This window comes from Muricoccus nepalensis, from assembly GCF_006438825.1.
Lineage (GTDB): Bacteria > Pseudomonadota > Alphaproteobacteria > Acetobacterales > Acetobacteraceae > Roseomonas > Roseomonas nepalensis.
On the sequence record NZ_RCZP01000024.1, the window covers coordinates 1 to 55,284 of the forward strand.

Here is a 55,284-nt window from a genome sequence, read left to right on the forward strand (position 1 = left end):
AATCGCAAGAATGCGCTGTTCGCGGGCAGCGATGGCGGGGCGCGGCACTGGGCTATCGCGATGACCCTCATCCAGACCGCCAAGCTGAACGGCGTCGACCCTCAGGCCTGGCTCACGGATGTGCTGGAGCGCGTCGTCTCCGGGCGGACCAAGACCGCCGAGTTGGACACCTTGCTGCCGTGGAACTGGAAGCACAGCAGCCCCGCCACGGCACCCGCCATCGCGGCGTAGCGCGCCGGAACTCAGCCAGCGCCCACCGTCAATACAATTCCGCCCCTGTCGCCGCCGCGACGCTTACAAGGAACGTCGGGGGACTGCTAACTGCTCTCTCACCCGGCTGTCGGCTCGGTGAGAGCCAGAGGCGAAGATGCCCTTCCTCGATGTCCTTCTGCTCGTGGCGTTGCCTTGCATTCTGGGTGCTTGGCTCGGCTCCCGTGGAGCACACGGCGGAAAGCTGGCGGGGGCGGCAGTGGGCCTCTTCGCTGCTTTCGGCACTCTGCTGATCAGCGCCCTCATCCTTGGTCTGCGGCGGCGCGGCTGGATCTGACGTTTGGACGCAAAAAGGCCGGCAGGGGGGCGCCCCGCCGGCCTATCTGCTTCCTTGGGTGCGGAGAGCGGCCGCATCCTGAGAAGTCCGAGGGGGGCTGCTGCTGCAAGCTTTTGCCGCTGCACCAGCCCAGGCCTTTGAGCGATCACACCACACTGAAGGAGGCTAGTTTTGGCCCTCTCGGTAGCCTCATCGAAGCATCCCAAAGGTTAACGAGCCCCTAACTCCCGGCGCCCTTCTTAAGGAAGACGAGGGGGTGTGTTGGATGGGTCGTCCGAGGCGTGGCCCCAGTGTTACTGGGTTGCCGACCTTGCCTCTCGGTCCGCCCTTTGGCTGGCCCATATAGGACGCAAGAAGCAAGGGGAGCGGAGCGTGGAAGATCATCTACTGGCAGGCGTGAAGGCGCTCCTGGAGCGCGGCAGGCATCGTGGGTTCGTCACCTATGACGAGCTGAACCTGGCTATGCCGCAGGAACACTTCACCGCCGAGCAGATCGAAGACACCATGGCTAGCCTGTGGGAGATGGGCATCCACGTCGTTGAGGGCGGAGGGGGTGACGATGACGATCCGGTCGGCACGCCGCCTTACGGCCCGCAAGGTCCCCCGCCTCTTAGGGGTGAGGCCGAGCCCGAAAGACCGCTTGAGAGCACCAAGGCCACTGGCAGCTCGCTAGGAGTGCTGGGCCCAACAAGGCGCATGGGTTAGCCACGAGTGATCGGATGCGCCACTGGCAGCGTCAACAGATAGACAGCTAGAACCCGCCGAACCGCACGATCGACGCGAGGGTAACGACGAGCGCGCCCGCGATGATGAAGCCCGCCGCAAGCCGCTGAATGCCGCGAGGGCGGTCGGGGTCAGGCACTAGGGGCATACCGATCAGCGAGCCGCCTGACCGCCTCCTCCTCGTCTGGACATATCGGTCTTGAGCCCTCCGGGGCGTTGTAGCGCACAGGGCAGATCTGCTGGACCATGAAGTGCATGCCATGCTTGCTGCTTGGTGCCTGCGTCCACTGCATGCTCCCGTCCGGCCGGCGGATGATCTTCGTGACGTCGAAGATTGCGCCACACCGGCCGCATACTGCCTCAACCAAGGAAGTCTCCTGCTTACGCATCGATGAGGCGTAGGAAGCCGGCAGTCGGCCGATGTTAGCGTATCTGCTGTCCATGGCGCCTTCCGGCGCAGCCGGAATGTTCTTGGTCCGCGCCAATATCGAGCAGCACAGATGTCGATTTTACTAGCTCCTCCACCCTGACCTTCTCTATCACGGAACCGTGATCGCTTGATAAGGCGAAGCGGTCGGTGGAGAGGTGTCAGTCCGATGTTTGAAGCGATGTGCGCACTCGGTGCCTTCGGAGCGGTCCTGATGACCCTCATCGGAGGGGGGCTGTGGATGGAACTGACCCGCCGCCGTACCTCCGAGGCTGCCCGCCGCAGATTTGCTCTGTAGTCGCGGAGAAACCGTGGCCAAGCCGCTGCTTTAAGCACGCGCGAGCGCTCAACCTCGCAACGCCCCGAGGCGAGCCCATCCCGGCCGCTGGTTGCGCAACATTCAGAACAGCCCGTGGCCACTTATTGGTCGCGGTTAGAGCGTCGGAAGGTGACCGTTGGACAGAGGTTTATCGCCAAACCTGCGCTCCCCTGTGGTTGGAGTACCAGGAGCCGTTGAGGGCCTCTACAAGCCATGGCCGAAGGTGGTCTGGCTGGTGAGCAACACCATCAACATGGACGACGACACCAACGCCCGTTACTGGGCTCGAGTGTTCCAACTAAGCGATCTCGACTTGGCGACAGCGGTGATGATCGTCGGCTCAGATGCTCGAGCGGTGGCTCGGTTCCTCGGTGATGCTAGCGGGCCCCATTAGACCGCAGGGGATCACGGCCACCTACTTGGCGGTGTGTGGACGGCGCGCCTCTGATTGCGGCGAGACCAGCCCCAGTCCGTCAGGCGTGAGGTCTCTACGGGCCACCGACACGCGAGGACCACGCGACTTGGAAGGTTGCGGCAGCACACGCCCGAGTGGAACCGAGCATCAAGTTCTCTGCGATCGATCCCCGCGAGGTCTTTGCACTCGAGACCGGCGTCACACGCCCGCCGGTGGACGAGGGTCTACACACTCCTCGCTAGCTGCGAGTTGGTGGGGGCTGTTGCGTTCTCCTGCGGTGTGGCGGCGTCGGCCATCGCCGCACTGATCTCCCGCAGCAGGGCGGCGCCTCGCTTGGTGCGCTGTGCAAGGACCGACCGCCGGTCAGCCGGATCGATCTTGCGCTGAACGAGGTCAAACTCCCCCAGGCGGTCCAAGCCGCGAGTGATGGCGGGCTTGGAGACGTTGAGGGACGCGGCGAGGCCGCGCACGGTGTGCGGGCCCGGGCCGAGGTAGACGGTCAGGAAGACACCGAGCTGCCGCGCCGAGAGGTCCGGTCCGTCACGCCGCACCAGGGACACCACGGTCTCACGCAGAATGGTGACCAGTTCGTCCGGTGTGCCTTGCACGCGCATGCGTTGATCCCGTTATTTGCCTGGAAAGAAGGTCAGATGTCTGAGCACTAGCTGGTCCTCAGACCTTCTAGCGCCGCCGTGTTGTAGCTTCAGATGGTTCCGCCAGCCCTGCAGCCACGGACCACGCCAAAGCTGAGCGGGTCAGTGATCAGATGAGGCTTGAGGTTCATCTCACCACCCAAGCGCTGGTGTGGTGACGTTGTGAAAGCGACATGCGTGCCACCTCATCAAACGCAACGAAATCAAGGAGCCTTCGGCTTTTCTTGATCCGCTTCCAAAATAAATGTAAGTTCTGCCGACACACTGCCTGGATCGGGAGGTGCAAAGCAGCAGGGTGCTCGCCCGCCTTTGAGCCAACCAGAAGTTCGCGTCATGTTCTTTTCTGCGTTACCCTCCTGCCAGCGCGCAGGAGGCCTCATGCTGCCCCTTCTCCCCACCCCGCCCGAGCCCATCAGGGCCGCGCCGGGCCGTGCCGAGATCGCCCGGATTTGGGACAGCCTCGACCGTGAGGGTCGGCGCCTGCTGCTGGCCCAGGCGCGCGCTGGTGCCGAGGTGACGGGGCGAGTGCCGCAGGGAGACAGTGCCCATTCCTGAGCGACGCAGGAGGGTACCTACATGACCACTGACTTGCCCGAGCCGGTGCGCCGCGGGCAGGAAGCCATGGGGCGGCCGGTGGGCGACTTCGCCGCTCCAGCTGGCCAGTGGGCGCTCTTCCTGCAGTGCGCCGGATCCTGCCGGGTGCAGAGGCGCCTGGTGGCCGATCTCGTTCCCCTCATCCCTCCGGATCTGACGTGGGCGGAGGTCGTGCCGAAACTGCGGTGCAGCCAATGCGGTGCTTCGGCTTCGATCGTTGGGTTGAGCGGCCCCCCGAGGCAGCCAGGGCTTGGCAGCACCTGGCTGCTGCTCCAGTGGGGCAAAGGAGCGTGGCGGAACTGAGGGTGATCCGACGGAGAGGCAGCGGGCTGGGTCGTAAGATCGCGTCCCTATGAAAACCCGCCTCCGAATTTCGCTCCCGCACAGCCTACTCGCAACAGTTCTGAAACGCGCCAGCAACCTTCTTGGCTGATGATGACTTGGCCAGGGGCAGTTTCCTGCCGGCGGCGCCCCTGGCTTTCCCTCTGTCAGGGGTGAAAGCGGGGGCAGGATGGCGCTGCACGAGCCGTCCTGCCCCTTAGCGGGCTGCCAGGATTGAAGAGCTACGGGAGAAGCGCGCCAAGGCGCCCGAGCCATGGTTCACGAGGGCGTGCTGCAGCGCAGCATCGGCTTGTCCTCTGCTCAACAGCCATGCAGAGTGCGAGGCGCAGCAACCGGGGGTTGCCCGGCTGCTGCTTTCTTGGACGTTTCCTCCCTAAACTCGGCGGCGGCTTCGGCTGCCGTCTTTTTTTTGGTCCAGGAGGCGGGCGGAGAATGCCCGAGGGCTTGGAGGGCCGCAAGGAATTGTAGCTCGGGTGCGGCATGAGTTAGGTCACAAAGCAGCACCCCTGGGCTCTGGATTGTCGAGCCCTCCTCTATGAGCCGTAGAGGTGGTCTCCCTTGTACGTCCTTGCTGCATCGCCGAGGAACTTGGCCACCTCTTTGGCGTCTGCCCCCACCAGCATGACCGCCGTTGCCAGATCAAGCTCGCTGACCTGGAACACGCCGGTCCAAAAGCGCGCGTTGGCGTCGTCATCGATATCGATGACGTCGCGGACTAGCCAGCGGCTCCTTTTGCGATCAGCCATCCCATCCCCATGCCTCGATAATGGTGTGTCGTAATTAATCTGCGTTAAGGACGACCTGCGTATGCAGCAGTGCGGTGTGGAGAACGTCACGAGTTCCAGAGGGTTCGGTGGCTCGCTCTATTTACAACTCGCCAACCATGGTTGACCTCCTTATGGAGGCCGAACGCCAATCCGTGCACCTAGCGCAGATCGCGCAGCGCACCCGCGATCTTATTGCCCAAAGCCAACAGCTACTCGCCGCACAGCAACTCGAACGCGACGCGGCCAGTGAGCGCGTGGCGACAAGGTCCGACTAGCATATTAATCCTAGGGGTGGCCAGGGTTCGGCTGCGCTCTTCACCCATGACGGTGCGCCGCGTGCGCGACGTCGGCACAGTCGCGCATGACAGCAACCACCATTCACGACCTTGCCGAATGGCGCAGCCGCTTGGCCTATGCTCTTCGCGTGGCCTTCCAGGCTGACGATGCGGGGTTGCCGGCAGCCAGGATCGCGGCGCTGCAAGAGCGTGTTCGCGCGCTGGAGCACGAAGGCCGGCGGCGCGGTTTCCTGCCGGTCGATGGCGCGCGCGGCTGAGCCAGGCAGGCGGCACCGAACGGATGGCGGAGGTGACCAGGGTCTGGCCGTGCTCCTTCGTCGATGGTGCGAGGCTCTTAAGATGTGGTCAGACTGCGCCCATGGCCGTGATCACGCCTCACGACTTCGATGAATGGCGAGGCCGCGTGGCGGACGCCTTACGAGCCTTCCTTGCGGCCATGGATGCGCGAAGGCCGGCGGCCGAGATCGCCCTGCACGAGCGCATCCGCGCGCTGGAACATGAGGGTCAAGAGCGGGGGCTGCTGCCACCGGCGGACCCGCACCGCTAGACGATCAAAGCCTTCGGCGACCAGCTAGACCGAAGAGGCGAGGGGTACGACGGTGGCGCGCCGCCGGTGATCACGCCGTTGTAATAACCAACGCCCGCTACGGATCACAGCTCAAGGTTGCAAAAAACGAACGCTCTTTCTACCGTCTCTTTCCGTAACGTTCGTGCCAGAAGGGGACGATTAGAGATGATCGACATAGCTTCTGAATGGCGGAACCGTCTGAGCGCCGCGCAACACGCCCTCGCTGCCGCCGAAAATCATTGCCCACTAGAAAGGGAAGTTGAGGTGTTGAAGGGGCGGGTGGAGGAGCTGAAGGAGGAAGGTGAGCGCCTGAAGTTCACGTCGGCCACCTCACTCCACCACTAGCGCGCGGAACTGGTGCTCTCGACCACACCAAGTCGACGACTGCTGCCTTGATCAAGCCGAGGGGGGCTGGCGCGACCGCTTTTTGCGACCACACCAGCCCAGGCCACTATCATCATAAGGATCAACAGCGGAGCTAGAGTTAGAAAAGCTAGTTTTTGGCCCTCTCGTTAAGCCTATAGAAGCATCCGAAAGGTTAACGAGCTACTAAGGGCTTGCAGCTTTCTTATAGAAGAACACGGTGGCGTGTGGGCCGGGTCGCAGAAGGAGCGAACGCGAGCATCAGCTTATCGAGCTCGCCTCCTGGTCCAGGCTTGCCTTGCCGATCAGACTTCCTTCCCGTCCAGCTCAATGGCCTCCATCCGGCTGAACTCGGCATCGAACAGGGCTGCCATTCGCGTGCGAAGGGCGATGGCCTTCACGGGATCGCCCGTGACCGGCGCCTCGGCGAGAACCCTCTCCATCTGCGAGCGGAGGGTGCGGATCAAAGGCAGCCGGCCACTCTCCGTGTTGCGTCGGAGCATGGCCTCCAGGGCCCCTTGCAGTGACGCGGCCACCATCCGGGCGAGGTCTTCGCCAGACTGCGTGTCAGAGCGCTCTGTCATGCCCCACCTCCCACAGTCGGCAAGCTCATCCGCCATGTGGGATGAAATCCATTGCGTATGTTGCGAACTGCTGCGCATCTTCCATCTGTTAGCTTAAGTAATAGTTGCGGTTTCGTCACGGATCACCAAGATTGTCCTGCCTGGAGCGCTACATGGCTGAAGAGTACGAAAGTGGAACCCTGCCCACGGTGTCGTGGCAACTTGAGACTGCTTACAAGGCGGTAGCCGCTCTGGCCGAGTATGCTCGGTCGGCAAACCTCGAAAAAGCGGATGAGCTACTCGCTGACGTTATCGCCTTGATGGTAACTCGCGGCTCGGCCACGAGCGAAGCTGAGTGACACCGGCATTATGCCCCTTTGAAGATCCGCCTGCGCTTGTCAGGGTCGCCCCGCAACCTAAGCGCTGTCTCTGTTAGGTGTCGCGAAATCGGAGCAGGTCTGCGGTCCTGAAGCTACTATTTCTAGCGAAGAAGGACGTTTGATCTGTCTTGCTGAGCAGGCAATCGGAGCCAAACGCACGAATTGCTATCTGCTGGGTTGCCGCTACGTCACAGCGAGTTCGTGACGATCTGACAGGCTTTCTGATAGCGCGCTTCGTTCCATCGAGCGCTGCCCATAGACAGGCCTTCATCCCAATGCGCCGTCCCACGCAGGCGCGTAGCGATGTCGTGCAACGTTCTTGATTGCCGGTGAGCCGGGCAGACCCGTTCAGCGGTCGTCAGGAGGGGTCCAACTGGCTTCAGTTCGGCGGCAAACAAGTCGTGCTCCTGCCCAAGATAGGCAACGACGGTAGCCAAACCGAAGAGGCCGGCAGTCAGCTTCAGCTTCACAAAACGCCTTCCTGAAATGACTTGATGCGAGTGCCCGTGAGGCATGCCCCGCAACCTGTGCAGCGGCATACCGGCTGGAGATGCTTGCGGAAAGGGCGGCTGCTGAGACAATTGTGCGTTCGCTCAAGGAGAACGATCTTATCGTTTTGCCAAGCGTAACCTCCTTACGAACGCCGATTGTCACACATCGGCCCGCCAGGAAATCAGCCGGGCGAACCCCCTCTAAGTTCCGGCATCTGCCAGAAGTCGCCTTCGGCGTGGCTCAGTGGTGGTGGGAGAAGCGGCGAACTGGCCACGTCAGCTTTCGCGCGCAAGCTGCGTGGGCGGCCAGGTGGCCCAAGTGCGGGCGCCTTAGCGGGCGGTTCGGCAGCCCAGATGTCGCCCACCTCAGGCTGCAGTGTCTCGAGCCCATCAGCTCGCCCAGTGATCTGCCTCATCGTGGACAGGTTGGACGGTAGCGATGACGACGTGGACGCCCCTCCATATGGAGCGCCGCAACCTGCCACCAGCAGCAGGCCAAAGGTTGAGATCTGTCGCAGCGCTTTACTCATGCCTGATCACTCAATGCGCTCGGTCTCCCAAGGCCTAGCTACGCTCTCAAAGGCTCTGGCCGAGCTGGCATCTCCAACCTTGCCCGATGCACCTCGTCAATCGAGAGCAAAGCATAAAGCACCCCCCGATGACCCCCTGATGCCCCCCCGATGCCTCAAAAATGGAACGTCTGGCACCCGTCAGAACAGCAAGAGGAAACAGAAACTTACAAGGCACCCCCCTGATGACCCCCGATGACCCCCGATGCCTTCTTACCCTTACGGGTGTGAGGAAAGTGTATGTGTATAGGGCGCATGCAGCGCATCCCCTGGTGGGGGTAGCGCCGTCGCATTGTGGGGTAAATTGTGGGGTTCCGGCAGGCTGCGTCGCAAAAACGCTGACGCCATCACGCAAGGTGGCGTCCCCAAGGGGATTCGAACCCCTGTTACCGCCGTGAGAGGGCGTAGACATTGGGCTCTCGTATCGGCTATACCGTTCCAGAGAGACATCAAAATCAGCGATTTAGCGTCTCTCTGTCTCATGGCTGGCAGGCTTGGCGTTGCTGGCAAGTTGGGACGTAAGTTGGGACGGGATCGGGTAGGATGGCAAAGGCAGCGGCAGCGGTGGTGACCACAAGCAAGGCCCCGGCGAGCGGGCCCGGGCGCCGGACGGCCGGGATAGACACCCCGGCGAAGCGGGGGCGGCTTGCTGTCCACCGGAACCCCTACTGGCAGGCGTGCGGCGCGGGGCGCGGCGGGGTGAGCCTTGGCTACCGCAAGCCGACCGCCGGGGCCGGGACATGGATCGCGCGCCTGATCCGGGACGGCCACCGGGCCGAGCATCGGCTAGGACAGGCGGACGACGCAGGGGCCGCCCCCGGCGCCCTGCCCTACGGCGCGGCCCTCACAGAAGCCCTGGCATGGGCCGCGCGGCGCGCTGGCGCCAACTCCGAGCGCGCAGACCGCGCCACGGAGCCGCTCACGGTCCGAACGGCCGTTGCCGCCTACGTGGCCGACCGCAAGGCTCGCAACCCCGAGAACGGGCGCGACGCCGAAACGCGGCTCACGAAGCACTTGCTGGCGGCAAAGATTGCGGACCGGCCACTGGCGGACCTGACGGACGCCGACATGGCGGGTTGGGTGCGCGCGCTGGATGGTATCGCGCCCGCCACGGTCGCGCGGCTGCTGAACGACACGAAAGCGGCCCTGCACCAAGCGGCCGAAACCCACCACCGCCTCTTGCCGGCCGGCTGGCGGGACATGCTGGCGCGTGGGTTGCGCCGCGGAGCCGCAGCGCACGCCAAAGCGCAGCCGCCCGCCGCAGCCCACCAGCGGCCGTTCCTGTCCCTGGCGGACGTGCGGGCCCTCGTCGCGGCGGCGGGCGAGCAGGATGAGGACGGGGACTTCTCCCGGCTTGTCGCGGTGCTGGCACAGACGGGCGCCCGCTTCTCGCAGGTTGTGCGGTTGACGGTGGCGGACGTGACCGAGGATCGGGGGAACCCAGCGCGCGTGCGCCTGATGATGCCGAGTAGCCGCAAGGGCCGGCCGGGGAACAGCAAGGCGACGCACTACCCTGTAGCCATCGGTGCCGACCTGTTGACGCTGCTGCGGCCTGCTATGGCGGGCCGCGGGGGGCACGAGCCACTGTTGACCCGCTGGCACCACCGGCAACACGCAGGGGACAAGGAGACAGGGCGCGCGCCGCGCTGGGTGAAGGACCGTCGCGAGCCCTGGCACAAGGCGGCCGACATGGCCCGCCCGTGGGCCCGGGCCGTTGCCGCCGCAGGGCTGCCCCCGAGCGTCACGCCCTACCGGCTGCGGGACGCGAGCATCATTCGCGCCCTGACGGACGGGCGGCTATCAGTGCAGCACGTCGCCAAGCTTCACGACACATCGGCCGCCATGATCGAGCGGCACTACGCCAGCCACATCGCGGACGCGATGACAGACGCAGCGCACAGCGCTGTCGTGTCTATCGTGAGCGCGCCGGCCGTGACGCTGCGCGCAGTGGGCTGACGATCGACGACCCGGCACCGAAGAAAAACGTATGGCTGGCCAACTTTTTTCACCGCTCCCGTCCACGGAAGGGAGGGGCCGAACCGGCAGCCGCACCCATGCAAACAGGGCAATAGCCGCAGCTCGACCTCGATCTTAATGCCCCGATGCCCCTCTTGCTCGGTATACATCACACCCTTAACTCTCACTTGCGTGATGGAGCCGCTAAACCGGACCGCTTGGCGCCGGTTGCTTCGATCAAACACGGCGCACGCTGCCCCGGCGGAGGGCAGCGAACGGAGCAGTCAACGGCCGGACTGCTGCGGCGGCCACGAGCGACCCGAACCACCCTCGCCCCGTCAAGGGGCCGGCCCTGTGGCAGCGCGGAGGGGCGCGGCCGACGCTTTCACGAGGCTCACATGAGGCCGCAGAACCCAATCGCGACGCTCCCTTGGCGGGAGTGCGCCAACGTCCCTATCGCGACGGCCGCGCAGATCATCGGGTGCAGCCCCGGGCGCATCTACGCCCTCGCTACCGAGGGCTGCATGGACTTGGTGAAGCTGGCAGGGCGGACGCTTGTGCCGGTGGAGAGCCTAACCCGCTTCCTTGATGCGGCCGAGCCCTACCGTCCTGACGGTAGCCGGCCGCGTGGTGCGTCGCTCACGCGCGCCCGGGCGCGTGCTGCACGGCCGGCCGACGCCTGAGCCGCAGCGGCCACCGCCGGCCATGCGCGGCCGGCGCGGGGCGCGTCAGGGCGGCGCGTGACGCGGCTATGGTCGCCGCTCGGCGTGCAGCTCGACCAGCCATTCGGAGAGGCCAATTTGCCCTGCCAGGTAAGCCGCATAGGCGAGCGCCACGCGCTCCCGTGCGACTTCGCCCGCCACGCCCGCGAGGAACGGCGCCAGCGCGTTGGCATGGGCCGCCAATGCAGCCCGGCCGGGCGCACGAAGCCCGTTCAACAATTCCGCCATGGAGGGCGGCCCCTTGGCGCCCGACGCCGAACCCGCGCGTCCGGGGCGCTGCCACGCCCCCGTCGCATATCCTGTGTCCCGCTGGCGGCGCCGGGAGTTCGACGCCGGCTGCCCGGCCACGTAGAGCGCCGTGTCCCCATCCATGTCCCGCGGCGCCCATCCGGCCGGCGGCGGCTCGCATGCACGCACGCGCTCCCGCAGCCCGGCCAGCGCGGCCGTCCAGATCGTCGGGTGCGGCTTCCCGTCCATCCAGGCGCGGCGCCACCGCCATCGCAGCCAGTCCAGCACGGAGGGCGGCAGCCATTCTGGCGGCTGCCCGGCGCGCTCTATCTCGACCCGCATGGCCTCGTTCTGCACGGCCGACAGCGCCAGCGTCGCGCCGTGGGCCCAGGGATCGCGCTTCCAGGCCCGCCGCTGCGCGTTGGCGGCGGCACGGGCACGAGAGGGCGGCTTAGCGAGGGCACGGCCCGAGTGCCGCCGGCAGCGCCCTGTAGCCGTGGTGGCCGGGGCGCGGCAGGGCTGCCCGTTCTTGCGCGTCGCGCCACACCGGGAGCACCCGGGGGCGCCGAAGCGGGTGGACATGCCGGCGGCGGTCAATGAAGCTCGGTGGGCCGCGTTAGCGAAGCCCCGAAGCAGGTATTGCGCGTTCGCGGTCATGGCATGGAAGTGGGGTGGGGATGCGAGCGGTGCCATGCATGGGCGCGAAGCGCATGGCGGCCGGTTGGTGGCCCTGGCCGGCCGGGCAGAACACGCCACACGCTGCGACGTTGGCCACTCATCCCGGCCGCAGAAAGGGTCGCCGGCGGATCATCCTGGCCGCGCACCCCAGATGACAACTGGCAAGCAGCTCCGCGAGATCGGGCGTGAGCCCTACCCGCCGGCGACTCCGGGCCGCGTGTGGATCGTGGAGCTGACCTACTCGGCTGGGGGGCCGCCCACCGGGGAGTTGCGCACCGGCACGTGCAGCTCGGCCGAGCGCTTGGCGCGCGACATGCTGAACCCGTCACGGCCCCTGCCGCCGGGCTTCCCGCGCCCCATCAGGGCTGTCGTTCGGCGTGGCAGCGGCAGCACTGATCCCGGCCGCACCTTCCTGCCGGGGCAGCAGAGGCCCATGGATACCTCTGGGCCGGCCCAAGGCCCACTCGCTCCGCCCGGCCGCTTAGCGAGTGTCTGGCGCGCCTTGCGAGACTTCTAGCCCCCTTTTGCCGCGCATGACCGGGTCAGGGCATCAGCCGCCTTCCTGATGCGGGCGCCAGACAGTTTCCAGAAATGACGCTTGTTCCGGCACACGCCTCCGAGGCGGCGCCCGTTCCTACGACCTGAAAACCCCGCGGCGACCCGACTGACCGGAAGCTGTCTCGGGCGGGTGCCGCCCGCGCCGCAGGCGAGGGCGGGGGCCCCACCGAGAGAGGGCCCGCGACGCCGCAAGCCGGGCGCCAAAATCGTCTAATCGAACTTTCTCACCTACTACCCTCTGGGTTTCCCCTAGCCCTGCGGTCTAGGGGAACGCAGAAGCTAGTGGGCTAGAGTGGTATGTCTTATCGGCCTTATTCCCTACGGGTATTAGGGGCGCCGTTTGTTGCGCTGTCAATAGAAATTGAACAGTCTCGCGCGACAAACTTCTTCGAAGTTGCGCGATCGACACGGCCATGGCTCGAATCCAGCGTGTCGTTTATGCCCTGACGACGGCGGGGCACATGGTCCAGCCCGCCTCCAAACGATTGATCGTTTCACCCAATACTGAACCATGCCCGACCCGAAGTTGGGAGCGGCGAAAGTTTATGAGCCTTTATGGGAGGCCAACGGGCCGGCGCGGCGGGCTACCCTCCGGGGGGGCGGGGGGGGCGGCCGTGGCTCGGCCACAGAGGGCGCCGCACCGTATGGCGCCTGCTCTCCCAAGGCGCGCTTATACCAACCGCCTTGGTGGATGACCGGTTTGGGTGGGAAGCGGCTGTAGAAGACCGTGGCCCGAATGTCCGCTTTACCCTCCTGAACGGAAGGGGGACTAGGCCGCATCGTCTGGTGCCTAACAGCATGGTCTGGCCGGAAGCGGACAGTCCGCTTCGAAACGCGCAGGCTGTCGGAGCGGCAGTATCCCTTGCCAGCCGCTCTCGCCCCAAGGCGAATCCCAAATAAGTGCTTGGGCTCGGGCTGCCGGACGCTCCGTCGCCGTATAACCCCGTTACCGCACCGGCTAGGCCACATGGCCGAGCACCCACAACGCGCGCCCTCCTCTGCATAGCTTGATCGATTTGAATATGCCGTCAAACAGGTAGGGGATACCGGTGCGCGCCAACACCAAAGCGATCGGCCGGCGAGGCGGGCGGTAAAAGCGCCGCCCACCGGGCGAAAAGAGCGCCGGTCGCGGCGGTGCCACGGCCAGCAGACATGACGGTGCGCGGAAGGGGACGCCGCCCCGTCATCCCGACCAGGCGCATGCTGCCCATCTGCCGGCCGCCCCTCGGCGATCACGGGGCGCGCCCCATGCGGATCGTTGGATGCTGTGCGCATCGTTGAGCTATGCGTTAAGTAGGTTCATCCGCGCCCGCGCATCGTCGCAGGCCGAGCTAGAGAGGCAGACGCCCGAATGGCGACCCGCGAGGAACTTCGGAAGCTCTATAAGGACCTTCGGCCTGACGTTCCGCTGGAACCCGGCAGCGAATTCTACGAGCCGATCTACACCGAGCACCCCGAGCTCGGCCTCGAGGATCCGGTAAGCCGGATGGCGACCCTGGTCGAGTTCGACGGGATCGAGAGCGTGCGGCTCTTCTCGGGTTTCCGCGGCTCCGGCAAGACGACCGAGTTGAAGCGGCTGAAGCGCGATCTGGAGGCGGATGGCTATGTCGTGCTCTACGCGGATGCCCTGGACTATGTAAACGCGGTCGAACCGATCGACATCGCGGAATTGCTGCTCGCCCTAGCCGGGGCGTTCGGCGAGGCGGTCGAGCGGGAGTTCGGGAAGGACATCCACCGGGAGAGCATCTGGGACCGCACCCTTCGATTCCTCCGCACAGACGTTGCGGCCACGGAAGTGGCGCTGAAGGCGGAGGTCGGCGTCCCTGGTGCCCTCAAGGTCGGGGCCGATCTGAAATTCGCTCTGCGCGCGGCGTCGAGCTTCAAGCTGAAGCTGCAACAGCTTCTCGCGTCACGGCTGCGGGAGCTAAAGGAGGATGTGGACGCATTCTTCGAGGAGGGCGTGAAAGCGATCCGCGCCAGCCGCGGACGAGACGTCCGCATCGTGTTCATTTTCGACTCGCTCGAGCAACTGCGCGGCACCTTGCAGAACGAGCAGGCGGTGATCCAGAGCGTCGAGCGTGTGTTCGCCAGCCATTTCGATACCCTGCGCTTTCCCTACATCCACACCGTCTACACGGTTCCGCCCTGGCTGAAATTCGTCCTGCCCAACACGGTGCAGATCACGCTGCTGTCCACCGTGCATCTCTGGAACAACGACGAGGCACGGTCGCATTGCAAGCCGGCCTGGGACGCCTTCCGCTCCGCGGTGCGGCGCCGGTTCGGGGACGCCGGCGCGGCGGTGCTGTTCGGCGACGATCATGCGCAGCAGATCGACCGTCTGATCGGGTGCTGCGGCGGACACTTCCGCGACCTATTGCGCCTGCTCCAGGACACCGTTGTCCGGGCGACCTCCTCGCTGGCCGGGGACCCGGCCGCGCGGGTCACCGAGGCGATCAACGCCGCGCGGCGCGACTTCCTGCCGGTCGCGGTCGAGGACGCGCGGTGGCTGGCGCGCATCGGCGAGCATCGGGAGACCCTGCTGCCCGACACCGACGCCGAAACCGTGAACCGCCTGACGCGATTTCTCGACTGCCATGCCGTGCTCTACTTCGTGAACGGCGATGAATGGTACGACACACATCCGCTAATCCGACAGGAGGTCGCCGATGTCGTCGCGAAGAACCCCGTGCAGCGAGACTGACCCTCGATGAGCGGCGGTATGGCGGCGCGGATGGGGGCGATTGCGTCCCGCTACGGAGCCGCCGCGGGCGCCGAGTGGGAGCGGCTGGTCGGCCATCTCCGCCTCTCCGACGCCTTCGTGCTGATCGTCTTGGTGGTCCCGGACCGCGACGCCGCCCGTCTCTGCCGCGAGGAGGTCGGCCGCCTGCTGCACGAGGACGGTGCAGTGCTGCTGCGCTTCGAGCCGGGCGAGCCGGAGGACCTGCGCGAGGAGGTCGAGAAGTTGGTCCTTCTGAAGCCGGACGGGCAGCGCACCGCCGTCTGGTTGGCCGGTGTGGTGCCCGAATCGGACCCTTCAGCGGAACGCTGGCGCCACTGGTGGAGGCTTGCGCTCGAAGGCCTGAACAGGCGGCGGAACAGCCTGACCGCGCGGCTGAGCGGACCTTTGATCATCGTGTCTGCCCCCTGGCTGGTGCCGCTGTTCCGGGAGGCCGCGCCCGATCTCTGGTCCATCCGCACACTCGTCCTGCGCATCGAGGCCGCCGCGCAGCGTGACGGCTGGAGCGAGGAGGACGCGCGGACCCGGGACCGCAGCGCGAACCGGGACATGACCGGCCTTGCGTCACCCGACCCCGAGTTGGCTTTGGAGAGCGCGGCGCTTCTCGAAGGGGTCCCCGAGCAGGGTGCCGCGCGGGCGAACCTCCTCGTCCGCGCGGCCCAAGGCCTGCTGGCCCGGGGCGATGCTCGGCACGCCGAACTCCTGGTGCAGGAGGCCCTCCCGCTTCTACCGCCGGGTGACACGGTTATGCACGGCGTCACGACATACGAACTCGGCCGCGCGCTGCTGGACCAGGGCCGGCCGGCGGAGGCGGAGGCGGCGTTCCGCCGCGCCTTCACCCTCGCCGAGGAGGGCGGCGAGGCCGCGATCTCGCGCGGTGTCACAATGAACATGCTCGGCCGCGCGCTGTTGGACCAGGGCCGGCAGGCGGAGGCGGAGGCGGCGTTCCGTCGCGCCCTCACCCTCGCCGAGGAGGGCGGCGCCACCGCGACCTCGCGCGGCATCACGATGGACGCGCTCGGCCGCGCGCTGCGGGACCAGGGCCGGAAGGCGGAGGCGGAGGCGGCGTTCCGCCGCGCCCTCACCCTAAAGGAGGAGGGCGGCGCCACCGCGACCTCGCGCGGTATCACGACACACGAACTCGGCCGCGCGCTGCGGGACCAGGGCCGGCCGGTGGAGGCGGAGGCGGCGCTCCGCCGCGCCCTCACCCTCAAAGAGGAAGGCGGCGACACCGCGACCTCGCGTGGCATCACAATGGACATGCTCGGCCGCGCGCTGTTGGACCAGGGCCGGCAGGCAGAGGCAGAGGCGGCGTTCCGCCGCGCTCTCACCCTCGCCGAGGAGGGCGGCGCCACCGCGATCTCGCGTGGCATCACAATGGACATGCTCGGCCGCGCGCTGCTGGATCAGGGCCGGCAGGCGGAGGCGGAGGCGGCGTTCCGCCGCGCTCTCACCCTCAAAGAGGAAGGCGGCGCCACCGCGACCTCGCGTGGCATCACAATGAACATGTTCGGCCGCGCGCTGCGGGACCAGGGCCGGGCGGTGGAGGCGGAGGCGGCGTTCCACCGCGCTCTCACCGTCAAGGAGGAAGGCGGCGACACCGCGACCTCGCGCGGTGTCACGACACACGAACTCGGCCGCGCGCTGTTGGACCAGGGCCGGCAGGCGGAGGCGGAGGCGGCGTTCCGCCGCGCCCTCACCCTCGCCGAGGAGGGCGGCGCCACCGCGACCTCGCGCGGCATCACGATGGACATGCTCGGCCGCGCGCTGCGGGACCAGGGCCGGCCGGTGGAGGCGGAGGCGGCGCTCCGCCGCGCCCTCACCCTCAAGGAGGAGGGCGGCGACACCGCGACCTCGCGTGGCATCACAATGGACATGCTCGGCCGCGCGCTGCTGGATCAGGGCCGGCAGGCGGAGGCGGAGGCGGCGTTCCGCCGCGCTCTCACCCTCGCCGAGGAGGGCGGCGACACCGCGATCTCGCGCGGCATCACAATGGACATGCTCGGCCGCGCGCTGTTGGACCAGGGCCGGCAGGCGGAGGCGGAGGCGGCGTTCCGCCGCGCTCTCACCCTCAAAGAGGAAGGCGGCGCCACCGCGATCTCGCGCAGCATCACAATGAACATGCTCGGCCGCGCGCTGCGGGACCAAGGCCAGCAGGCGGAGGCGGAGGCGGCGTTCCGCCGCGCTCTCACCCTCAAAGAGGAAGGCGGCGCCACCGCGACCTCGCGCGGCCTCACGATGGACATGCTCGGCCGCGCGCTGCGGGACCAGGGCCGGGCGGTGGAGGCGGAGGCGGCGTTCCACCGCGCTCTCACCGTCAAGGAGGAAGGCGGCGACACCGCGACCTCGCGCGGTGTCACGACACACGAACTCGGCCGCGCGCTGCTGGACCAGGGCCGGCCGGTGGAGGCGGAGGCGGCGTTCCGCCGCGCCCTCACCCTCGCCGAGGAGGGCGGCGCCACCGCGACCTCGCGCGGCATCACAATGGACATGCTCGGCCGCGCGCTGCTGGACCAGGGCCGGCAGGCAGAGGCGGAGGCGGCGTTCCGCCGCGCCCTCACCTTCAAGGAGGAGGGCGGCGCCACCGCGACGTCGCGTGGCATCACAAAGGACATGCTCGGCCGCGCGCTGCGGGCGATGGACGGCCGTACCTAGTCTCCCGGCCGCGACGGGCGCCTAAAGACTTTTGCGTAGCGCGAGGCGGGGCTCATGCTTGTCTAACCCTGAAACGCTTTAGCCACCGAGCTGACCGCAGACGCCGCGGCATGGGCCCTAGCCGCCTAGCACGCGGCGGCCCTGCTAGCAGCCGTGGACGCCGCCGCACTGCCCGGCGGCCCTGCGCTGCCCAGCCTGCCGGCGCACGCCACGGAAGCCCTCACAGGGCCGCTCAGGAGGTCTGGGCCATGGCGGCCCACCCAGCCGACGGCTCTGCGGGGGTGGGCTGAGGATCGGAAGGAGGGGCCGGGCGGAACCAGGGCTGTTCCTCGGCTGAGTTGCTTCGCCCAGCTCGGCGCGTGGGCCCCTGCGGCCCGCGCCCAGGCCGGGAGCGGCTCCATTCCTCACGTCGACGTAAGCAAGCCTCCGCGCCATCCCTTTTTCGGGGCGCAGCCCAGGCGTGCCAACGAGGCGAGGGCGAACCCACCCCGCGCGAAAATCAACAAGTTGGGATGATAACTTGGGATGAGCGCCACAGACGCTCTAAGCCCTTCAAAAGGCTGGCGTCCCCAAGGGGATTCGAACCCCTGTTACCGCCGTGAGAGGGCGGTGTCCTAGGCCTCTAGACGATGGGGACGTGGCCTGCGGGAGCGGCCTTCTATCCGCGTTCCCGGGGGGGATCAACCCGGGGTCCGCGCTTTTTCGGCACTCTTTTTCGCGGCCCCCGCTTTCCCGCCCCCGGCCAGGGGGTGCCGCCCCTCCCGGCAGGCGTCCGAGCAGAAGCGGACGGCCTCCCAGTCCCGCGCCCACTTCTTCCGCCAGGCAAAGGGCCGCCCGCAGGCCGCGCAGTCCTTCACGGGCAGGTTCGGCTTGCGATGGGCCAAGCCCCTACTCCCCCACCCGGACCTCGCCGAGCGCCTGGCCGCTCCGCGTGTCGAGGAGCACGACCCGGTCGCCGTCCGGCCGCTGCACCCAGACGGCCACGCGCCCCTCCCCCCCGGGCGCGATCCCGCCAATCCGCGTGCCCGCCGGCTGGCCGAGCGTGAGCCCGGCCGGCAGCGGCGCCCCCGCGGGCACCACCGCGGCGGGGGCCGCCACAGGCACCGCCGTCGGCGCGGCCTTGCCCGCGCGCTGAATGATCAGCACAACCAGGGTCACGGTGCCGACGACGATCAGCACCCCCATGCCCACGACGAGAACCTTGAGCGCGCGCACCGACCCCTCCCCCGCACCGGCCGAGCCCCTCGCCTTCACCGCCACCGCCGCGCAGGCGGGCGAGCGGCTGGACCGGGCCTTCGCCGGCATGGGCGGTCTGTCGCGCTCCCGCGTCAAGGCGCTGGTCGAGGCCGGCCACGCGGCCCGCGACGGCACCCCCACGACCGACCCCTCCGAATCGCTTCGCCCCGGCGCCCGCTACACCCTCGCCGTCCCGCCGCCCGAGCCCGCGACGCCGCAGCCCCAGGCCATGGACCTCGCCATCCTCTACGAGGACCGCGACCTCATCGTCCTCGACAAGCCCGCGGGACTCGTCGTCCACCCCGCCCCCGGCCACCTCGACGGCACGCTGGTGAACGCCATCCTCGCCCATGCGGGGGAGGAGCTCTCGGGAATCGGGGGCGAGAAGCGCCCGGGCATCGTCCACCGCCTCGACAAGGAGACGAGCGGCGTGATGGTCGTGGCCAAGACCGAGGCCGCCCACCACGCCCTCTCCACCGCCTTCGCCGAGCGCGACCTCGACCGCAGCTACCTCGCCCTTGCCTGGGGCACCCCCTCGCCCGTCTCGGGCAGCGTGGAGGCCCCGGTGGGCCGCCACCCCGCCGACCGCAAGCGCATGGCCGTGGTCCCCCGCGGCAAGCCCGCCCTCACCCACTACGCGACCGAGCGCGCCTGGGGCGCCGCCTGCTCCCTCCTCCGCTGCCGCCTCGCCACCGGCCGCACCCACCAGATCCGGGTCCACATGGCCCATCTCGGCCACCCCCTGGTGGGCGACCCCGTCTACCTCCGCCGCACGCCGGCGGGCGCGAAGCTCCTCCCCGAACCGGCGCGGGACGCCCTGCTCTCCTTTCCCCGCCAGGCGCTGCACGCCCAGTCCCTCGGCTTCAACCACCCCGTGACCGGCAAGCCCCTGCACTTCGCGACACCCATCCCGCCGGACATGGCCGCCCTGATCGCCGCGCTGGACGCTCCGGAAGCCCCGTAACCGCCCGCAGAACAGGCCCGGAACAGGGCGCTGTAACAAGACTGTTTCAGTCGGGTTTCGCTTGCCTTTTCCGCGGGCTTAGATTACAAGCACGACAGCTTCCGCAGCGGGGTGCCTCGAAAGGGGCCCGTCCGAAACAACCACCATCTTCCTTCGCGAATGCGAAAACCTCGGCGATGGCGGGCGTTCTTGATGGGCTCAGGGCCCAGCGCGCGAAGGCATGGTCCGGATATCCCGGGCCGCTGCTCAGCCGTTCGCGCGCCCGCCACTCCCGGGGGCAGCCCGGCTGAATCAGGAGGCAGACGCTTTTATGGCTTCCACTTCGATGATCCCGATCGCCCCCGAGGGCAACCTCTCCCGCTACCTGCAGGAGATTCGCAAGTTTCCGATGCTGGCGCCGGAGGAGGAGCTGAACCTCGCCAAGCGCTGGCGCGACGACCAGGACGAGGGCGCCGCCCACAAGCTCGTCACCTCGCATCTCCGCCTCGTCGCGAAGATCGCCATGGGCTACCGCGGCTACGGCCTGCCCGTCGGCGAGCTCATCTCGGAGGGCAACGTCGGGATGATGCAGGCGGTCAAGCGCTTCGACCCCGACCGCGGCTTCCGTCTGGCCACCTACGCCATGTGGTGGATCCGCGCGGCCATCCAGGAGTACATCCTGCACTCCTGGTCGCTTGTGAAGATGGGCACCACCGCCGCCCAGAAGAAGCTCTTCTTCAACCTGCGCCGGTTGAAGGGCCAGATGGCCGCGCTCGAGGAGGGCGACCTCAAGCCCGAGCAGGTCGAGAAGATCGCCCGCGTGCTGCAGGTGCCCGAGCAGGACGTGGTGTCGATGAACCGGCGCCTCGCCAGCCCGGACAACAGCCTCAACGCTCCCATCCGCGCCGACAGCGAGGGCGAGTGGCAGGACTGGCTGGTGGACGAGGGCGAGAGCCAGGAGAGCGAGCTGGCCGAGCGCGAGGACATGTCCAACCGCCGCGACCTGCTCAACGGCGCCCTCGGCACGCTGAACGACCGCGAGCGCCACATCCTCATCGAGCGCCGTCTCAAGGACGAGCCCACCACGCTCGAGGAGCTGTCCCAGCAGTACAACATCTCGCGCGAGCGGGTGCGGCAGATCGAGGTGCGCGCCTTCGAGAAGCTGCAGAAGAACATGAAGACCCAGATCGTCGAGCGCCGCCTCGCGGTGACCTGACGACCGGCTTCGATCAGGCGAGGAAGGGGCGGCGGAGCGATCCGCCGCCCCTTCTCTTTTGGCCAGGCCGGCAGTCCCGCCTCGGTCTGCCACGCCGGAAAGCGTCCGCTTGGCAAAGGCTAGGACGGATCGGCACCGCCAAGCTGCGCCAGCGCGTTCCTCAGCGGCAGCTCGGAAAGCCGGAGAAGACCCTCGAAATGGCTGTCCATTTCCAGGATCAGGAACACGGCCCCGCCGATGGCGAGCGATGTCATCAGGAAGGCGCCGACGACGGTGGCGTTCCGTGGCGCGTTCAGGCCGAAGCTGACGAAGATCGCGAAGGTCCAGGTGATCAGCACGGCCAGGATCGTCGGCTGGACATTCGGCCCCTCCTGCTCGATGAGCAGCCACCGCTGCCGCACGAGCGACGAGCTTTGCTGAAGCGCCCCCTGCTGAAGCCAGGTCTGCTGGGGTCCCGCCGGATGCAGAGCATCGATGGCTCCCTGCACCCCGGCCAACAGGTCAGCCGCTGACGGATCGTCGATCCCGACGAAGTTCTCTCCCGGCCTTGGCCAGAGGTCGTGGAGGGTGCGCTCGGTGGTCCGACGCAGCAACATGCGCGCCTCCGCCGCGTCCGCCCCATAGCCCCGCAGCGTGCGGTCGAGCAGGATCGTATCGGCGGCATAGGCGCGCATGTCGTGAGCGGCCGAGTCCGCGCCCGACTTGGCCGTGGCGATCAGGAGCCCGAAGACGAGGGACGCCAGCACGGACACCATGCCCGTCCCGAGCCGGATGACATCCAGCGTCTCCTTGGCGAGGTGATGGGGCGGCAGCACGCGGTGTAGATGCAAGCCCACCACGCCCCCGCTGAAGACGCAGCCGGCGACGATGAGGCTAAGGGCAAGGTCGCTCATGGCCCCTGCCCGAAGTGCCGATCCGCCGAGAACGGGACATTTCGCTCGTCCCGGGCGCCAGTGAGCCCGCTTGACGCCGCCGATCGCGGCGACAACCGCCGGAATGGTCCGACCTGGGGGTCAAGACCCGTGCGACGAGCCGATCGTCGGACAAAGCCTTTCTCCCCTCCCCGGCGACGCCCCGGAGAGGTAACACGCCTTCTTTCCTCGGAGCAGCGTCAGTCCACGACCGCCGGAACCGGGCACGTGCTGTGCCCCGGCCCCCCGTGTCCGCGACGGCGCGGCATGCCGGAGCATGCCGAACGACCTCCCGCCCTGGCCTGCATCCACGACCAAGCCCGACGCCGGCGCGGGGCGGACCGTGCCGGAACCACCTCGGGCGGGCACAGGCGGACGGAGGGCTCCAGGCGACACCCGGCGGCCGACACCTTCGGCCACCTCGGTGCCTCACCCCTCCGACGGATCGGGCCCGCGCGTCGGCCCGGGCGGCCTCGGCAGCTCGAGCGGCCGACCCTCGGCCGCGGCCTGGTAGATCGCCGCCATCAGCTTCTGGTCCTGAAGTCCCTCCTCGCCCGGCGTGTGCGGTCGGCGGTCCGCGAGGATGCAGTCGGAGAAGTGGTCGATCTCCGTCGCGAACTGGTTCTTGTGCTCCATCTTGCGCTGCGTGCGCGCCGTCGCCTCGCCCGCGCGCTGCGAGACGTACATCTGCTGCCCGTTATAGGCGTAGGCGTCGGGCATCTCGACCGTGCCCCGCTCGAAATGCAGCGTCATCGACTTGTCGTTGAACGCGTCGTACTGCGTCAGGCACTGCGCGATCACGCCGGAGGGGAAGCGCAGCGTGAAGGACACGCTCTCCTCGATCCCCGACCAGCGGGGATCGCCGGGCGGCGAGTAGGTGCGCGCGAAGACGTCCACCGGCTCCTCCCCCGTCAGGTAGCGCGTGGCGTTGAGGCAGTAGAGCCCGATATCCGGCAGCGCACCGCCGCCCGCCAGGCGGTGGTTGAAGCGCCACTGCGCCACCTGCCCCTGGGACTGCGTGTTCACCGCCTGGATGGAGCGCAGCTTCCCCAGCTCCCCGCTCCGCACGATCCGGATCGCCTCGCGGTTGTAGGGCTCGTACTGGCAGCGATAGGCGATCATCAGCTTCACCCGCGCCCGCTCGCAGGCGGCCACCATCTCGGCCGCCTCCTCGGGCGTCGTCGCCATCGGCTTCTCGCACAGCACGTGCTTGCCAATGGCCGCGGACCGCACGGTGAACTCGCGGTGCATCGCGTTGGGCAGGCCGATATAGACCGCCCGCACCGCCGGGTTGTCGCGAAGCTTCTCCATCTCCTCGTAGGAATGGACGGCGCTCTCGGGGATGCCGTAGCGCCGCGCCACCTCCCGCGCCTTCTCCGGGCTGCCGCTCACCAGCGCGACGGGCCGGGACTTCTTCGCCTCCCCGAAGGCCGGCAGCGCCTCCTCCACGCTGATGCGCCCGAGGCCGATCAGGGCGTAGCCCACGCGCTCGCCGGGCGGCAGCGGGTTGGCGGTCGGGCCCGAGGGCGTGTCCGCCTCCCCCCGCCAGTTCGGGAAGCGGATCCGCCCCTCCGCGACCCCACCCAGGTCCGTCTCGGTCGGCGCGGGGTAGCCCGGCGCGCCCGCGCCGCCCAGCGCCAGCACGGCGGCGGTCAGCCCGCCCGCCCGCAGCAGCCCGCGTCGGCTCGCCCCATCGGTGTCCTGGGCCATGTCGTTCTCCGGTGTGAAAAGGGGAGCCCGGAGAACGCCCGCCGCCAGGGGCCGTTGCCGCGACCGCCCGGCCCGATACGCCGCGTCCATGCCGCCCATTCCCTACCGCGATTGGCCGCCGGCCCTCCGAAGGGCCAGCTTCACGGCAGAGGAGCCCTCCCATGCCCGACACCCACCCCGCGCCCGCCCCCCGGCGCACCGTCGCCCCCGCCGGCCTGACCATCGGCCACACCCACCTCAAGGTCTCGGACCTCGACCGCGCCCTCGGCTTCTGGCGCGACGTGATCGGGCTGGAGGAGACCGCCCGCTACCCCGGCGCCGCCTTCCTCTCGGCCGGTGGCTACCACCACCACATCGCCCTCAACACTTGGGAGAGCGCGGGCGGCCCGCCCCCGGCGCCGGGCACCACGGGCCTCTACCACGTCGCCCTGCTCTACCCGGACCGCGCCTCCCTCGCCCGCGCGCTCCGCGCCGTGCTCGAGGCCGGCCTCCGCCTCGACGGCGCCTCCGACCACGGCGTGTCGGAAGCCCTCTACCTCCACGACCCCGACGGCAACGGCGTGGAGCTCTACCGCGACCGCCCGCGCGAGGAGTGGCCCCGCAACCCCGACGGGTCCCTCGGCATGTTCACCCGCCGCCTCGACGTGGCGGCGCTCCTCGCCGAGGCCGCGGACTAGAGCGGTCCCGCGAAGCCGGCCGCGGCCCCTTCACGGACGGGCGCGGCGGGCCGGCGCGAGGGTTGGGCGTGCTGGCCGCGACGCTCACCACCAAGGCCTGATCACCACGGCACCCGCCGGAGCCACGGCGCCCCCGTCTCAGTGCGGCGGACGGGTGATCCCCAGGAAGGCGACCACGAAGACGCTCGCCGCCGAATTGCCGAGCGACGGTCCCAGCCCCACGAGAAGGTCGCCCATCGGGGTCAGCGTCACCAGGGATTTCGAACCGAAGACGGACAGCTGCATGACGTGCGGGCTGGCCCCGAGCGAGATCGTGACGCCGAGCTTCTCCGTCGCGTTCGCGTTGAACGGCTGCCGCGGCCCTCGCCCGAAGGTGCCGGGGGCGGGAGGCGGATCGATCGCCAGCCTCCGGTCGCTGAAGAACATGTCGAAGGGCTGGCCCGGGTCGGATTCCAGCCGTGCCGGGTGGAAGCGCGGCCCACCGAAGATGACGCCGCCCGTGGCCTTGTGGAAGACAAGGCTGCCGACGGCGTAGCTCGCGATCCCATTGTCCTGGTTCGACACCATCGACACGTTGATGGTGTCCCCGTCGCCGACCTGGGCGAGTATCTGGTCGAGACTTTGTCCCATCGCGCATGACCTTTTCCAGGCCATCGCTCAACCCGCACCATCGCGGATCGGGCAAACGGCTTACGTCTTGTGAGCCATCCCCGGAATATCCACCCTGCGCCGGGCGGTTCCAACAGAATTCGTCCGCGGGCCCGACGGGCCGCGAAGGCCGACCGCGCGTCAGCCCCGCGCCCGCACGTCCAGCACCGCCCGGGCGAATTCCTCCGGCTTCTCCTGCGGCAGGTTATGCCCGCCCCCGCGCACCACCCGGTGCTCGTGCGGCCCCGTGAAGTGCCGCGCGTGCCCCGCCGTGCCGCGGCCCGCCAGCACGCCGTCGGCGTCCCCGTCCAGCGTCACCGTAGGCACGGGGATGGGCGGCTGGGCCGCCAGGCGGCGCTCGACCGCCGCCACCGCCGGATCGCCCGGCACCAGCCCGAAGCGGTGGCGGTAGGAATGGATCACCACCGCGACGAAGTCCGGGTTGTCGAAGCTCGCAGCCGTCCGCTCGAAGGTGGCCTCGTCGAAGGCCCACTCCGGGGACCAGAGCCGCCACAGCAGCCGGCACAGCCCGCGCCGGTCCCGCTCCAGCCCGGCCCGCCCGCGCTCCGCGTGGAACAGGTACTGGTACCAGAGCTTGCGCTCGTCCTCCGGCGCGACCGGCTCCTGCGCGCGGGCGATGTCCTGCAGGTTGTAGCCGTTCTGCGAGACCAGCCCCGCCACCCGCTCCGGCCAGAGCGCCGTGACGATGCAGGCGGCGCGCCCGCCCCAGTCGTGCCCCGCCAGCACCGCCCGCCCGATCCCCAGCGCGTCCATCAGGTCCATCAAGTCCTGCCCCAGCGCCGCCTGCTCCCCCGAGCGCGGCGTCGCCTCCGACCGGAACCGCGTCCCGCCGTAGCCCCGCAGCCAGGGCACGACCACCCGCGCCCCCGCCGCCGCCAGCACCGGCGCCACGGCGTCGTAGGCGCGGCCGTCATAGGGGAAGCCGTGCATCAGCAGCACGGGCCAGCCGCCGGGGTCCCCGCTCTCCTCGTAGGCGACGCGCAGCGCGCCCGCCTCCACCCACCGCGTCGCCATCCCGCCCCTCCGTCGCCCGGCGCAGGATGGGAAGGCGCCGCGGGGGGAGTCCAGGCCCTCAGAGCATCCGCAGCGCCCGCGGCGGCAGGTACTCGTCCGTGTAGGCGGCCTCCGGCGCCGGCCGGTTCGGCAGGCGGAAGGTGTCCACCGTCGCGTCGATCTGCCGCTTCAGCCGGTCCGCCTCGACGAAGGAGAGCCCGTGCTGGCGCACCTTGTCCGACAGCATCAGCTCGTCGAAGGAGATCTGCTGCCGCTCCGCCTCGATCGCGACATCCGTCAGCGGCTCCCGCGCCTTGAGCATGGCCACGGCCTCGGCCGGGTTTCGCCAGGCCCAGAGCATCCCCTCGGTCAGCGCCGCGACCGCCGCCCGGATCGCCTCCGGCTTCTCCCGCAGCACCGCCCGCGTCGTCACCAGCCCCGAGCCGTAGAAATCGAGCCCGTAGTCCCGGTAGTAGAAGACCCGCTGCTGCGGCCGGTCCATGCCGAGCGCCTTCAGCGACATCGCCGTCGAGGTGACGAAGCCCGTAATGCCGTCCGCCCGCTTCTGCACCAGCATCGGCTCGCGCAGTTCGGGCGAGACGCTCATCCAGTTGATCGAGGCGAGGTCGATCCCCGCCGCGCTCGCGAAGACCGGGAAGATCTGCCGCCCGCCGTCGAACTCCGGCGCCGCCAGCGTCTTGCCGTTGAGCTGCCTCGGCTCGCGGATCGGCCCGTCCATCTGCACCGTCGCCGAGAGCGGGGAGCGGTCGTAGAGGATGGCGACGCAGACCAGCCCGCGGTCCGGGTTCTCCGCCATGAAGCGGAGCTGCGAGGTCAGGTCCCCGAAGCCGAGGTCATAGGTCCCCGCCGCGACGTCCACGGGCACCCGGCCCGAGCCGTAGCCGCGGTTGATCGGCATCTCGAGGTTGTGCTTGCGGAACAGCCCGCCCCGCTCCGCCGCCACGGCGAAGGCGTAGCCGCCGTGGATCACCCAATCGAGGGTGAAGCGCAGCCGGTGCGGCGCCTGCGCCCGCGCCAGCCGCGGCGCGGCCAGCAGCCCCACCCCCATTCCCAGGCCCAGCGTCGCCCGCCGGCCGATCCCCTGCGCCATGCCCTACCCCCGTTCCCGCGGGCGGCCCTCCGCCCGTCATACCGGGATCGGCACGAGCAAGAAGCGGGCCGCCGCGCCCGGGGGCCGGGCGCGCCGCGTCAGGGGAAGGTCACGTCCGCCACGCGGCAGAGATCGATTCCCCGCCGCTCCTCCGCCGAGCGGTCGTCGTACTCCACGCGAACGTCATAGGTGCACTGCCCCGCCGGCAGCCGCACCGCGAAGGTCGCCCCCGGCCGGACCACCGCGTCGCCCAGCCGGTCGTCGCCCCAGTTGCTCTCGGAGCTCGGCGAGGCGCGCAGCACCTGGATCGTCTTGCGCGTCCGGTTCACCAGATTGAAGGACGGGTTGCCCGTCGCCCCCGCGGCGGCCGAGCCCCCCTTGCCGCTGCGGGGCGCCCCCGCCTGCTGGCCGAAGACGACCTCGCTGAGCGGGCAGGTGTCGACCGACCGCCGCTCCTCCGACTGCCCGCCGTCATAGACCACGCGGATGTCGTTCACGCACTGCCCCGCCGGCAGCCGCACGGGGAAGGAGCGCCCGTTGTCGAGCACGTTCTGCCCGAGCATGTCCGGCCCCCAGGCGTTCTGCTGCGAGGACGAGACGTAGAGCTCCTGGATGGTCCGGCCGGAGCGGTTCACGACGTTGAAGCTCGGGTCGTTGTTCGCGCCCCCACCCTGGGCCCAGGCCGGCGCGGCCGCCAGGCCCGCGAGAAGCAGCCCCACCGCCAGGAGCCCCCGGCGCAGCAACAGGATCCGCATCGCCTCTCCAACCCTTTCTCGACCAACGCGCCGATGTTGAACCGCCTGCCGGGCCCGGAACAGGCGAGGCCGCGTGATAAAGGCGTGATCCGTTCCGCGCTCGCGAAGGTCCCGCCGCGGCGCCCGGCCCTGGCACCCCGGTCCTGGCACCCCCGCCCTGGCACCCCCTGCCTCAGAGCCCCGCGCGCATCCGCCCCGGGTTCAGCCGCCCGCCCGGATCCAGCGCCGCCTTCACGCGCGCGGACAGCGCGGCCAGCGCCGGCACCTCCTCGGGGATCACGGGCACGGAGACCCGCATCGGGTCGGGCGCCCGGAACAGGGTGAAGGTCCCCCTTGCGCCGGCCGCCGCCGCCATGACCGCCGAATGCGCCTCCGCCGTCGCCGCGGCCGCCACCCAGACCAGCCCGCCGCCCCAGTCGAGCATCACCCGCGCGCCGATTCGCGCCCGCAGCGCCACCACCACCCCGGGCGCCATCGAGGGCCGCACCGAGACGCGCCACACCGCCTCGCCCGCGGCCGCCGCCAGCGGCGCCGCGTCCCGGATCGCCCGCCAGAGCGCGCGCGACTCCTCGCCCTCCACCACGCGCCCGCCCGGCAGCGCCGCGCCGAGCCGCGCCATGCGGTAGGTGACGGAGGCCTCCACGTCCTCGAGCCGCAGCAGCGCGACCGGCCCGGCGACCCCCGCGGCCGAGGCGCCCTCCGGCAGCATCGCCGCCCCCGTCACGCCGTAGGGGCTCGTCAGCCCCGATGAGAGCGCCGCCACCCCCGCCGCCTCGTCCGCCACGGGCAGCACGAGGGTCGCCGTCCGCTCCCCGGCCGGCCCCACCTTCAGCGTCACCTCGGTGAGCACGCCGAGCGTGCCGTGGCTGCCCGAGAGCAGCTTGCAGAGGTCGAGCCCCGTGACGTTCTTGTGCACCCGCCCGCCGGAGCGCAGCACCTCGCCCTCGCCGTTCACGAAGCGCACGCCCAGCACCAGGTCGCGCAGCGCGAAGCCCACCACGCGCCGCGGGCCCGAGAGGTTGCAGGCCACCGTGCCCCCCAGGCTGCCCGTCGTCGCCTCCCCGCTGCCCAGCAGGGCCCGGAGGTCCGGCGGCTCCGCCCCGATCTGCTGGTTGCGCTCGGCCAGCGCGGCCTCGATCTCGGCCAGCGGCGTGCCGGCGCGCGCGCTGATCACCATCTCCTCGGGCTTGTAGAAGGTGATGCCCGTCAGGTTGCGCAGCGACAGCGTGCGCCCCGCCTGCACCGGCCGCAGCATGGCGGCCTTCGTGCCGCGCCCCTCGAGCGCCAGCGGCACCCCCTCGGCATGGGCCGCCGCCACCGCCGCCGCCACCCCGGCCTCGTCGGCCGGCGCGATCCTGGAACCCGCCTCAGCGCTCATTCTTCGTCGCCCCCCACGCCGCTCGGGCGCGGGCGGAGGCGTCGCGCATCCCCGGGCGCTGCGCAAGCGGCTTGTTGCCGCCCGGCCTAGTGCGGCGCCGGCGCCAGCTTCCCCTCGAGCGGGAACACCTTCGCCGGGTTCAGCAGCCATTCCGGGTCGAAGGCTTCCTTCACCCGCCGCTGCTGGGCGAGCTCCGGCCGGGTGAACTGCACGGGCATGAGGTCGCGCTTCTCCACGCCCACCCCGTGCTCCCCGGTCAGGCAGCCGCCCACCTCGACGCAGAGCTTGAGGATGTCCGCCCCGAAGGTCTCGGCCTTGGCGAAGCTCGCGGGGTCGTTCGCGTCGAACATGATCAGCGGATGCAGGTTCCCGTCCCCCGCGTGGAAGACGTTCGCCACCTTCAGCCCGCAGGCCTCGCTCATCTCGCCGATGCGGCGCAGCACGTGGGGCAGCTCGCTCGTCGGGATGGTGCCGTCCATGCAGAGGTAGTCCGGGCTGATCCGCCCGACCGCCCCGAAGGCGCCCTTGCGCCCCTTCCAGATCGCCATCGACTCCTCGGCGCTCGCCGCCACCCGCATGCTGATGGGATCGAAGCGCTCGCAGATCGCGCGCAGCCGGCCGAGCAGCACGTCCTGCTCCTCGCCGCTGCCCTCGACCTCGATGATCAGCAGCGCTTCGGCATCCAACGGGTAGCCGGCATGGGCGAAGGCCTCGCAGGCGTGGATGCAGGGCTTGTCCATGAATTCCAGCGCCACGGGGATCACGCCCGAGCCCATGATCGCGTCCACCGCCGCCCCCGCGATCTCGGTCGAGCGGAAGGCTGCCAGCATCGCGCGCTGCCCCTCCGCCGCCCGCAGGATGCGCACCGTCACCTCGGTGACGATCCCGATCTGCCCCTCGCTGCCCGTGATCAGCCCGAGCCAGTCGTAGCCCGCGGCGTCGAGATGCCCGCCGCCGATCTCGATCACCTCGCCCTCGATCGTCACGAACTTCACGCCGAGCAGGTTGTTCGCGGTCACGCCGTACTTCAGGCAGTGCGCGCCGCCCGAGTTCATCATCACGTTGCCGCCGATCATGCAGGCAAGCTGGCTCGAGGGATCGGGCGCGTAGAAGAAGCCCTCGCCCTCCACGGCCTTGGTGATGCCGAGGTTGGTCACCCCCGCCTCCACCACCGCGAGCCGGTCGGGGAAGGAGACGTCGAGGATCCGGTTCATCCGCATCAGCCCGATCACCACCGCGTCCGCCAGCGGCAGCGCGCCGCCCGACAGGCTCGTGCCCGCGCCCCGCGGCACCACCCGCACGCCGTTCTCGTGGCAGAAGCGCAGCACCGCCGCGACCTGCTCGGTCGAGGTCGGCAGGGCCACCGCCAGCGGCGGCTGCCGGTAGGCCGAGAGCCCGTCGGTCTCGTAGGGCCGCAGCCGCAGCGCCTCGGTGATCACCCCGTCGCCGGGGATCAGGGCGCACAGCCCGGCCAGGATCTCGTCGCGGCGGGCCATCACGTCGGCCTTGGGCGGGGGAAGGGCGATCATGGCGTTTCCTCGGTTCTCCGGGCCGGGCCCGGCGCGCGTCCGCGGCCCCTCGCGGGCGCCGCATCCTAGCCGAGAATGGCCCCGCCCCGCGAGCCCGCAAGCGCCCCCCGGCCCCGCGCCGCCGGTGGGCCAAGCACGAAAAACCGCCGGGCGTGCCACCCGGCGGCTCCTCGCAACCCGTGAACCGCCCCCGGGCCCGAAGGCCGCGGGCGCGCCTGGCTCAGCCCTGGCGGGCCTTCAGGCGGGGGTTCTTCTTGTTGATCACGTACATGCGGCCGCGGCGGCGAACCAGCACGCAGTTCTTGTCGCGAACCTTGGCAGTCTTGAGCGAGTTGCGGATCTTCATGGTCTGACCTGGTCACGTCGAGGGGCGGGGCGACAACGCCGTCCCCTGGGAAGGCGGCGGTATATGGGCAGGACGGGCGGGGGTCAACCGCCGCCCGCCGCTTCTTTCCGCCCCTCCCGTTCAGCCTCCGGAAACCCCTTCGCCCGCAGGATCGTTCCGCCGCCGGGAGACCCGCCATGCTGGAACGACTCATCCACATCATCCGCCGCCTGCGCTACCGGCCCGAGCGCCGCTACATGCGCGGCGCCGGCCCCCGCTAGCCGCTCCCCCCCGGGAGACTCTCCGGCGGCCCTCCGGCGACCTCGCGCCCCATCAGCGCGAGCCCCTCGGCCACCGAGACGAACTCGCCGCCGCCAAAGATCCTCTCCTCGCCGAAGCGCCGCGCGAAGATCGCGCGCACCGCCGGCACGAGGGAGGTCCCCCCGGTCAGGAACACCCGGTCCACGGCCCCAGGCCCGACGCCGGCATCGGCCAGTGCCCCGTCCACCGCCGCCTCCATGCGGGCGAGGTCGGGGGCGATCCATTCCTCGAACTCCCCCCGCTCGATCGGCGCCTCCACCGCGAAGTCCTCGTGGCGGAAGCGCAGCACGGCCGTCTCCGCCGAGGAGAGCGCCGCCTTGGCCGAGGACACGGCGCGGTAGAGCGCGTAGCCCGCCTCGTCCTCGATCAGCCGGATGAGGTGGCGAAGCCGCTCGGGATGGTCCGCCGTCCGCGCGACCTCGGCGATCTCGCGCAGCGTCCGCGGCCCGCGCATCAGCGGCAGCTGGTGCCAGCGCGCGAAGCTCGTGAACCAGCCGGGCGGCACGGGCAGCGGCTTGCCCATCACCCGGTACTCGCCCCCCTTGCCCAGCCGGGGCGAGATCACGCGGTCGATGATCCGCGTGTCGAAGGCATCCCCGGCCAAGCCCACGCCCGCGTGGCCCAGCGCCGCCACCCGGCGCGGCGGGCCGGGGTCGAAGCGCAGCACCGAGAAGTCGCTCGTCCCGCCCCCGAAGTCGCCCACCAGCACCGTCTCGGGCCGCTCGATCCCGCTCGCGAAGCGCTGCCCGGCCGCGGCCGGCTCCAGCGCCACATCCACCTCGGCCAGCCCCGCCGCCGCGAAGGCGCCGCGCAGCCGCGCCTCCCCGAAATCGTCCTCCGCCCGGTCTCCGACGAAGCGCACGGGCCGCCCGACCACCACCCGCGCCCCCGCCATGGCCGCTCCGAAGGGCGCCAGCAGCTCCCGCAGGAACAGCCCGATCAGCGCCTCCAGCGTGAAGCGCCGCCCGAGGATCCGCGTCTCCGTGAAGCTCCGCTGCGCGAGGTAGCTCTTCATGGACATGACGAGCCGGCTGGCGAGCGGCTCCTCGAGATAGGCCTCGATCGCCGCCGGCCCCGCCGCGTGCCGGGCCGCGCCCCCCACCGGGTCCGCCCAGAAGCAGAGGACGGAGCGGAACACCTCCCCCGTGTCGCGCGCCAGCGTCACCGCCTCCCCGTCGGGGCTGAGGGCGGTGACGACGCTGTTGGTGGTGCCGAAGTCGATGCCGATGACAGGTCGCAAGGCCGGGGCTCCCGCCGGAAGGGCGCGGGTTCAACCCCGTCCGCGCCCCCCTGGCAAGGCCCTCAGGCCACGAGCGAGAGGATCATCCGGACCGCGGTCACGCCGAGGAACGCCGCGAAGGCCCGCTTGAGCGCGAGCGGCGGGATGGCGTGCGCGAGATGCACCCCCCAGGGCGTCGCCAGCATGGAGGTCGGCACGATCAGCAGGCAGCCGAGCAGGTTCACGTAGCCGAGGCTGAAGGGCGGCAGCACCGGGTTGCCCCATCCCGCGAGGACGAAGCCGATCGCCGCCGGGATGGAGATGACGATGCCGAAGGCCGAGGCCGTCGCCACCGCCGAGCGGATGGGGGTCCCGAAGAGGTTCAGCAGCGGCACGCCGACCGTCCCGCCCCCGATCCCCATCATCGCCGAGATCCCGCCGATGAAGAGCCCGACCCCCTGCCGCAGGATCCCCGTCGGGAAGCTCTCCCGCAGCCGGGCGTCCACCCCCGTCAGGCCCATGTTGAGCGCGACCAGCAGCGCGATCGCGGCGAAGACCGCGGTCAGCGTGGACCCCCTCACCCAGATCGCGATCACCGTGCCCACCAGCACGCCGACCACCAGCGAGGGGATCAGCGCGCGCAGCAGCGGCATGTCCATTGCGCCCTTCGCACGGTGCTTGCGCGCCGACTGGATGGAGGTCGGGATGATCGTCGCCAGCGAGGTCCCGACCGCCAGCTTCATCTGGATCGCCTCGGGAATCGCGAAGAAGGGGAAGACGTTGAACAGCACGGGCACGATGACGATGCCCCCGCCCACCCCCAGCAGCCCCGCCAGCGTGCCCGAGACCAGCCCCGTGGCCGCCATCGCCGCGGCCAGCGCCGCGATCCAGACGGGGTCGTGCATGTGCTCCATGGGGATGTCCTGGCCTGCCTCGCGCGGCCCGGGCGCCGCGCCGGGGGCCTGTAGGGCGGAACGGCGCCCCTGTCAGGGGGGGGTACTTGGCCTCGCCGCCGACAAGGGCGCATCATCCGGCCCGTGCCCCTCCTCACCGATCCCTGGTTCTACGCGCTGGCCATCCCGGGCTTCCTGCTCAACGGGATCAGCAAGGGCGGCTTCGCCTCCGGCGCGGGGAACGTGGCCGTGCCCCTCATGGCGCTGGCCGTGCCCGCCCCGCAGGCCATCGGCATCGCGCTGCCCGTCCTCTGCGTGATGGACGTCGCGGGGCTGCGCGCCTGGTGGGGCCGGTGGAGCGGGCGGGAGATGCGCGCCATCCTCCCCGCAGGGCTGCTCGGCCTCGTGCTCGGCATCCTCGCCTTCGGCCTCATCCCCGCGCGCGGGATGAGCCTCCTGCTCGGCGGCATCACCCTCGCCTTCCTCGCCCGCGGCCTCTACCAGCGCTTCCGCGGGGGCTCGCCGCCCCCCGCCCCGCCCAGCGCCGGCAAGGCCTGGTTCTGGGGCGCGACCTCCGGCTTCGCCAGCACCGTCGCCCACACCGGCGGCCCGCCGCTGGCCATCTACCTCTACCCGCTGAAGCTCGACCGCGCGGCGCTGGCCGCCACCACCACCGTCTTCTTCGGGGTGATGAACTACGCCAAGCTCCTGCCCTACTGGGGCCTCGGCCTGCTGGACACGACCAACATCCTCACCAGCCTCGTCCTCATCCCCGCCGCGCCCCTCGGCGTGAACCTCGGCATCTGGCTGCAGAGCCGCATCACCGACCGCGCCTTCTACAACGTGGTCTACGTCCTCCTCGCCCTCACCGGCGCCAAGCTCGTCTGGGACGGGCTGGCCTGACCCCCGGAAGGAAGCCCATGCCCGACCGTATCCTCGGCGTCCTCGGCGGCATGGGGCCGCTCGCCAGCGCCGAGTTCATGCGCCAGCTCACCCTCCTCACCCCCGCCGCGCGCGACCAGGACCACGTCCCCGCCGTCCTCTGGTCCGACCCCCGGGTGCCCGACCGCACGGCCGCCCGCCAGGGCACCGGTCCCGACCCCCTCCTCGCCCTCCTGCGCGGCATCCGGGGCCTGGAGGCCGCCGGCTGCGGCGCCATCGCCATCCCCTGCAACACCGCCCATGGCTGGATCGACGGCATGCGGGCCGCGACCGCCCTTCCCATTCTCCACATCGTCGACGCCGCCGCGGAGGCCCTGCGCGCGGCCGGCATCCCCCCAGGCCCCATAGGCGTGATGGGCACCGCCGCCACCCTCGCCATGGGCCTCTTCCAGGACGGCCTCCAGGCCGGCGGCTGGGAGGTCTCGGTGCCGACCGAGGCGGAGATGGCCCGCCTCGTCACCCCCGGCATCGCGCTGGTGAAGGCCAACCGCGTCGCCGAGTCCCACGCCCCGCTCGCCGAGGCCGCGCAGGCCCTCGCGGCCCGCGGCGCCCGGGCCGTCGTCCTCGGCTGCACGGAGATCCCGCTCGGCATCGCCGCCGGCCCCGCCCAGCCCTTCCCCGTCATCGACACCATCCAGGCCCTGGCGCTCGCCTCCATCCGCTGGGCCCAGGGCGAGAGGGGCTGAAACTTCGCTTGCCCGTCTATTTTATCCAATCTACGTTCCGGGCTCCGAGCAGAGGGGCCCTAAGATGGCGAAGATCGGCTGGCAGGGCGTCTTCCCCGCCGTCACCACCCAGTTCCGCGAGGACTTCAGCCTCGACCTCGCCGCCACCCACACGGTGATCGGCAACCTCGTCCGCGACGGCGTCTCCGGCCTGATCGTCTGCGGCACGGTCGGCGAGAACACCGCCCTCTCCCTCGCCGAGAAGGTGCAGGTGATGGAGGCCGCGAAGGACGCCGCCGCCGGCCGCGTCCCCGTCATCGCGGGCATCGCCGAGTTCACCACCGCCTTCGCCAAGGACACCGCGCGCGAGGCCGCCCGCATCGGCGTCAACGGCGTGATGGTGATGCCCGCCCTCGTCTACTCCGCGAAGCCCCACGAGACCGCCGCCCATTTCCGCGGCGTAGCCTCGGCCACCGACCTGCCGGTCATGGTCTACAACAACCCGCCCATCTACAAGAACGACGTCACCCCCGACATCCTGGCCATGCTCGCCGATGTCGAGACGATCGTCTGCTTCAAGGAATCCTCCGGCGACACCCGCCGCTTCACCGACCTCCGCAACCTCGTCGGCGACCGCTTCACCCTCTTCGCGGGCCTCGACGACGTTGTGGTCGAAAGCGTGCTCATGGGCGCCGAGGGCTGGGTGTCGGGCATGTCCAACGCCTTCCCGGTGGAGGGCGAGACCCTCTTCCGCCTGGCGCGCGAGGGCCGCATGGCCGAGCTCATGCCGATCTACGAGTGGTTCATGCCCCTCCTCCACCTCGACGCCCGCCCCGACCTCGTCCAGTGCATCAAGCTCTGCGAGGCCATCATGGGCCGCGGCTCCGCCATCACCCGCCCGCCCCGCCTCGCCCTGCCCGAGGCCGAGCGCGCCGCCGTGGAGGCGATGATGCGGACGGCCCTGGCGAAGCGCCCGGCCCTCCCCGATGTCGGCCTGAAGATCGCGGCCTGATCCGCGCGGCAAGAGCCCAGAGAAGCGAACACACGGCACCCCCACCCACGAGGACCAACCGATGACCCCCACCCGTCGCCACCTCCTCGCCGGGGGTGCCGCCCTGGCCGCCGGCGGCATGCCCTATGTCGGCCCCGCCCGCGCGCAGGCCGCGGCGCCGCTCCGCTTTATCCCGTCCACGCCGCTGCCCTCGCTCGACCCCATCGTCGCCACCAGCTACGTCATCCGCAACCACGGCTACCTCATCTACGACACGCTCTTCGCGACGGACGAGAACTTCGCGATCAAGCCCCAGATGGTGCAGTCCTGGGAGAGCGCGCCGGACGGCCTGAAATGGACCTTCCACCTCCGCGACGGCCTCGTCTTCCACGACAACCAGCCGGTGCGCGCGGCAGACTGCATCGCCTCCATCCGCCGCTGGTCCGCGCGCGACGCCTTCGGCCAGACCTTCGCCACCTTCGTCGACGGCTATGACGCGGTGGACGCCCGCACCTTCGCCATCCGCCTCAAGCGCCCCTTCCCGCAGATCACGGCGGCCCTCGGCAAGCTCTCCTCCAACGTGCCCTTCATCATGCCCGAGCGGGTCGCGAGCACGGACCCGTCGCGCAACATCACGGAGGCCATCGGCTCCGGCCCCTGGCGCTTCCAGGCCGCGCAATGGGTTCCCGGCCAGAACGCGGTCTACGAACGCTTCGCCGCCTACCGCCCGCGCGAGGAGGCCCCCTCCTGGGCCGCCGGCGGCAAGGTCGCGAAGATCGACCGCATCGAGTGGCTGGCGCTGACCGAGCCGGCCGCCGCCGTCGGCGCCATGATCCAGGGCGAGGTGGACTGGTACGAGCAGCCGCCCGTGGACCTGCTGCCCGTCCTCAAGCGCGACCGCAACATCGCGATCCAGAACGTGCCGCTCGGCCTCATCCTGCTGATGCGCTTCAACCACACGCAGCCGCCCTTCAACAACCCGAAGGTGCGCCAGGCCGTGCTGGCCGCGATGCGCCAGGACGACTACATGCAGGCCGTCGTCGGCAACCCCGAATACTACACGGAGGCGAAGACCTTCTTCACCGCGGGCTCGCCGATGTCGTCCGGCGCCGGCGGCGCGGAGGCCATGCCGGGCGACCTCAACCGCGCCAAGGCCCTGCTGCGCGCCTCCGGCTACGCGAACGAGAAGGTCGTGCTGCTCGCCGCCGCCGACCAGCCCATCGCCTACAACCAGTGCCTCGTCACGCAACAGCTCCTCAAGAACCTCGGCATGAACGTGGAGCTCGTCTCCACGGACTGGGCGAGCTTCATCGGCCGCCGCGCCAACCGCGGCGGCGTCGACGCCGGCGGCTGGTCGGTCTTCCACACCCTCTGGTCCGGGGCCGACACGCTGAACCCCGCGCTGCACCCGCTCATCCGCGCCAACGGCGCCACCGCCTGGTTCGGGTGGCCGGAGGACCCGGAGCTCGAATCGCTCCGCGAGGAGTGGATCGGCAGCGACGACCCGATCACCCAGAAGACCCTCGCCGCCCGCATCGAGCGCCGCGCCTTCGAGACCGTGCCCTATGCCCCCGCGGGCAAGGTCGAGCAGCCCATGGCCTACCGGAAGAACCTCGCGGGCATGGTCCTCTCGCCCGTGCAGTTCTTCTGGAACATGGAAAAGAAGTAGGACTCGCCACGAGAGAAGCGGGGCACGAGGCCCCGCTTCCCGACCCGCCGCGGCGAACGGCCCCTACTTCGCCAGGGCCGGCGCCCCCCGCTCGCTGCAGGCCCAGCCATGCGAGTGGACGAGGCCGTCGTCGTGGTCCACCGGCTCGCCCCCGATGCGCGGCGTCGGGCCGTGGTCGTCGTGGAACTGCGCCGCCTCGGTCGAGGTCTTCAGCGCCGTGGTGGAGGACTGCCCGCCGCTCGCGGCCGTCGCCACCGCGTCGAAGTAGCCCACCCCCACCTCGCGCTGGTGGCGGGTCGCCGTGTAGCCGTCCGCCTCGGAGGCGAACTCCGCCTGCTGCAGCTCGGAGTAGGCGGCCATGCCGCGCTCGCGGTAGCCCTTGGCGAGCGTGAACATCGAGTGGTTCAGGCTGTGGAAGCCGGCCAGCGTGATGAACTGGAACTTGTAGCCCATCGCCGCGATCTCGGCCTGGAACTTCGCGGCCGCCGCCTCGCCCATCTTCCGCTTCCAGTTGAAGCTCGGCGAGCAGTTGTAGGCGAGCAGCTTGCCCGGGAACTCCTTGTGAATGGCCTCCGCGAAGCGGCGCGCGTCGTCGAGGTCGGGGTCGGAGGTCTCCCACCACAGCAGGTCCGCGTAGGGCGCGTAGGCGAGGCCGCGCGCGATCGCGTAGTCCTTGCCCACCCCCGGCTTGATCCGGAAGAAGCCCTCCGGCGTGCGCTCGCCGCTGATGAAGGGCCGGTCGCGCTCGTCCACGTCGCTGGTGAGGAGCTGCGCGCTCTCGGCATCCGTCCGGCACAGCAGCACCGTCGACACGCCCTCCACGTCGGCCGCCAGCCGCGCCGCGTTCAGCGTGCGGATGTGCTGGGAGATCGGCACCAGCACCTTGCCGCCGAGATGCCCGCACTTCTTCTCGGAGGCGAGCTGGTCCTCGAAGTGCACGCCCGCCGCGCCCGCCTCGATCATCGCCCGCATCAGCTCGTAGGCGTTCAGCGGCCCGCCGAAGCCGGCCTCGGCGTCGGCGATGATCGGCGCCATCCAGTGGGTGGTGTCGCCGCCCTCCTGGGTCGCGATCTGGTCGGCCCGGCGCAGCGCCGAATTGATGCGCTTGATCACCTTCGGCACGGAGTCGACGGAGTAGAGGGACTGGTCCGGGTACATCTCGCCGTTCGAGTTGGCGTCCGCCGCCACCTGCCAGCCCGAGAGGTAGATCGCCTTCAGCCCGGCCTTCACCTGCTGCAGCGCCTGGTTGCCCGTCAGCGCGCCGAGCGTCGGCACGAAGGGCTCGCTGTGCAGCAGCCGCCAGAGCCGCTCGGCGCCCATCTCGGCCAGCGTGTGGCGGATCCGGAAGGAGCCCGAGAGGCGCTCGACATCGGCCGGGCCGTAGTCGCGGCGGATGCCGTCGAAGCGGCCCGGCGAGGCCCCGTGGCCGGTGCCGGAGCCGTCGGGGGAGAAGGTGGGAGTGGTCTGGTTGCGCATCGCTTGCTCTCCTGCAGTGGGTGAATGATTGACATTGCAGCGCGAGAAAGCGAGCCTCGGCGGCGCTTCACACCCCGTAAACCCGTGGCGTGCTTCACCCTTCCCCTCCTTTTTGCGTAAAGGCTGTAAATCTTGGCGCGTCCCATGATCGGCCGGGTGGTCCGGCGCCTGCGGCAGGAACGCGGCATCACCCAGGCGGCGCTGGCCACCCGGCTCGGCATCTCCGCGAGCTACATGAACCTCATCGAGGCCGACCAGCGCGCCATCACGGCCAGCCTCGTCTTCAAGATCGCCGACGCCCTCTCGGTCGACCTCGCCCTCCTCTCCGGCCAGGCGGAGGGCCGCATCGAGGCGGGTCTGCGCGAGGTCTTCCGCGACCCGCTCCTCGGCGCCGAAGCCGTGCCGGAGGAGCAGGCCGCCGCCCTCGCCTCCGCCGCCCCCGACGCCGCCCGCGCGGTCCTCGCCCTCTGGCGCGCCTGGCGTGTCGCGCGCGAGGACTCGGCCGGCCTCTCCCTCCCCTCCGGCCGCCGCCTGCTCCTCCCCGGCGAGGAGGCGCGCGACGCCTTCCACGACGCCGCCAACCACTTCCCCTCCCTCGAGGAAGCCGCCGAGGCCCTCCGCGCCGCCCTGGCCGAGCCCGCGCCCCAGGCGCTCGACCACGCCCTGGCCGAGCGCCTGCGCGCGCATCACGGCCTCGCCGTCACCGTCGGCGTGCTGCCGGGCGCGGCGCTCCGCCGCTACGAGGCCGCGACCGCCCAGCTCACCCTCAGCGAGACGCTGCCGCGCGAGAGCCGCTCCTTCCACCTCGCCTTCACCCTCGCCCTGCTCGAGGCGCGCGAGGCCGTGGAGCGCGTCATCGCGGCCATCGGCCCCACCACGGACGAGGCCGCGGGCATGCTCCGCATCGGGCTGCTGAACTACGTCGCGGCCGCGGTCATGCTCCCCTACGCGCCCTTCCTCGCCGCAGCCCGCGCGCTCCGCCACGACGTCACGGCCCTCTCGGCCCGCTTCGCCGCCTCCTACGAGCAGACCTGCCACCGCCTCTCGACGCTCCAGCGGGAGGGCGCGCGCGGCGTGCCCTTCTTCTTCCTCCGCGTGGACCCCGCGGGGAACGTCTCCAAGCGCTTCTCCGCCGCCGGCTTCCCCTTCGCCCGCGGCGGCGGCTCCTGCCCGCGCTGGATCCCTCACGCGGCCTTCGCCACCCCCGGCCGCATCGTCGTGCAGGTGGCCGAGTTGCCGGACGGCGCCGAGTTCCTCTGCTTCGCCCGCACGGTCGAGCACCCCGCCACCCGATGGGGCGAGCCTGCGCCGGTGCAGGTCGTCGCCATGGGCTGCGCCATCGGCCGCGCCGCGGAGGTCTGCTACGCCGACGGGCTGGACCTCGCCTCCGCCAAGGTCGGCATCGGCCTCTCCTGCCGCCTCTGCGACCGGCCGGACTGCCGCTCCCGCGCCTTCCCGCCGCTCGAGCACCGCCTGCTGCTCGACCCCGCCTCGGCCGGCGCGCCCTTCGTCTTCTCCCGCCCGGGGGCGCCGGCCTGACGCGAGGCGCCCTGGGCCGCCCGTTCAGACCGAGAGCGCGACCCGCGCCTGCACGAGCGCCGCCGCCGCGACGGCGCCCGCCGCGACCACCCGGGCCGTCCTCTGGCGCCGCCCCACCGCCCGCATGACCCGGGGATGGGAGAGGAGCGCGCCGACGACGAGGAAGAACAGGAAGGCCGTGGCCGGGACGAGCAGCGCGAGGGCCGCCCGGCCCGCGTGGTCCAGCGACCGGTGCGCGAGCATGTAGCCCGCGAAGAAGGTGGCGGTGAGCGGGTTCGTGACCCCGACGCAGAACCCGGCGCCGAGTGACGCGAGCCCGCCGGCCCGCCCGGGGGCAGCGGCGCCGGGCGGGGCCGCGCGCAGGACCGGCCGCAGGATCTGCCCGGCGACCAGCAGCAGCAGGACGCAGCCCGCCAGGTGCCCCGCCGCGGCCCAGCGGCCGGAGACGAGGACCTCCCCCGCTCCGGCCACCAGCGCCATGGCCGCGGCGAGGGTCCCCGCCCCCGCGGCGACGCCGGCGCAGACGGGGATCGCCCCGCCGAGGCCGCGGATGGCGGCGATCCCGCCGATCGCCGCCATGTTCGGGCCGGGCACCGCGAGCACGAGAAGATAGGCCGGCAGGAAGGCGGCCAGCACGTCCATCAGCGGCTCGGCCGCCTCCTCCAGCGCTTCCGGCATGGCGCCTAGCGCTTGGCGTCGGAGGCCGCGGGCGCGCTCCCGCCGCTGACGCGGTAGCCGTAGGTGTCGTGCTCCGCGTCGCCGGTTGAGGCGCCGACGAAGGCGGCCTCCCGCTCGAACTCGGGCGAGGGCGTCGCGAAGGAGGGCGCGGGGCTCAGCCCGACGTCCTTCTCGTCCGACTGGGTTTCCGGCACCGGGGCGCGCGCCGGCTCCGGCCCGGCCGCGCGGCCCGCCCCCGGCGCCGCAGCCGCGAGGGCAAGGATGAGGGCACCCCGGAAAAGGGCGCGAAGGAACGGGCGCATACGACCTCCCTGACTTTCTGTTCTGGCGAGATGTCTGGACGACCTTGGCCGCCGCGCGTCGCTTCCGGCCGGGCGCGCGGCAGGCGGTGCGCCCCGGGGCACCCGCCGCCGGCGATGCTGCGGCAGGCCCACCGCGAGCCGACAGAGAAAGATCGGTAAATCGAAAAGACGTGATCGGAAGTCAGGAGGACGCGCGCCCTCCTCCTTCATTTGAAGGAGACAAGTATTCGCTCAGTGAAACGCCGAGTCCGTCCAGGGCCATTCACCGCGCTTCTTGGGGCCCGCCGCGCCCGGCTCAGTCGCCGAGCCTCGCCGGCCTCAGTCCCCGGAGGCCAGCTTCAGCCCCACCAGCCCCGCCAGGATCAGCGCCGCCGAGGCCAGCCGCAGCGGCGTCGCCGCCTCGCCCAGCACGGCGATGCCCACCAGGAAGGCGCCGAGCGCGCCGATCCCCGTCCAGATGGCGTAGGCGGTGCCGAGCGGCAGGCTGCGCATGGCCAACCCCAGCAGCCCGACGCTGGCGGCCATGCCGAGCACGGTCACGGCGGACCATCCCGGGCGCGAGAACCCCTCCGACGCCTTCATGCCGAAGGCCCAGACGATCTCGAGAAGCCCCGCGAGGATGAGGTAGACCCAGGCCATCGGCGTGCCCCCAGGGACGGGGCCGGCCCGTCCCGGCGGAAAGGCCACGAGCCCGGGGCCGTCCCCGGGCGGGAAAACCGCGCGGCTCAGGCCGCGCCGGAAACGCTCAGTCGCACTGAACGCTCAGTCGCACTCGCAGCCGGCCGTCGGGCCGGTGTCGGCGCGCACGACGTGGTGGTCGATCCATTCCGCCACCAGCCGCCGCGCCTCGGCGATCGTCGCCTCGGGGTGGTGGATGCGGTAGAGCGACGTGCAGGCCCCGAAGGCGCTGTAGTCGTTCGTCCCGACGTCGCGCAGCTCGCGATAGGCGGTCACCACGGCGCGCTCGCAATTGCGGGCGATGTAGCTGTAGTCCTGCCCCATCGGGTCAAACCCCATCCCAGTTGCGCAGTTGTTGAGAATTACTCGCAACCGCTGGACGAGTTATAGCGACACCTGTATAGACGTTCAAGTGTGCCCTGCCCGGCGGCGGCGAAACCCCCGCCCGGCGGCCTCAGAACCCGGCCGCGACCGCCCGCCCCACCGCCGCCAGCGCCGCGTCCCGCCCCGCCGGCGCCGCCGGGGACTCGGTCAGGTAGGCCGCGACGAGCACCGGCGCCCGGCCCGGCGGCCAGACCACCGCCACGTCATTGCTCGTGCCGTGCCCGGCGGCGCCGGTCTTGTCCCCGCAGGCCCAGCCCGGGGGCAACCCCGCGCGGATTTTCGCGTCGCCCGTGCGGCTGCCGACCATCCACCCCACCAGCAAGTCCCGCATCGGGCCCGACAAGACCTCCCCCACCAGCAGCCGCTCGAGGCTCAGCAGCATGGCCGCGGGCGTCGTGGTGTCCCGCGGGTCGCCCGGCCGCCCCTCGCCGAGCGCGGTCTCCCACCGGTCCAGCCGGAACCCCTCGTCCCCCCAGCCGCGCGCGGCCCGCGTCAGCCCCTCGGGCCCGCCGACGGAGGGCAGCAGGAGGTTGGCCGCGGGGTTGTCGCTCCAGACCATCGTCGCCTCGAGAAGCTCGCGGACCGACATTCCCTCGGGCCCGACCCGGCGCCCCGTCACCGGCGCGTGGTCCACGAGGTCCGCGGCCGCGATGGGCACCCGCCGGTCCAGCCCCTCCCGCCCCGCCTCCACCCTCTGCAGCACGGCGGCCGCGAGGAGGAGCTTGAAGGTGCTCGCGACCGGGAACCGCTCCCCGCCGCGCCAGGCCGCCCGCGCGCCCGTGCCCGTGTCGAGCACGGCGACGCCGAGCCGCCCCCCGGCCTCCCGCTCGGCCGCCCGCACCGCCGCCTCGAAGCCCCCTGCCGCTCCGGGCGCCGGCCCGGCCGCGACGCCCGCCGCCGCCAGCACCGCCCCGCCGAGCAGGCCCCGCCGTTGCAGCACGGGCCGTTGCAACACGGGCCGTTGCAGGAGCGGCCGTCGCAGCCCCCGCCTCGGCGGCACCGGCACGCTCACCCCCGCGCCACCGCCTCGGCCAGCGCCTGCCCCACCTCGACCGTGCCCGCGTTCCCGCCGAGGTCGCGCGTGCGCGGCCCGCCCTCGGCCAGGAGGCTCTCGATCGCCGTGGTGATCGCCCCCGCCGCCTCGGCCTCGCCGAGGTGCTCGAGCATCAGCGCGCCCGACCAGATCTGCGCGATGGGGTTGGCGACCCCCTTGCCCGCGATGTCCGGCGCGCTGCCGTGCACCGGCTCGAACATCGAGGGGTGCGCGCGCTCGGGGTTGATGTTGGCGCTCGGCGCGATGCCGATCGAGCCCGCGACCGCCGGCCCCAGGTCCGACAGGATGTCGCCGAAGAGGTTGGACCCCACCACCACGTCGAACCAGTCCGGGTGCTGCACGAAATGCGCGCAAAGGATGTCGATGTGGAACTGGTCCGTCGCGACGCCCGGGTAGGCCTTCGCCATCTCCGCGAAGCGCTCGTCCCAGAAGGGCATGGTGAAGGTGATGCCGTTCGACTTCGTGGCCGAGGTCAGCTTCCGGCGCGGCCGCTTCATCGCCAGCTCGAAGGCGTACTTCATCACGCGGTCGCAGCCGTGGCGCGTGAAGACGCTCTCCTGGCTGACGAACTCGCGCGGCGTGCCGCGGAACATCCGCCCGCCCGAGGAGGAGTACTCCCCCTCCGTGTTCTCGCGCACGACGACGAAGTCGATGTCCTCCGGCCGCCGGTCGGCCAGCGGCGAGCGAACGCCGGGCATCAGCCGGCAGGGACGGAGCGAGATGTACTGGTCGAAGTCCCGCCGCATCGGGATCAGCAGGCCCCAGAGCGAGACGTGGTCCGGAACCCCCGGCCAGCCCACCGCGCCGAGGAAGATGCTGTCCGCCCCGCGGAGTTGGTCCAGCCCGTCCTCCGGCATCATGCGGCCGGTCTTCTGGTAGAGCTCGCAGGACCAGTCGTAATGCGTCAGCTCCAGCTCGAAGCCGAAGCGGCGCCCGGCGGCCTCCAGCACGCGCAGCCCCTCCGGCGTGGTCTCCTTGCCGATGCCGTCGCCGGGAATGACCGCGATTCGGTGCCTGCGCGCCATGGGGCTTCCTCCGTGCTTGCCCCCGTGTCCTGCCCCCGGATGGGCCGTCCGGCAAGGCCTGGAGCAAACCCCGAACCGGCCACGTCACCGGAAGGAGCATTTTGCTCGCCTAAACAATGAGCTAGAGCAGTTGAAGTGAGCCAGGGCGAACGGAAGTTGCTCTAGCGCCCGGCCAGCGACGCCTCCGGAAGCTCCACGCGCAGCGCCAGCCCCTCGGGGCGCCAGTCATGCACCATGCGCCCCCGGACCTGGCTCGCCAGGCTCCGCGCCGCGAGCGTGGTGCCGAAGCCGGTGCGCGTCGGCGGCCCCGCGACCGGCGGCCCGCCCGTCTCGGTCCAGTCCAGGCGGAACACCGCCTCCGCCCCCATCCCCTCCGTCACCGTGACGACCCGCAGCCGCCCCTCGGGCCGCGACAGCGCGCCGTACTTCACCGCGTTCGTCGCCTGCTCGTGCAGCGCGAGCGCCAGCGCGTTGGCGACGGCGTAGCCGATCGAGCGGTCCTCCCCCTCGATCGTCACGCGCCCCTTCCCGCCGTCGCCATAGGGCGCGAGCAGGGCCGAGAGCAGCCCGTGTACCGTGAGCGGCCGCGCCACCACCGGCGGCAGCGCCGGCGCGCCGCCCGCCACGGCGAGGCGCCCCCCCGCCGGCGCCCCCTCCGAATGCACCAGCGGCACGGGGCCGAGCACCGCGTCCGGCCGCGCCAAGTCGTGCGCCAGCGCCAGCGCTCGCAGCCGCGCCTGCAGGCTGGCGGCGAAGGCCTCGGCGGCCGGGTCGCCGCGCGCGGTCAGCGCGGCCAAGCCGCCCGTGACCATGAAGATGTTCTTGATGCGGTGCGACAGCTCGCGCGCCAGCAGGTCGCGCGCCTCCTCGTCCCGCCGGCGCTCGCTGATGTCGAGGATGGAGCCGACGAAGCCCGCGAAGCGCCCCGCCCCGTCCTGCCGCGGCGCCGCCGCGTCGATCATCCAGACGTAGCGCCCGTCCGCCGCGCGCAGCCGGTACTCCGTGCGGAAGGCACTGCCCGTCTCCATGGCGCGCGCCACCACCCCGGTCACCCCGGGCCGGTCCTCGGGGTGGACGGCGTCCAGCCAGCCGAAGCCGAGCCCCTCCCCCGGCGCCTGCCCCGTGAAGTCGTACCAGCGCCGGCTGAGATAGGTGCAGCGCCCGTCCGCCTCCATCACCCAGACCATGACGGGGGCGTGCTCCGCCATGGTGCGGAACATCGACTCGCTCTCCCGCAGCCGGGCCGCGGCGCGCCGCTCCTCCCTCGCCCGCAGCAGCCGCGCGACCGCGAGCGACACCTGCCCCGCCGCCAGGCCGAGATAGGTCCCGTAGTCCCCGGCGAGCGGCCGGTTCGGGTTCAGCCCCGCCACCAGCACCCCGGCCACCCGCCCGCCATCGGCCAGGGGCAGGACGAGCGCGCCCGGCACCTCCCGCGCCGCGCCCCCGCGCAGCACGGCCTCCAGCACCGCCTCCGGAACCCCGTCCCCCTCCGCGCCGTGGGAGGCCACGACGCGGGGCCCGCCCTCCTCCCGCAGGAGGACGCGCGCCCAGGGCAGGTCCCCCGGGTTCTCCGCCGCCAGGACCGCCAGCGCCGCGACGCAGGCGCCCGCCGCGCTCTCGGCGCCCGCCAGCGGCAGGGCCATGGCCCGCAGCGCGCCCAGGCGCCGCTCCGCCAGCACCCGCTCCGTCGCGTCCAGGACGACGCAGAGCACCCCGCCGGCCTCTCCCTCCTCGCGCACGGCGGAGGCGGCGATGTCGAGGACGGCCTCCGCCGGCGCGCCGTGGTGGTCGAGCAGGAGCGAAATCCTCTCGGCCGCCGCCTCCTCACCGCCGAGCACCCGCGCCGAGAGCGGGCCGAGCGCCTTCCAGAGAAGGGGCCATCCCTCCCGCGCCGGGCGCCCCGTGGCCAGCGCGTGGCCGGAGCCGATCAGCCGGGCGAGGGCGTCGTTGTGGAAGGCGACCCGCTTCTTCCCCCAGAGAAGAAGCATCGGCACCGGCGAGGCGAGGACCATGCCGAGTGCGCCGCGCAGCGCCGCCGGCCAGGCGTCGGCGGGGCCGAGCGGGCAGGCGCCGGGCGCGAGTCCCGCGACCAGCGCGCCGGCCAAGCCGCCCCCCTGCGGGAATCCGGGCACGGCGGGCGGCGGCCCCCCGGTGCTGGGAGGATGGGAATGGGTCAAGGCGCGCCGCTCGTCACTGGCTGGGAACTCCGCTCCGAGCGGGGAGCCTTCCCTCCGCCACTCACGAAATTGTGTTTAGCGGCGATGTATTGACAAGAGGTTTACGGACCAGCCTGACCTTTCCGATCGTTTTCGTTCCATTCATGCAACATAATGGTTGGTTTCAGACAAGGAACCGCGCCCGCACCGCCTCCGCCACCCGCCCGCTCTCGTCCAGCGGCGCGCGCGGCGGCGCCGCCGGGTAGCGGTCCAGCGGGACCACCTGCCCCGCCCCCTCCAGCGCGGCGAGGAGCGCCCGGTGCCGCGGCGCGCCCGGCAGTTCCCCCGCCACGAAGACCGGCGCCGCCGTCGCCAGCGCCTCCGACAGCATCGAGACCGAATCGGCCGTCACCACCACCCGGTCCGCCTGGGCCAGGAATCCGGCATAGGGGTTCGGCCCCGCCTCCCCCCAGCGGTGCAGCACGCCCGGCACGCCCGAGAGCCGCGCCGCCAGCGCCGCCCCCGCCGCCTCCCCCGTCCGGCGGCTCGTCGTCGCCAGCACGCTGCCGGCGCCGGGCAGCACGCGGTCGAGCACGGCGAGGGCCGCCGCCGGGTCCATCCCCGCCGACCGCACGGGGCCGCCGAGCAGCAGCGCGACCCGCGGCCCCGGCAGCGCGCCCAGCGACGCCCATTCCTCCCGCGCCCGCGCCAGCGCCGCCGGCGACACGCGGTGGGTGGCGCCGAGGACTGGCATCACGTTGGCCGCGGGCCGCGCGCCGTCATGCCGCCCGATCACCAGCAGGTCGAAATCCGCGGCCCCCACGCCCGGCCGCATGCAGTGCACCGTCCGAGCCCCCCGCCGCCGCAGCCAGCGCGAGACCGGCGCCGCGCGCCGCCCGGCCGAGATCACCAGCCGCGGCCAGGGCGGCGTCAGGGCCGCCCGCACCGCCGCCGAGAGCCCGGCCAGGCTCGGCCAGGCCAGCGGCAGCGCGGCCAGCGGCCCCCATTCCAGCGGCACCACCCGGAAGGGCACGTCCAGCCGCTCGGCGATGCCCTGCGCCTGCGCCGCCGTGCCCGCCCGCGGGTCCGCCAGCACCCAGACGCCGCCCGCCTCCCCCGCCCCGCTCATCCGCGCGCCGCGGCCGGCCGCGCAACGCCACCCAGCCTTGCGAAGCCGCCCCGCTTCGCGAAGCCGCATGGACGCGGCACCGCCACCCCGCTAGGGAACGGCCGCTTGGTCCCCCCCCTCCTGGTCCCCCGGGGGCCGGTGCCGCGAGGGAGAAGATCCATGGCCATCCAGCACGCCTCCGAGTGGGACCGCGACGCGGCCCTCACCACCGCCCGCATCCTGCTCGAGATCAAGGCGGTGAACTTCCGGCCGGAGGAGCCCTACACCTTCACCTCGGGTTGGAAGAGCCCCGTCTACATCGACTGCCGCCGCATCATCTACTTTCCCCGCGCCCGCAAGACCATCTGCGACCTGGCCGCCGAGAAGATCGGCCGCCACATCGGCTACGAGACGATCGAGGCGGTGGTCGGCGGCGAGACCGCGGGCATCCCCTTCGCCGCCTGGATCGCCGACCGGATGATGGCGCCCATGGCCTATGTCCGGAAGAAGCCGAAGGGCTTCGGCCGCAACGCCCAGATCGAGGGCGACGTGCCCGAGGGCAAGCGCACCCTGCTGGTCGAGGACCTGACGACCGACGGCGGCTCGAAGATCCGCTTCGCCCAGGTGCTGCGCGACGCCGGCGCGAAGTGCGACGACACCTTCGTCGTCTTCTTCTACGGCGTCTTCCCCGGCGCCTTCGACACGATGAAGGCGATGAACCTCAACCTGCTCCACCTCTGCACCTGGTGGGACGTGCTCGAGGTCTGCCGCGAGCGGCCCTACTTTGCCGAGCCCGCGCTGCGCGAGGTGCGCCGATTCCTCGAGAACCCGATGGACTGGTCGCGCTCCCACGGCGGCATCGGCAGCGCCGAGGAGGCGCTCGCCAAGGGCATCACCGCGGCCTGAGGCGAGGCCGGGCGGCGCCGACCGGTCCCCCGGCCGGCGCCCCGCCCCCTCAGCGCGCCGGGCGCGCGGCCGGTGCCCCGCCCGGGTCCCCGGCCGGCGGCTGGGTCGGCATCTGCATCTCCTGGAAGCCCGCCGGCACCCGGAACCGCGCCGGGTCCTGCGCGCCGTAGCGCACCTCCGTCGCCTCCAGCCGCGAGACCCCGCTCCCGTCCGGCAGGGGCGAGGCCGCGCGCAGCATCACCCCGTCCTCCGTCACGCAGATCGTGCTCGTCCCCTGCGGCACGGCCACGTCCCACTCGGTGCAGGACTGCCCGGCCACCTGCGCCGTGCCCTTGCGGGTGAAGCGGGCGTCGGGCGGCGCGTCCTGCGACATGGCCGCCGCCGCGTTGGCCGGCAGCGCCAGCACCACGCGCTGCGGCTCCATCACCATGACCGCCGAGTTCGCGCCGCGGTCGATCAGCATCCAGCCCATCCCGCCCGGCGGGTCCACGCGCTGCTTCCCCTCCGTCACCGACCAGGCCATCCGCATCTCCTGCGGCGGCATCGCCTGCCCGTTCGCCCCCTGGGCGGGCATCCCCACCAGCCGGTAGGTGACCGCGACGTCCTTCGTCGGCCGCAGGTTGGCGGGGGCGCCCTGGGCCAGGGCGGCGCCCGGCAGCGCGGGCAGGGCGAGGATGGAGGCGGCGAGGAGGATCTTCAGCATGGGGGCGTCCCGGATGGTTCGGCCGCATCTGCGGCCCCGCGCCGCGCCCCGCCACCCGCCCGGCCCGCACGATCGGGAGAGCCGCGCCCGACACCCCTTCTTGCGGCGCGGGAACGGCTCAGGTAACGAGGGCCAAGACCTTGAAAAACAATGTGAACCATCGACACATCGCGACCTGAACAGATGTTCATGCGTCGCCCCGGCGGCGCGAAGAAGGGATGACAATGGCGCGACACATGGGCCGCTTGCCGGAGCCGGTCCCCGCCCCGGCGGACGGAATGGCGGCCGCTCCCCCCGCCGGCCGCGGGCCGGGCGAGACGCTGAGCCTCCCCGAGGTCAACCGCAGCGTGGCCGTTCCCAACGCGGGAAGCTGGCTCCGCCGCCTCATGGCCTTCATCGGCCCCGGCTACCTCGTCGCCGTCGGCTACATGGACCCCGGCAACTGGGCCACCGCGCTCGCGGGCGGCTCGGCCTTCGGCTACACGCTGCTCGCCGTCGCGCTGCTCTCCTCCCTCATGGCCATCCTCCTCCAGGCCCTCTGCGCACGCATCGGCCTCGCCACGGGCCGCGACCTCGCCCAGCTCTGCCGCGACCGCTTCCCGCCGGCGGTCGCCTACCCCCTCTGGTTCCTCGCCGAGATCGCCATCTGCGCGACGGACCTCGCCGAGCTCATCGGCACCGCCATCGCGCTGCAGCTCCTCTTCGGCATCCCGCTCCTCCTCGGCGTGCTGCTCACCGCGCTCGACGCCTTCATCATCCTCTGGCTGCAGAACAAGGGCATGCGCTGGCTGGAGGCCTTCATCATGGGGATGATCGCCCTCATCGCCGGCTGCTTCGTCGTGCAGCTCGTGATGGCCGACCCGAACTGGGGCGAGGTGGTCCGCGGCTACCTGCCCTCGGCCTCGATCGTCACCAACCAGACGCAGCTCTACATCGCCCTCGGCATCCTCGGCGCGACGGTGATGCCCCACAACCTCTACCTGCACACCGCCGTCATCCAGTCCCGCGACATCCGGCGCGACGAGGAGGGCAAGCGCGAGGCGATCCGCTTCGCCACCATCGACAGCACCGTGGCCCTCGCGCTCGCGCTGCTGATCAACTCCTCCATCCTCATCCTCGCCGCCGCCGCCTTCCACGCGAGCGGCAACACGGAGGTCGCGGAGATCCAGGACGCGCACGAGCTCCTCGCGCCCCTCCTCGGCACGGCCGCGCCCTACCTCTTCGCCATCGCCCTCCTCGCCTGCGGCCTGAACTCGACCGTGACCGCGACGCTCGCGGGGCAGGTCGTGATGGAGGGCTTCCTCCGCTTCCGCCTCAGCCCCGTCGTGCGGCGCCTCGTGACCCGCCTCGTCGCCATCATCCCCGCGGTGGTCGTCACGGCGCTCTACGGCGAGAGCGGCACGGCCCGCATGCTCGTCCTCTCCCAGGTCGTGCTGTCGCTGCAGCTCCCCTTCGCCGTCATCCCGCTGATGCTCTTCGCCGGGGACCGCGGGCGGCTGGGCTCGCTCCGCGCGCCGGCCTGGCAACTCGCCCTCGGCTGGGCCTCGGCGGCGCTCATCGTCGTGCTGAACATGAAGCTGCTCTTCGACTTCGTCACCGGGGACTGAGGCGACCGCCGGGGGGAAGCACGACGCCGGCCGCTTACGATTGACGAGCGCACCACCGCTATTTATGCCGATATCGCAACATACCCTGAGGGCGAACCTTGCGCATCCCTCCCCGCCGGCTTCGCCCCGCCCTGGCCGCCTCGCTCGCCCTGGCCCTCGGCGCGTGCCAGGTCGAGAACCGGCGCGACGGCAGCACCGTGCTCCGCACTCCCTCGCTGGCCGACCTGGCCCGCGGGTCCTCCGCGCCGGCCGCGCCCCCGCCGGGCCGCCCGGAGGCCGCCGCCGGCGGGAACCAGACCATCGCCGGGCCGCTCCGCCTGAGCGCCGACGCGGTCATGGTCGGGCCGGCCACGGTGCTGCGGGCGCCGCCCGGCGGCTGGGACATGCCGCCGTCGGTCGCGGGCGTCTCGCCGAGCGCGGCCTTCCCCGCCGTCATCCTCCTGCTCTTCCCGGGCGGCAGCGCCTGCCCGGCGACCTACCGCCTGCTCGACGCCACCGTGTCGCCCCCCTTCGTGACCGCCGAGTTCGGCACCTGCAGCGACCTCGCCCGGCTCGCCTCGACCGAGCGCCAGGTCACGGTCACCATGCCGCTCGCCACGGGCGGCACGGGCGCGTGGCGCTACACCCTGGGCCAGGCGCCGGGGCAGCGGGGAACCCTGACGCGGCTGGGCCAGGGGCGCCCCTGATCCCGGGCGGCGGCCCGGCGCCCCGCCCTCCCTACCGGCCCGCCCCGAAGCGCGCCATCATCCCCCCATGCAGATGGCAACACCCGGCCGCCCGGCCATGGCCGCCCTGGCCCTCCTGGCCGCCCTCGCCGCGCCGGCCGCAGCGCGGTCCCAGGGCACGCCCCGCGACACCCTCACCATCGGCATCTCCCAGGCCACGGGCACCTTCCACCCGAACATCGAGAGCATGGCGGCGAAGTCCTACATCCTCGGCTTCGCCCGCCGCCCCCTCACCGGCCATGGCCCGGACTGGCTCCCCCTCTGCCTCGCCTGCGACGCCTTCCCGACCCTCGAGAACGGCGGGGTCGCCCACGACACCACGCCCGACGGCAAGCCCGGCATGCGCGTCACCTGGCGCCTGCGCGACAGCCTCCGCTGGGGCGACGGCCGCCCCGTCACCGCCGACGACCTGCGCTTCGCCTGGGAGGCCGGCCGCGCCTTCGAGACGGGCTTCGGCGGCGCCGAGTTCTACCGCTCCGCCTACGAGTTCCTCTCGGACGGCCCGCGGAGCGTCACGCTGCGCTTCGACCGCGCGACCTTCGACGCGGGCTCCGCCGACAACTTCGAGCCGCTCCCCGCCCATATCGACCGCCCGATCTGGGAGGCGGACCGCCGCAACTACCGCTCCCGCACCGCCTACGACACCGACACCACCAACCCCGCCCTCTGGAACGGCCCCTACCGCGTCACCGCCGTGCAGCCCGGCGCCGGCGTCACGCTCGAGCGCAACGAGGCCTGGGCCGGCCCCGCGCCCGCCTTCCGCCGGATCAACATCCGCGTGGTGGAGAACTCGGCGGCGCTCGAGGCCCAGCTCCTCGCGGGGCAGGTCGACATGGTCGCGGGCGAGCTCGGCTTCTCCCTCGACCAGGCCATCGCGCTCGAGCGCCGCGCCCGCAACCGCTTCCGCGTCGAGTACCGCCCCGGCCTCACCTGGGAGCACCTCGACCTCCGGCTCGACAACCCCGTCCTGGCCGACCGCCGCGTGCGCCAGGCGCTGATGATGGCGATCGATCGCCCGCGGATCATCGCCAGCCTCTTCGACAACCGTCAGCCCGTCGCCGCCACCGCCATCCACCCCGACGACCCCATGCTGGACAAGTCGCTCGCCCCCTGGCCCTTCGATCCCGCCCGCGCGGCGGCCCTGCTGGAGGAAGCCGGCTGGCGCCCCGGCCCGGACGGCATCCGCCGCAACGCCGACGGCGCGCGGCTGGCCCTCGACCTCCAGACCACGGCCGGCAACCGCTCGCGCGAGACGGTGCTGCAGGTCATCCAGGGCCAGTGGCGCGCGGCGGGGGTGGAGGCGCGCATCGCCAACCAGCCGCCGCGCGTGCTGTTCGGCGAGACCCTCTCCCAGCGCCGCTTCGGGGGCGCCGTCCTCTTCGCCTGGATCAGCAGCCCCGAGAACGTCCCCCGCTCCACCCTCCACTCCGACGAGATCCCGACCGCCGAGCGCAACTGGTCCGGCCAGAACTACCCGGGCTACCGCAACCCCGAGATGGACGCGCTGCTGGAGGCCCTGCCGCGGGAGCTCGACGCCGGGAAGCGCCGGCCGATGTGGGCGCGGCTCCAGGCCCTGACCCACCAGGACCTCCCGGCCCTGCCCCTCTGGCACCGGGCGGACGCGCATGTCTGGCCGCAATGGATCGACGGCATCCGCCCCACCGGCAACATGTCCCCCTCCTCCCTCTGGGTGACGGACTGGCGGGTGCGCTGACGTGCTGCGGATCGTCGCCGGGCGCCTGCCGCAGATCGCGGTCACCCTCGCCCTGCTCTCGCTCGCCGCCTACCTCGCCATCGGCGCCATGCCGGGCGACCCGATCTCGCTCGCCCTGATGGCCGACCCTCGCCTCGGCCCCGCGGACGTCGCCCGCATGCGCGCCCTGCACGGCCTCGACCAGCCCCTCCTCGCGCGCTGGTGGGCATGGGCCACGGGCGTGCTGCGCGGGGAATTCGGCTACTCCCGCCTCTTCGCGCGCCCCGCGGCGGAGGTGCTATGGCCGGCGCTCCGCGGCAGCCTCGTCCTGCTCGGCACCGCCCTCGCGCTGGCCGCCGCGCTGGGCGTCGCGGCCGGGATGCTGGCCGCGCTCCGCCCCCGCTGGCGCGGCGCGGTGGACGCCGTGGCCCTCCTCTCCCAGGCGCTGCCGGCCTTCTGGCTCGGCATCCTCCTGATCATCCTCTTCGCGGTCACCCTCGGCTGGCTCCCCGCCGGCGGCGCGCCGGAGGGGGAGGGGCTGGCGGAAGCCCTCCGCTTCCTCGTCCTCCCCGTCGCCACCCTCGCCATCGCCCATCTCGCGGCCTACGCCCGCCACACCGCCGCCAGCATGGCCGAGGTCCTCCAGGCCCCCTGGATCACCGCCGCCCGCGCGCGCGGCAACCCCGAATCCCGCATCGCCCTCCGCCACGCGCTTCCCAACGCGGCGGTGCCCCTCCTCTCCCTCCTCGCGCTCGACGCCGGCTCCCTCGTCTCCGGCGCGCTCATCACCGAGACCGTCTTCGCCCGCCCCGGCATGGGCAAGCTGCTGACCGACGCGGTGATGGGCAACGACCACAACCTCGCCCTGCTGGCCCTCCTCCTCGTCGCCGCCACCACCCTCCTCGCGACGCTCGCGGCCGACCTCGCCCAGCGCGCCCTCGACCCCCGGCTGGCATGACCCGCCTTCGCCTCGGCCTCGCGCTGCTCGCCCTCCTCGCGGCCGGCGCCCTCGCGGCGCCCGCGGTCGCCGCCTGGCTCGGCGTGGACCCGGAGCTGCCCGACCTCCTCGCCCTCCAGGCCGCCCCCTCCGCCGCCCATCCGCTGGGCACCGACGAGCTCGGCCGGGACATCCTCGTCCGCCTCCTGCTCGGCGCCCGCGTGTCGCTCGCGGTCGGCCTCGCCGCGGCCCTCGCCTCCACCGCCATCGGCCTCGCGGCCGGGCTTCTCGCGGCCTGGCGCGGCGGCTGGGTGGACGCGGCCCTCATGCGCCTCGCCGACGGGCTCCTCGCCCTGCCCTCCCTTCCCCTCCTGGTGCTGCTCGCGGCCATGGACCCGGCCGCCATCGGCCTGCCCCGGGGCGGCGCCGCCGCCGACGTGCTCCGGATCGTCCTCATCCTCGCGCTCTTCGGCTGGGTGGGCGTCGCCCGCCTCGCGCGCGCGGCCGCCCTCTCGGTCCTCGCGCGCGACCACGTCCGCGCCGCCCGGGCCCTCGGCGTGAGCGAGGCCCGCCTGCTGCGCCGCCACGTCGCCCCCGCGCTCGCCGCTC

At 71.5% G+C, this 55,284-nt stretch carries 55 protein-coding genes and 1 tRNA gene (1 of these 56 only partly in view); 27 read left to right on the plus strand and 29 right to left on the minus strand.

Annotated features, from left to right (window positions below; translation table 11 throughout):
- The 4 genes from EAH89_RS19625 to EAH89_RS33515 all read left to right on the plus strand — a co-directional run.
- On the plus strand, positions 1-231 hold a 231-nt coding region (locus tag EAH89_RS19625; protein WP_140885413.1), incomplete at its 5' end, for a transposase domain-containing protein.
- 136 nt (positions 232-367) lie between these two features.
- Positions 368-547, plus strand: coding sequence for a DUF4175 domain-containing protein (locus EAH89_RS19630; RefSeq protein WP_140885414.1), 180 nt, complete (start codon positions 368-370; stop codon positions 545-547).
- A gap of 372 nt (positions 548-919) precedes the next feature.
- Entirely contained in the window at positions 920-1,252 is a 333-nt protein-coding gene (locus tag EAH89_RS19635) for an RNA polymerase sigma factor region1.1 domain-containing protein (RefSeq protein ID WP_241667106.1), read from the plus strand.
- A 999-nt stretch (positions 1,253-2,251) separates the two neighbouring features.
- Positions 2,252-2,410 carry a DUF3606 domain-containing protein gene (locus EAH89_RS33515; protein ID WP_140885415.1) on the plus strand — a complete coding sequence of 53 codons (159 nt, stop codon included), beginning with the start codon at positions 2,252-2,254 and terminating at the stop codon, positions 2,408-2,410.
- A gap of 245 nt (positions 2,411-2,655) precedes the next feature.
- On the opposite strand, the gene EAH89_RS19645 is transcribed toward EAH89_RS33515, so the two are convergent.
- Positions 2,656-3,045 (minus strand): MarR family transcriptional regulator, encoded by a 390-nt coding sequence (locus EAH89_RS19645; RefSeq protein ID WP_140885416.1) that lies wholly within the window; start codon positions 3,043-3,045, stop codon positions 2,656-2,658.
- Between the two features lie 417 nt (positions 3,046-3,462).
- On the opposite strand from EAH89_RS19645, the gene EAH89_RS31430 reads away from it, so the two are divergent.
- On the plus strand, positions 3,463-3,639 hold the full coding sequence (locus EAH89_RS31430) for a hypothetical protein (RefSeq protein WP_161993689.1): 177 nt from the start codon (positions 3,463-3,465) through the stop codon (positions 3,637-3,639).
- A gap of 914 nt (positions 3,640-4,553) precedes the next feature.
- On the opposite strand, the gene EAH89_RS19650 is transcribed toward EAH89_RS31430, so the two are convergent.
- Complete coding sequence (locus EAH89_RS19650) at positions 4,554-4,766, minus strand: DUF3606 domain-containing protein (RefSeq protein ID WP_140885417.1); 213 nt, start codon at positions 4,764-4,766, stop codon at positions 4,554-4,556.
- Positions 4,767-5,148: 382 nt separating this feature from the next.
- On the opposite strand from EAH89_RS19650, the gene EAH89_RS19655 reads away from it, so the two are divergent.
- The 3 genes from EAH89_RS19655 to EAH89_RS19665 all read left to right on the plus strand — a co-directional run bounded on the left by EAH89_RS19655 (position 5,149) and on the right by EAH89_RS19665 (position 5,996).
- The gene (locus EAH89_RS19655) at positions 5,149-5,340 is read left to right on the plus strand and encodes a hypothetical protein (RefSeq protein ID WP_140885418.1); all 192 of its coding nucleotides are present in this window, start codon (positions 5,149-5,151) and stop codon (positions 5,338-5,340) included.
- A gap of 101 nt (positions 5,341-5,441) precedes the next feature.
- Positions 5,442-5,630 carry a hypothetical protein gene (locus EAH89_RS19660; RefSeq protein WP_140885419.1) on the plus strand — a complete coding sequence of 63 codons (189 nt, stop codon included), beginning with the start codon at positions 5,442-5,444 and terminating at the stop codon, positions 5,628-5,630.
- A 186-nt stretch (positions 5,631-5,816) separates the two neighbouring features.
- Positions 5,817-5,996, plus strand: a complete 180-nt coding sequence (locus EAH89_RS19665; protein ID WP_140885420.1) for a hypothetical protein — start codon at positions 5,817-5,819, stop codon at positions 5,994-5,996.
- Between the two features lie 323 nt (positions 5,997-6,319).
- Here the strand turns inward: EAH89_RS19665 and EAH89_RS19670 are convergent, their stop codons facing one another.
- Entirely contained in the window at positions 6,320-6,598 is a 279-nt protein-coding gene (locus EAH89_RS19670; protein WP_140885421.1) for a hypothetical protein, read from the minus strand.
- A gap of 152 nt (positions 6,599-6,750) precedes the next feature.
- On the opposite strand from EAH89_RS19670, the gene EAH89_RS19675 reads away from it, so the two are divergent.
- Positions 6,751-6,936, plus strand: a complete 186-nt coding sequence (locus EAH89_RS19675) for a hypothetical protein (protein ID WP_140885422.1) — start codon at positions 6,751-6,753, stop codon at positions 6,934-6,936.
- Positions 6,937-7,145: 209 nt separating this feature from the next.
- Here EAH89_RS19675 and EAH89_RS19680 read toward each other — a convergent pair whose 3' ends face one another.
- Positions 7,146-7,427, minus strand: a complete 282-nt coding sequence (locus EAH89_RS19680) for a hypothetical protein (protein WP_140885423.1) — start codon at positions 7,425-7,427, stop codon at positions 7,146-7,148.
- Between the two features lie 1,289 nt (positions 7,428-8,716).
- Here EAH89_RS19680 and EAH89_RS19685 point away from each other — a divergent pair.
- Positions 8,717-9,973 (plus strand): integrase, encoded by a 1,257-nt coding sequence (locus EAH89_RS19685; RefSeq protein WP_140885424.1) that lies wholly within the window; start codon positions 8,717-8,719, stop codon positions 9,971-9,973.
- Positions 9,974-10,371: 398 nt separating this feature from the next.
- Positions 10,372-10,656 (plus strand): helix-turn-helix domain-containing protein, encoded by a 285-nt coding sequence (locus EAH89_RS19690; RefSeq protein ID WP_140885425.1) that lies wholly within the window; start codon positions 10,372-10,374, stop codon positions 10,654-10,656.
- A gap of 66 nt (positions 10,657-10,722) precedes the next feature.
- Here EAH89_RS19690 and EAH89_RS19695 read toward each other — a convergent pair whose 3' ends face one another.
- A complete protein-coding gene (locus tag EAH89_RS19695; RefSeq protein WP_140885426.1) occupies positions 10,723-11,505 on the minus strand; it encodes a hypothetical protein in 783 nt (260 codons plus the stop codon).
- Between the two features lie 2,005 nt (positions 11,506-13,510).
- On the opposite strand from EAH89_RS19695, the gene EAH89_RS19700 reads away from it, so the two are divergent.
- Complete coding sequence (locus tag EAH89_RS19700; protein ID WP_140885427.1) at positions 13,511-14,860, plus strand: hypothetical protein; 1,350 nt, start codon at positions 13,511-13,513, stop codon at positions 14,858-14,860.
- Between the two features lie 6 nt (positions 14,861-14,866).
- Positions 14,867-17,551 (plus strand): tetratricopeptide repeat protein, encoded by a 2,685-nt coding sequence (locus tag EAH89_RS19705; RefSeq protein ID WP_140885428.1) that lies wholly within the window; start codon positions 14,867-14,869, stop codon positions 17,549-17,551.
- Positions 17,552-18,112: 561 nt separating this feature from the next.
- Here EAH89_RS19705 and EAH89_RS19710 read toward each other — a convergent pair.
- From EAH89_RS19710 to EAH89_RS19720, 3 genes are all read right to left on the minus strand, one after another.
- A tRNA-Glu gene (locus tag EAH89_RS19710) sits at positions 18,113-18,188 on the minus strand.
- Between the two features lie 43 nt (positions 18,189-18,231).
- Positions 18,232-18,435 (minus strand): DUF2256 domain-containing protein, encoded by a 204-nt coding sequence (locus EAH89_RS19715; RefSeq protein WP_140885429.1) that lies wholly within the window; start codon positions 18,433-18,435, stop codon positions 18,232-18,234.
- Positions 18,436-18,439: 4 nt separating this feature from the next.
- A complete protein-coding gene (locus EAH89_RS19720; RefSeq protein ID WP_241667107.1) occupies positions 18,440-18,766 on the minus strand; it encodes a DUF6476 family protein in 327 nt (108 codons plus the stop codon).
- On the opposite strand from EAH89_RS19720, the gene EAH89_RS19725 reads away from it, so the two are divergent.
- Together EAH89_RS19725 and rpoH are read left to right on the plus strand one after the other, a co-directional pair.
- A complete protein-coding gene (locus tag EAH89_RS19725) occupies positions 18,735-19,751 on the plus strand; it encodes an RluA family pseudouridine synthase (protein ID WP_140885430.1) in 1,017 nt (338 codons plus the stop codon). The genes EAH89_RS19720 and EAH89_RS19725 overlap by 32 nt on opposite strands.
- 310 nt (positions 19,752-20,061) lie before the next feature.
- A complete protein-coding gene (rpoH, locus tag EAH89_RS19730) occupies positions 20,062-20,946 on the plus strand; it encodes an RNA polymerase sigma factor RpoH (RefSeq protein ID WP_194152350.1) in 885 nt (294 codons plus the stop codon).
- 119 nt (positions 20,947-21,065) lie between these two features.
- Here the strand turns inward: rpoH and EAH89_RS19735 are convergent, their stop codons facing one another.
- Positions 21,066-21,839 carry a bestrophin-like domain gene (locus EAH89_RS19735; protein WP_140885431.1) on the minus strand — a complete coding sequence of 258 codons (774 nt, stop codon included), beginning with the start codon at positions 21,837-21,839 and terminating at the stop codon, positions 21,066-21,068.
- A gap of 447 nt (positions 21,840-22,286) precedes the next feature.
- Positions 22,287-23,567, minus strand: a complete 1,281-nt coding sequence (locus tag EAH89_RS19740) for a Gfo/Idh/MocA family protein (protein ID WP_140885432.1) — start codon at positions 23,565-23,567, stop codon at positions 22,287-22,289.
- Between the two features lie 161 nt (positions 23,568-23,728).
- Between EAH89_RS19740 and EAH89_RS19745 the strand changes: the two genes are divergently transcribed.
- Positions 23,729-24,244 carry a VOC family protein gene (locus EAH89_RS19745; RefSeq protein WP_140885433.1) on the plus strand — a complete coding sequence of 172 codons (516 nt, stop codon included), beginning with the start codon at positions 23,729-23,731 and terminating at the stop codon, positions 24,242-24,244.
- Positions 24,245-24,382: 138 nt separating this feature from the next.
- On the opposite strand, the gene EAH89_RS19750 is transcribed toward EAH89_RS19745, so the two are convergent.
- The 9 genes from EAH89_RS19750 to EAH89_RS19790 form a co-directional block, all read right to left on the minus strand.
- Positions 24,383-24,874, minus strand: a complete 492-nt coding sequence (locus tag EAH89_RS19750) for a hypothetical protein (protein ID WP_140885434.1) — start codon at positions 24,872-24,874, stop codon at positions 24,383-24,385.
- Positions 24,875-25,033: 159 nt separating this feature from the next.
- On the minus strand, positions 25,034-25,927 hold the full coding sequence (locus EAH89_RS19755; RefSeq protein ID WP_140885435.1) for an alpha/beta fold hydrolase: 894 nt from the start codon (positions 25,925-25,927) through the stop codon (positions 25,034-25,036).
- 58 nt (positions 25,928-25,985) lie between these two features.
- Positions 25,986-27,017, minus strand: coding sequence for an ABC transporter substrate-binding protein (locus tag EAH89_RS19760; RefSeq protein ID WP_140885436.1), 1,032 nt, complete (start codon positions 27,015-27,017; stop codon positions 25,986-25,988).
- A 98-nt stretch (positions 27,018-27,115) separates the two neighbouring features.
- Positions 27,116-27,772, minus strand: coding sequence for a hypothetical protein (locus tag EAH89_RS19765; RefSeq protein ID WP_140885437.1), 657 nt, complete (start codon positions 27,770-27,772; stop codon positions 27,116-27,118).
- 172 nt (positions 27,773-27,944) lie between these two features.
- Positions 27,945-29,150: an FAD-binding protein gene (locus EAH89_RS19770; RefSeq protein WP_140885438.1), complete on the minus strand. Its 1,206-nt coding sequence runs from the start codon at positions 29,148-29,150 to the stop codon at positions 27,945-27,947.
- Between the two features lie 86 nt (positions 29,151-29,236).
- A complete protein-coding gene (locus EAH89_RS19775) occupies positions 29,237-30,679 on the minus strand; it encodes an FAD-linked oxidase C-terminal domain-containing protein (protein ID WP_140885439.1) in 1,443 nt (480 codons plus the stop codon).
- Between the two features lie 220 nt (positions 30,680-30,899).
- Positions 30,900-31,025, minus strand: a complete 126-nt coding sequence (gene ykgO, locus EAH89_RS19780; protein ID WP_140885440.1) for a type B 50S ribosomal protein L36 — start codon at positions 31,023-31,025, stop codon at positions 30,900-30,902.
- Between the two features lie 256 nt (positions 31,026-31,281).
- Positions 31,282-32,565, minus strand: a complete 1,284-nt coding sequence (locus EAH89_RS19785; RefSeq protein ID WP_140885441.1) for an Hsp70 family protein — start codon at positions 32,563-32,565, stop codon at positions 31,282-31,284.
- 62 nt (positions 32,566-32,627) lie between these two features.
- Positions 32,628-33,458 carry a sulfite exporter TauE/SafE family protein gene (locus EAH89_RS19790; protein WP_162861325.1) on the minus strand — a complete coding sequence of 277 codons (831 nt, stop codon included), beginning with the start codon at positions 33,456-33,458 and terminating at the stop codon, positions 32,628-32,630.
- A gap of 123 nt (positions 33,459-33,581) precedes the next feature.
- Between EAH89_RS19790 and EAH89_RS19795 the strand changes: the two genes are divergently transcribed.
- The 4 genes from EAH89_RS19795 (at position 33,582) to EAH89_RS19810 (ending at position 37,704) form a co-directional block, all read left to right on the plus strand.
- Positions 33,582-34,340: a sulfite exporter TauE/SafE family protein gene (locus EAH89_RS19795; protein WP_140885442.1), complete on the plus strand. Its 759-nt coding sequence runs from the start codon at positions 33,582-33,584 to the stop codon at positions 34,338-34,340.
- A gap of 17 nt (positions 34,341-34,357) precedes the next feature.
- Complete coding sequence (cuyB, locus tag EAH89_RS19800) at positions 34,358-35,065, plus strand: cysteate racemase (protein ID WP_140885443.1); 708 nt, start codon at positions 34,358-34,360, stop codon at positions 35,063-35,065.
- A 64-nt stretch (positions 35,066-35,129) separates the two neighbouring features.
- Positions 35,130-36,056 (plus strand): dihydrodipicolinate synthase family protein, encoded by a 927-nt coding sequence (locus tag EAH89_RS19805; RefSeq protein ID WP_140885444.1) that lies wholly within the window; start codon positions 35,130-35,132, stop codon positions 36,054-36,056.
- Between the two features lie 61 nt (positions 36,057-36,117).
- A complete protein-coding gene (locus EAH89_RS19810) occupies positions 36,118-37,704 on the plus strand; it encodes an ABC transporter substrate-binding protein (protein ID WP_140885445.1) in 1,587 nt (528 codons plus the stop codon).
- Positions 37,705-37,767: 63 nt separating this feature from the next.
- Here EAH89_RS19810 and aceA read toward each other — a convergent pair whose 3' ends face one another.
- Positions 37,768-39,180 (minus strand): isocitrate lyase, encoded by a 1,413-nt coding sequence (gene aceA, locus EAH89_RS19815; RefSeq protein WP_140885446.1) that lies wholly within the window; start codon positions 39,178-39,180, stop codon positions 37,768-37,770.
- A gap of 132 nt (positions 39,181-39,312) precedes the next feature.
- Here aceA and EAH89_RS19820 point away from each other — a divergent pair, with 132 nt between their 5' ends.
- Positions 39,313-40,719: a helix-turn-helix domain-containing protein gene (locus EAH89_RS19820; RefSeq protein WP_140885447.1), complete on the plus strand. Its 1,407-nt coding sequence runs from the start codon at positions 39,313-39,315 to the stop codon at positions 40,717-40,719.
- Between the two features lie 24 nt (positions 40,720-40,743).
- On the opposite strand, the gene EAH89_RS31435 is transcribed toward EAH89_RS19820, so the two are convergent.
- From EAH89_RS31435 to EAH89_RS19860, 8 genes are all read right to left on the minus strand, one after another.
- Complete coding sequence (locus tag EAH89_RS31435) at positions 40,744-41,397, minus strand: hypothetical protein (RefSeq protein WP_161993690.1); 654 nt, start codon at positions 41,395-41,397, stop codon at positions 40,744-40,746.
- A 5-nt stretch (positions 41,398-41,402) separates the two neighbouring features.
- Positions 41,403-41,699: a hypothetical protein gene (locus EAH89_RS19830; protein ID WP_140885448.1), complete on the minus strand. Its 297-nt coding sequence runs from the start codon at positions 41,697-41,699 to the stop codon at positions 41,403-41,405.
- A gap of 318 nt (positions 41,700-42,017) precedes the next feature.
- Entirely contained in the window at positions 42,018-42,338 is a 321-nt protein-coding gene (locus EAH89_RS19835; RefSeq protein WP_140885449.1) for a DMT family transporter, read from the minus strand.
- A 123-nt stretch (positions 42,339-42,461) separates the two neighbouring features.
- Positions 42,462-42,701 carry a hypothetical protein gene (locus EAH89_RS19840; RefSeq protein ID WP_140885477.1) on the minus strand — a complete coding sequence of 80 codons (240 nt, stop codon included), beginning with the start codon at positions 42,699-42,701 and terminating at the stop codon, positions 42,462-42,464.
- A gap of 130 nt (positions 42,702-42,831) precedes the next feature.
- Entirely contained in the window at positions 42,832-43,701 is an 870-nt protein-coding gene (bla, locus tag EAH89_RS19845) for a class A beta-lactamase (RefSeq protein ID WP_140885450.1), read from the minus strand.
- A 68-nt stretch (positions 43,702-43,769) separates the two neighbouring features.
- Positions 43,770-44,840: a tartrate dehydrogenase gene (locus EAH89_RS19850; RefSeq protein ID WP_140885451.1), complete on the minus strand. Its 1,071-nt coding sequence runs from the start codon at positions 44,838-44,840 to the stop codon at positions 43,770-43,772.
- A 161-nt stretch (positions 44,841-45,001) separates the two neighbouring features.
- Positions 45,002-46,945, minus strand: a complete 1,944-nt coding sequence (locus tag EAH89_RS19855) for a PAS domain S-box protein (RefSeq protein WP_140885452.1) — start codon at positions 46,943-46,945, stop codon at positions 45,002-45,004.
- 235 nt (positions 46,946-47,180) lie between these two features.
- Positions 47,181-48,194, minus strand: a complete 1,014-nt coding sequence (locus EAH89_RS19860; protein WP_241667108.1) for a mitochondrial fission ELM1 family protein — start codon at positions 48,192-48,194, stop codon at positions 47,181-47,183.
- 90 nt (positions 48,195-48,284) lie between these two features.
- Between EAH89_RS19860 and EAH89_RS19865 the strand changes: the two genes are divergently transcribed.
- On the plus strand, positions 48,285-49,010 hold the full coding sequence (locus EAH89_RS19865) for an orotate phosphoribosyltransferase (protein ID WP_140885453.1): 726 nt from the start codon (positions 48,285-48,287) through the stop codon (positions 49,008-49,010).
- Positions 49,011-49,059: 49 nt separating this feature from the next.
- Here the strand turns inward: EAH89_RS19865 and EAH89_RS19870 are convergent, their stop codons facing one another.
- Positions 49,060-49,713 carry a DUF4412 domain-containing protein gene (locus tag EAH89_RS19870; RefSeq protein WP_140885454.1) on the minus strand — a complete coding sequence of 218 codons (654 nt, stop codon included), beginning with the start codon at positions 49,711-49,713 and terminating at the stop codon, positions 49,060-49,062.
- 224 nt (positions 49,714-49,937) lie between these two features.
- Here EAH89_RS19870 and EAH89_RS19875 point away from each other — a divergent pair, with 224 nt between their 5' ends.
- The 5 genes from EAH89_RS19875 to EAH89_RS19895 form a co-directional block, all read left to right on the plus strand.
- Positions 49,938-51,320 carry an Nramp family divalent metal transporter gene (locus tag EAH89_RS19875; protein ID WP_408906307.1) on the plus strand — a complete coding sequence of 461 codons (1,383 nt, stop codon included), beginning with the start codon at positions 49,938-49,940 and terminating at the stop codon, positions 51,318-51,320.
- A 98-nt stretch (positions 51,321-51,418) separates the two neighbouring features.
- The gene (locus tag EAH89_RS19880; RefSeq protein WP_140885455.1) at positions 51,419-52,006 is read left to right on the plus strand and encodes a hypothetical protein; all 588 of its coding nucleotides are present in this window, start codon (positions 51,419-51,421) and stop codon (positions 52,004-52,006) included.
- A 67-nt stretch (positions 52,007-52,073) separates the two neighbouring features.
- Positions 52,074-53,759: a peptide ABC transporter substrate-binding protein gene (locus tag EAH89_RS19885; RefSeq protein ID WP_338325538.1), complete on the plus strand. Its 1,686-nt coding sequence runs from the start codon at positions 52,074-52,076 to the stop codon at positions 53,757-53,759.
- 1 nt (position 53,760) lies between these two features.
- On the plus strand, positions 53,761-54,696 hold the full coding sequence (locus tag EAH89_RS19890) for an ABC transporter permease (protein WP_241667109.1): 936 nt from the start codon (positions 53,761-53,763) through the stop codon (positions 54,694-54,696).
- Positions 54,693-55,284 carry the 5' portion of an ABC transporter permease gene (locus EAH89_RS19895; protein ID WP_140885456.1) on the plus strand. 236 nt of this gene lie beyond the right edge of the window, so 592 of the gene's 828 nt are visible here — the first part of the coding sequence; it begins with the start codon at positions 54,693-54,695; the stop codon falls past the right edge of the window. Before EAH89_RS19890 ends, EAH89_RS19895 begins: the two co-directional genes overlap by 4 nt.

Excerpts from the sequence above, each read along its gene's own strand:
- EAH89_RS19700 (WP_140885427.1), top strand. The coding sequence starts at position 13,511 with ATGGCGACCCGCGAGGAACTTCGGAAGCTCTATAAGGACCTTCGGCCT.
- EAH89_RS19850 (WP_140885451.1), bottom strand. The coding sequence starts at position 44,840 with ATGGCGCGCAGGCACCGAATCGCGGTCATTCCCGGCGACGGCATCGGC.
- EAH89_RS19745 (WP_140885433.1), top strand. The coding sequence starts at position 23,729 with ATGCCCGACACCCACCCCGCGCCCGCCCCCCGGCGCACCGTCGCCCCC.
- EAH89_RS19755 (WP_140885435.1), bottom strand. The coding sequence starts at position 25,927 with ATGGCGACGCGGTGGGTGGAGGCGGGCGCGCTGCGCGTCGCCTACGAG.
- EAH89_RS19695 (WP_140885426.1), bottom strand. The coding sequence starts at position 11,505 with ATGTCCACCCGCTTCGGCGCCCCCGGGTGCTCCCGGTGTGGCGCGACG.
- EAH89_RS19765 (WP_140885437.1), bottom strand. The coding sequence starts at position 27,772 with ATGCGGATCCTGTTGCTGCGCCGGGGGCTCCTGGCGGTGGGGCTGCTT.
- EAH89_RS19690 (WP_140885425.1), top strand. The coding sequence starts at position 10,372 with ATGAGGCCGCAGAACCCAATCGCGACGCTCCCTTGGCGGGAGTGCGCC.
- EAH89_RS19760 (WP_140885436.1), bottom strand. The coding sequence starts at position 27,017 with ATGGCGCAGGGGATCGGCCGGCGGGCGACGCTGGGCCTGGGAATGGGG.
- EAH89_RS19705 (WP_140885428.1), top strand. The coding sequence starts at position 14,867 with ATGAGCGGCGGTATGGCGGCGCGGATGGGGGCGATTGCGTCCCGCTAC.
- EAH89_RS19885 (WP_338325538.1), top strand. The coding sequence starts at position 52,074 with ATGCAGATGGCAACACCCGGCCGCCCGGCCATGGCCGCCCTGGCCCTC.
- EAH89_RS19630 (WP_140885414.1), top strand. The coding sequence starts at position 368 with ATGCCCTTCCTCGATGTCCTTCTGCTCGTGGCGTTGCCTTGCATTCTG.
- EAH89_RS19675 (WP_140885422.1), top strand. The coding sequence starts at position 6,751 with ATGGCTGAAGAGTACGAAAGTGGAACCCTGCCCACGGTGTCGTGGCAA.
- EAH89_RS19790 (WP_162861325.1), bottom strand. The coding sequence starts at position 33,458 with ATGGAGCACATGCACGACCCCGTCTGGATCGCGGCGCTGGCCGCGGCG.
- EAH89_RS19805 (WP_140885444.1), top strand. The coding sequence starts at position 35,130 with ATGGCGAAGATCGGCTGGCAGGGCGTCTTCCCCGCCGTCACCACCCAG.
- EAH89_RS19840 (WP_140885477.1), bottom strand. The coding sequence starts at position 42,701 with ATGGGGCAGGACTACAGCTACATCGCCCGCAATTGCGAGCGCGCCGTG.
- EAH89_RS19830 (WP_140885448.1), bottom strand. The coding sequence starts at position 41,699 with ATGCGCCCGTTCCTTCGCGCCCTTTTCCGGGGTGCCCTCATCCTTGCC.
- EAH89_RS19870 (WP_140885454.1), bottom strand. The coding sequence starts at position 49,713 with ATGCTGAAGATCCTCCTCGCCGCCTCCATCCTCGCCCTGCCCGCGCTG.
- EAH89_RS19865 (WP_140885453.1), top strand. The coding sequence starts at position 48,285 with ATGGCCATCCAGCACGCCTCCGAGTGGGACCGCGACGCGGCCCTCACC.
- EAH89_RS19735 (WP_140885431.1), bottom strand. The coding sequence starts at position 21,839 with ATGAGCGACCTTGCCCTTAGCCTCATCGTCGCCGGCTGCGTCTTCAGC.
- EAH89_RS31430 (WP_161993689.1), top strand. The coding sequence starts at position 3,463 with ATGCTGCCCCTTCTCCCCACCCCGCCCGAGCCCATCAGGGCCGCGCCG.
- EAH89_RS19875 (WP_408906307.1), top strand. The coding sequence starts at position 49,938 with ATGGCGCGACACATGGGCCGCTTGCCGGAGCCGGTCCCCGCCCCGGCG.
- EAH89_RS19810 (WP_140885445.1), top strand. The coding sequence starts at position 36,118 with ATGACCCCCACCCGTCGCCACCTCCTCGCCGGGGGTGCCGCCCTGGCC.
- EAH89_RS19670 (WP_140885421.1), bottom strand. The coding sequence starts at position 6,598 with ATGACAGAGCGCTCTGACACGCAGTCTGGCGAAGACCTCGCCCGGATG.
- EAH89_RS19835 (WP_140885449.1), bottom strand. The coding sequence starts at position 42,338 with ATGGCCTGGGTCTACCTCATCCTCGCGGGGCTTCTCGAGATCGTCTGG.
- EAH89_RS19775 (WP_140885439.1), bottom strand. The coding sequence starts at position 30,679 with ATGATCGCCCTTCCCCCGCCCAAGGCCGACGTGATGGCCCGCCGCGAC.
- EAH89_RS19660 (WP_140885419.1), top strand. The coding sequence starts at position 5,442 with ATGGCCGTGATCACGCCTCACGACTTCGATGAATGGCGAGGCCGCGTG.
- EAH89_RS19665 (WP_140885420.1), top strand. The coding sequence starts at position 5,817 with ATGATCGACATAGCTTCTGAATGGCGGAACCGTCTGAGCGCCGCGCAA.
- EAH89_RS19655 (WP_140885418.1), top strand. The coding sequence starts at position 5,149 with ATGACAGCAACCACCATTCACGACCTTGCCGAATGGCGCAGCCGCTTG.
- aceA (WP_140885446.1), bottom strand. The coding sequence starts at position 39,180 with ATGCGCAACCAGACCACTCCCACCTTCTCCCCCGACGGCTCCGGCACC.
- rpoH (WP_194152350.1), top strand. The coding sequence starts at position 20,062 with ATGGCTTCCACTTCGATGATCCCGATCGCCCCCGAGGGCAACCTCTCC.
- EAH89_RS19740 (WP_140885432.1), bottom strand. The coding sequence starts at position 23,567 with ATGGCCCAGGACACCGATGGGGCGAGCCGACGCGGGCTGCTGCGGGCG.
- ykgO (WP_140885440.1), bottom strand. The coding sequence starts at position 31,025 with ATGAAGATCCGCAACTCGCTCAAGACTGCCAAGGTTCGCGACAAGAAC.
- EAH89_RS31435 (WP_161993690.1), bottom strand. The coding sequence starts at position 41,397 with ATGCCGGAAGCGCTGGAGGAGGCGGCCGAGCCGCTGATGGACGTGCTG.
- EAH89_RS19860 (WP_241667108.1), bottom strand. The coding sequence starts at position 48,194 with ATGCGGCTTCGCGAAGCGGGGCGGCTTCGCAAGGCTGGGTGGCGTTGC.
- cuyB (WP_140885443.1), top strand. The coding sequence starts at position 34,358 with ATGCCCGACCGTATCCTCGGCGTCCTCGGCGGCATGGGGCCGCTCGCC.
- EAH89_RS19750 (WP_140885434.1), bottom strand. The coding sequence starts at position 24,874 with ATGGGACAAAGTCTCGACCAGATACTCGCCCAGGTCGGCGACGGGGAC.
- EAH89_RS19645 (WP_140885416.1), bottom strand. The coding sequence starts at position 3,045 with ATGCGCGTGCAAGGCACACCGGACGAACTGGTCACCATTCTGCGTGAG.
- EAH89_RS19725 (WP_140885430.1), top strand. The coding sequence starts at position 18,735 with ATGCCCACGACGAGAACCTTGAGCGCGCGCACCGACCCCTCCCCCGCA.
- EAH89_RS19650 (WP_140885417.1), bottom strand. The coding sequence starts at position 4,766 with ATGGCTGATCGCAAAAGGAGCCGCTGGCTAGTCCGCGACGTCATCGAT.
- EAH89_RS19770 (WP_140885438.1), bottom strand. The coding sequence starts at position 29,150 with ATGAGCGCTGAGGCGGGTTCCAGGATCGCGCCGGCCGACGAGGCCGGG.